Origin of the sequence: Streptomyces sp. NPDC001270 (assembly GCF_042896695.1) — a bacterium.
Classification (GTDB): Bacteria; Actinomycetota; Actinomycetes; order Streptomycetales; family Streptomycetaceae; genus Streptomyces.
The window spans coordinates 170,603-226,366 of record NZ_JBIAXM010000001.1 but is presented as its reverse complement, the minus strand read 5'-3'; the positions used below and the strand labels follow the sequence as shown (position 1 = coordinate 226,366).

The following is a 55,764-nucleotide window of genomic DNA, read 5'->3' as shown; positions in this document are numbered from 1 at the left end:
GCCCGGCTCGCCGGACGGCCAGTTCCGGATCACCGGGTTCACCCTGACCGGCACCCCCGGCACCATGTCCGCCACCGTCAGCCCCGGCCGGGCGATTGTCCAGGGCACCGACGCCCAGGGCGCCTACCCGGTCGCCCTCACCGAGTACCTGCCGCTGACCTTCGCCGACGGCGCCGCCCAGTACGGGCGGATCGACCTGGTCGTGCTGCGGATCTACGACGAGTACCGCGACGGCGACACCACCCGCACCGAGGCCGTCGTCGAGATCGTGCAGGGCGAGGCGAAGGCCGTCCCGGTCGCCCCGGTGCCGCCGTCCCTGTCGATCCCCCTGTACCAGGTGCTCGTGCCGGCCGGTGCGAGCGCCGGCACCACGGCCATCGACTGGAACACCGCCCTGACCGGCATGCGCACCGCCACCGTCGCGATCGGCGGCATCCTGCCGGTCACCACCGACACCACGAACGGCGCCTACCCGGGCCAGTACCGGGACGTGAGCGGCGGGCTCCAGCGCTGGAACGGCACCGCGTGGGACGCCTTTCCGCAGTATCCGACCTGGCAGAGCTGGACACCGGCCTGGACGACCGGCAGCGGCAACGCCACGCCGTCGTTCGGCAACGCCACGGTCAACTGCCGGTACGTCAAGTTCGGCAGGACCGTGCACCTGAGCTTCTCCCTCCAGTTCGGCAGCACCACCACCTTCGGCACCAACCCCGGCACCGACGACAACTGGCGGTTCTCGCTGCCGGTCGCCGCGTCCGCCGTCCACCCCGTGATCGGCTTCGCCGAACTGTCCGGGAACAACAGCCTGCGCATGGTCAGCCGGATCAACCTCGGCACGACCACCACCTTCGAACTGAACATCAGCACGGGCCGGGTCGACTCCGTGGCGACCGTCCAGCCGTACTACGGCTCCGTGGACGCCCTGTCGCCGTGGACCTGGACCGCCCCGTACGCCATCCGCGGCACCGCCACCTACGAGGCCGCCGCATGACGACGAACATCAACACCCCCTACCGCGCGATCTTCTGCGATCTGCGCACCGACTCCACCATCGACATCCTGCCGCTGCGCGATGTCACGGTGGACGACTACATCGGCAAGGCCGGTTCGCTCTCCGGCACCCTCCCGATCCCGGACCGGGCGATGGCCGCGCGGGCCCGCCGCATCGAGGAGGGCCGCACCTCGGTCTACCTCCAGCGCGGCTCCGACCTGTGGTGGGGCGGCATCGTGTGGACCAGCACCCTGGAGAGCGACGAACAGGGGGTGCTCACGCTCGGCATCCAGGCGGCGACCTTCGAGTCGTACGCGAGCCGACGGCTGATCCGGGCGCACACGGCCGCGTACGACCCCTCCTACAAACTCCCGCTCACCGGCACCCAGTTCGAGGTCGCGCGGGCGCTGTGGAAGGACCTCCAGACCGGGCTGCCGGGCGGCGACATCGGCGTCACCTACGGCGACGAGGTCTCGGACGTGTCCCGCTCGGTCAGCTACCGGGACGGCGACGAGACGGTCTACCTCGACGCCCTGGACGCGCTGGCGGCACTGGAGCACGGCTTCGAGCACTACATCTCCGTCTATCTCGACCCGGCCACCGGCGCCCGGGTGCGCCGGCTGCGGCTGGGCAGCCCGACGATCACCACCGGCAGCACCGACCTGGTGCTGGACCGGCCGGGCACGATCCTGTCGTACTCCTTCCCGCGCGACGCCACCCGTGGCGGTACCACCGCCCGGGCCCGGGGCGCGTCGGCCAACGACGACCAGGCTTCCGAGTCCCGGCCGGTGTGCTCCACGGTCGCGGTCGCCACCGAGCTGATCGAGCAGGCCGGGTATCCGCGCATCGACCTGACCTCGGACCACAACGACATCACCGACGCGAACACCCTGACCGCCCTCGCCCGCACCGAACTGGCCGCCGCCACCGGGGCGGTGGTGATCCCGGAGATCACCGTCATGCTCGACGACCTGGTGCCGACCGCGCTGCTCGGCCGGATCGCGCGCATCCGGATCACCGACGAGTGGTTCACCGAGGGCCTGGACGCCCGCTACCGGATCATCGGTGTCACCGTCAGCCCCGCCCAGCGCGGCCGCCCGGACACCGCCCAGCTCTACCTGGAGGTGGCCTGATGCCCCAGCTGCCCGAGGACATCATCGACCGGCTGACCCAGATGGAACGCCGGATCCAGCAGCTGTCCACCGCGGTCAACACCCGGCCCGCCCTCAACCGGATCTCCGGCGGCGGAGTGGAGATCACCGACGGCGGGTACCTCAACGTCCGTCCGCCGGGCGGCGGTCCGGCCGTCTTCTCGGTCGGCCGGTGGAGCGACCAGGAGTACGGGGTGGCGATCCGCCGCCAGACCGGCAGCCTGGCCCTGTCCCTGTACAACGGCGACGGCACCAGCACCTCGCAGCAGCCGCTGCGGATCTACGACGCCTACGGCCGGGAGATCGTCTCCGACGACATCGACACCGGCGGGATCGCCAAGCCCTGGCTGAACATGCTGCCGCCGCAGGACACGACGGTCAGCCACTGGCCGCAGACCAAAGCGACCTCGTACACGACCGTCGCGATGTCGTACAACATCGTCTGGCAGCCGGTGATGCGGCTCCTCATGAGCACCCGGGCCGACTCCGGCACCACCGGCTCCGTCCGGGTGCAGGTCAACGGCTCCCCGTGGGGCAGCACCGTCAGCGCTGGCTCGGGCTTCGACTTCACCGGAGCGATCAGCACGGACTTCCCCACGGTCTACGGCACCCTGCTCAAGGTCGAGATCCAGGCACTGGTCAGCACCGGGACCGGCTCCGTCTACGCCCAGCCCGTCCTGATGTACGGCCGCCAGACCGTCTGACGCAGGACCGCCCACGACCCGAGGAAGGACCTTCGACCATGGACATCGACACCAGCCAGCCCTGGGGCCTCGCCATCGACTTCGCCGGCCGGGCCACCGTCACCGAGGCCGGCCACACCGTCTACATCAACGTCGCCGACACCAGCGTGAGCAACATCATCGGGCCCGACTCGCTCACCGGTACGTACTCCCCGGTCCACGTCACCGCCCAGTTCACCGAGAGCGGCGCCCACAACACCGTGCTGCGGGGCGTCGGCCGGATCACGGTCATGCCGGCCGGCACCGACCCGGTCGTCCCCGACCAGACCGCGATCCAGCAGGCGATGGCCGCCGCGCTCGCCGACTTCGCGGACAACGTGACTGCCTATACGGCCCTGTGCACCCGGTGGACGAGCCCCGGGGACGGTTCGGGCGGCACCGGCGACCCGGCCGAACCGCCCGCGGACGGCGGCACCGGCCCGGTCACCGCCGCCGAGGCCACGACGGACGGCGCCACCTGACGTCCCGCACTCCGCACGCTCCACCCGCCGCCCCGAGCCGCCCCCGCCGGCCGGGGTTTTCCCTTGCCCGCACTCCCCTCCGAAAGGCCCCGCCCATGGCCACACCCCTGTCCGCCGACGCCCTCGTGTCCGCCCTGCGGGCCGAGGGCGTCACCGTCGTCGAGACCGCCGGCTGGCGCACCCACAACCGCAACAGCAAGGGCCGTTGGGGCCCGGTCAACGGGGTGATGATCCACCACACCGTCACCTCGGGCACCGCCGCCTCCGTCAGCCTCTGCTTCACCGGCCGCTCCGATCTGCCGGGCCCGCTCTGCCACGGCGTCATCGCCAAGGACGGCACCATCCACCTGGTCGGCAACGGCCGCGCCAACCACGCCGGCAGCGGCGACGGCGACGTACTGGAAGCGGTGATCGCCGAGGCCGTCCTGCCCGCACCCGACGAGAACGACACCGACGGCAACGTCCACTTCTACGGCTTCGAATGCGTCAACCTCGGCGACGGCAAGGACCCGTGGCCCGAGGTCCAACTGGACGCCATGGTGCGGGCGTCGGCCGCGCTGTGCCGTGCGCACGGCTGGAGCGCCCGCTCGGTCATCGGCCACAAGGAGTGGACCACCACCAAGATCGACCCGCGTGGCTTCACGATGGCGGACCTCCGCGGCCGGGTCGCCGCCCGCCTCGGCACCAAGGTCCCCGCCGGCACCCCCGCCCACCAGCCCTTCCCCGGCGCCGACTGGTTCAAGAAGAAGCCCAGGTCCGCCGTTGTCACCGCGATGGGCAAGCGGCTGGTCGCCGTCGGCTGCTCGGCGTACTCCGCCGGACCCGGCCCGCAGTGGACCGAGACCGACCGGGCGTCGTACGCCACGTGGCAGCGCAAGCTCGGCTACTCGGGCTCCGACGCCGACGGCTGGCCGGGCGCCACCTCCTGGGCGGCCCTGAAAGTCCCGTACAGCTCCTGAGAAACGAGGCTCACCATGTCAGAGGCCGCCAAGCGCACCCTCCGCACCGTCGTACAGACCGCTGTCGGCCTGTGCGTCCTGCTGCCGACGGCCGCCCGCGCCGCCGGCATCCCGGACACCCTGCCCTGGGCCGCCGGAGCGCTCGCCGTCGCCGCCGCGGTCACCAGGGCGATGGCCGTACCCGCCGTACAGGCGCTGCTGCCGTCGTGGCTGCGGACGGACGGCGAACGGGAGGACGCGTGACCGAACCACCTTTCCCGTCCTCCCCAGCCGCCCCTTCCTCCCTGTCCGACCCGACCGCCGTCGCCGTCGAGCTGGAACGGCTGCGCGGGACCGTCGAGGCCGGGTTCGCCCGGGTCGACGGCTCGCTCGCGCTGCTGGTCCAGCGCAGCGACCAGACCGACAAGCAGCTCGCCGACCATGAACAACGCCTGGACGCCCTGGAGCGGGCCCGCTGGCCGCTGGCGAGCGTCGGCGTACTGGCGGCCGTGGCCACCGTGGTGGTGACGGCGCTGGAGCTGACGGCACGCTGACACGCCGAAGGGCGGCCACCCCGTACGCAACGGGGTGGCCGCCCTTCGGCCTGTCTCAGCTACTCACTCACTGGTTGTACGGACCGTAGTCGTAGTCCTCCAGCGGAACGGCCTGGCCGGAGCCCGTGCCGAACGGCGAGTAGTCGATGTCGTCGTAGCCGACGGCCGAGTACATCGCGGCCTTGGCCTCCTCGGTCGGCTCGACCCGGATGTTGCGGTAGCGGGCCAGGCCCGTACCGGCCGGGATGAGCTTACCGATGATGACGTTCTCCTTGAGGCCGATGAGGCTGTCGGACTTGGCGTTGATCGCCGCGTCCGTCAGGACTCGGGTCGTCTCCTGGAAGGAGGCGGCCGACAGCCAGGACTCCGTCGCCAGCGACGCCTTCGTGATACCCATCAGCTGCGGACGGCCGGAGGCCGGGTGACCGCCCTCCTGGACCACACGACGGTTCTCCTGCTCGAACTTCGAGCGCTCGACCAGCTCACCGGGCAGCAGCTCGGCGTCGCCGGACTCGATGATCGTCACCCGGCGCAGCATCTGCCGGATGATGATCTCGATGTGCTTGTCGTGGATCGACACGCCCTGCGAGTTGTACACCTTCTGGACCTCGCCGACCAGGTGGACCTGGACGGCACGCTGGCCCAGGATGCGCAGCACGTCGTGCGGGTTGGTGGCACCCACGGTGAGCTTCTGGCCCACCTCGACGTGCTCGCCCTCGCCGACCAGGAGACGGGCGCGCTTCGAGATCGGGTAGGCCGTCTCGTCGCTGCCGTCGTCCGGCGTGATGACGATCTTCTTGGTCTTCTCCGTCTCCTCGATGCGGACGCGTCCGCTCGCCTCGGAGATCGGGGCGACACCCTTCGGGGTACGGGCCTCGAACAGCTCGACGACACGCGGCAGACCCTGGGTGATGTCGTCACCGGCCACACCACCGGTGTGGAAGGTACGCATCGTCAGCTGGGTGCCGGGCTCACCGATGGACTGGGCGGCGATGATGCCGACCGCCTCACCGATGTCGACCAGCTTGCCGGTGGCGAGCGAACGGCCGTAGCACATGGCGCAGGTGCCGACGTGCGACTCGCAGGTCAGGATCGAGCGGGTCTTGACCTCCTCGATGCCGTGGTGCACCAGCTGGTCGATGAGCACGTCACCGAGGTCCACGTTGGCCGGCGCGATCACCTTGCCGTCGATGACGACGTCCTCGGCGAGCATGCGGGCGTAGACGCTGGTCTCGACGTCCTCCGCCTTGCGCAGCACGCCGTCGGCGTCGCGCTCGGCGATGCGCAGCTTGAGACCGCGCTCGGTGCCGCAGTCCTCCTCGCGGATGATGACGTCCTGCGAGACGTCCACCAGACGACGGGTCAGGTAACCCGAGTCGGCGGTACGCAGGGCGGTGTCCGCGAGGCCCTTACGGGCACCGTGCGTGGAGATGAAGTACTCCAGGACGGACAGGCCCTCACGGAACGACGCCTTGATCGGACGCGGGATCGTCTCGTTCTTCGCGTTCGACACCAGACCACGCATACCGGCAATCTGACGCATCTGCATCATGTTGCCTCGCGCACCAGAGTTCACCATCATCGAGACCGGGTTGGTCTTCGGGAAGTTCGCGTTCATCGCCTCGGCCACCTCGTTGGTCGCCTTGGTCCAGATCGCGATGAGCTCCTGGGTGCGCTCTTCCTTGGTGATCAGACCGCGCTCGTACTGCTTCTGGACCCGCTCGTCCTGGGCCTCGTAACCCTTGACGATCTCCTTCTTCGCGTCGGGGACGACGACGTCGGAGATGGCCACGGTGACACCGGAGCGGGTCGCCCAGAAGAAGCCGGCCGCCTTCAGGTTGTCGAGCGTCGCCGCCACGATGACCTTCGGGTAGCGCTCGGCGAGGTCGTTGACGATCTCGGAGAGCTGCTTCTTGCCGACCTCGTAGTCGACGAACGGGTAGTCCTCCGGCAGCAGTTCGTTGAACAGCGCCCGGCCCAGCGTGGTGCGCAGCCGGAAGCTGTCACCCTGCTGCCACTCGCCGTCCCCGACGCGCTCGTCCCCTTCCTCCTGCGCCGGCGGAGTCCAGCCGCGCGGCGGGATGGTGCCCACCGGGAAGCGGATGTCCACCTTCGCCTGCAAGGACAGCTCACCGGCGTCGAACGCCATGATCGCCTCGGCGACCGACGCGAACGACCGGTCCTCGCCCTTGACGTCACGCATCTCGCCGTCGGTGGTGAGGAAGAACAGACCGAGGACCATGTCCTGGGTCGGCATCGTCACCGGACGGCCGTCGGCGGGCTTGAGGATGTTGTTCGAGGACAGCATCAGGATGCGGGCCTCGGCCTGCGCCTCCGCGGACAGCGGCAGGTGCACGGCCATCTGGTCACCGTCGAAGTCCGCGTTGAACGCGGTGCACACGAGCGGGTGGATCTGGATGGCCTTGCCCTCGACCAGCTGCGGCTCGAAGGCCTGGATGCCGAGGCGGTGCAGGGTGGGCGCACGGTTCAGCAGCACCGGGTGCTCGGCGATGACCTCTTCGAGGACGTCGTACACCACGGTGCGGCCGCGCTCCACCATGCGCTTGGCGCTCTTGATGTTCTGCGCGTGGTTCAGGTCGACCAGCCGCTTCATCACGAACGGCTTGAACAGCTCCAGCGCCATCGCCTTCGGCAGACCGCACTGGTGCAGCTTGAGCTGCGGGCCGACGACGATCACCGAACGGGCCGAGTAGTCGACGCGCTTGCCGAGCAGGTTCTGCCGGAAGCGGCCCTGCTTGCCCTTGAGCATGTCGGACAGCGACTTCAGCGGACGGTTGCCGGGGCCCGTCACCGGGCGACCGCGACGGCCGTTGTCGAAGAGCGCGTCGACGGCCTCCTGGAGCATGCGCTTCTCGTTGTTCACGATGATCTCGGGCGCGCCGAGGTCGAGAAGCCGCTTCAGGCGGTTGTTGCGGTTGATGACACGGCGGTACAGGTCGTTCAGGTCGGAGGTCGCGAACCGGCCACCGTCCAGCTGCACCATCGGACGCAGGTCCGGCGGGATGACCGGCACGCAGTCCAGGACCATGCCCTTGGGGCTGTTGCTGGTCTGCAGGAACGCGGAGACGACCTTGAGGCGCTTGAGCGCGCGGGTCTTCTTCTGGCCCTTGCCGGTACGGATGATCTCGCGGAGCTTCTCCGCCTCCTCGTCCAGGTCGAAGGACTCCAGGCGCTTCTGCAGCGCCGCGGCACCCATCGAACCGTCGAAGTACGTGCCGAAGCGGTCACGCAGCTCGCGGTAGAGCAGCTCGTCGCCCTCCAGGTCCTGGACCTTGAGGTTCTTGAACCGGGTCCACACCTCGTCGAGACGGTCGATCTCGCGCTGCGCACGGTCGCGCAGCTGCTTCATCTCGCGCTCGGCACCCTCGCGCACCTTGCGGCGCACGTCGGCCTTGGCGCCCTCGCTCTCCAGCTCGGCGAGGTCCGTCTCCAGCTTCTTGGCGCGGCCTTCGAGGTCGGAGTCCCGGCGGTTCTCGATCTGCTGCCGCTCCACGGAGACGTGCGCCTCCAGGGAGGGCAGGTCGCGGGTACGGCGCTCCTCGTCGACGAACGTGATCATGTACGCCGCGAAGTAGATGACCTTCTCCAGGTCCTTCGGGGCGAGGTCGAGCAGGTAGCCGAGCCGCGACGGAACGCCCTTGAAGTACCAGATGTGGGTGACGGGAGCGGCCAGCTCGATGTGGCCCATCCGCTCACGGCGCACCTTCGCACGCGTGACCTCTACGCCACAGCGCTCGCAGATGATGCCCTTGAAGCGGACGCGCTTGTACTTGCCGCAGTAGCACTCCCAGTCCCGGGTGGGGCCGAAGATCTTCTCGCAGAAGAGGCCGTCCTTCTCGGGCTTGAGGGTGCGGTAGTTGATGGTCTCGGGCTTCTTGACCTCGCCGTGGCTCCACTGCCGAATGTCGTCGGCGGTGGCCAGGCCGATCCGGAGCTCGTCGAAGAAGTTGACGTCGAGCACTATGCGTCAATCCCTCTCAGGGTCGTAATTCTGTGGTCTGAAACGGGGGCCTGGGGGTCGGCGGGACCCTGATGGTTCAGGGTCCCGGCCGGACTCCCGTCAGACCTCTTCGACGCTGCTCGGCTCACGCCGGGACAGGTCGATGCCGAGTTCCTCCGCCGCGCGGAAGACGTCCTCGTCGGTGTCGCGCATCTCGATGGACATGCCGTCCGAGGACAGCACCTCCACGTTGAGGCACAGGGACTGCATTTCCTTGATGAGCACCTTGAAGGACTCGGGAATGCCGGGCTCGGGGATGTTCTCGCCCTTGACGATGGCCTCGTAGACCTTCACGCGGCCGGTGACGTCGTCGGACTTGATGGTCAGCAGCTCCTGGAGGGCGTAGGCGGCGCCGTACGCTTCCAGCGCCCACACCTCCATCTCGCCGAACCGCTGGCCGCCGAACTGGGCCTTACCACCCAGCGGCTGCTGGGTGATCATCGAGTACGGGCCGGTCGAGCGGGCGTGCAGCTTGTCGTCGACCAGGTGGTGCAGCTTCAGGATGTACATGTAGCCGACCGAGATCGGGTCCGGGAACGGCTCACCGGAGCGGCCGTCGAACAGCCGCGCCTTGCCGGACGGGAGGACCATGCGGTCACCGTCGCGGTTCGGGATGGTGTGCTCCAGCAGACCCGCCAGCTCGTCCTCGCGGGCACCGTCGAACACCGGGGTGGCGACGTTGGTGCGCGGGTCGACCTGGTCGGCGGCGATGGCCTGGAGGCGCTCGGCCCACTCCTCGGTCAGGCCGGAGACGTCCCAGCCCTGGCTGGCGAGCCAGCCGAGGTGGATCTCCAGGACCTGTCCCGGGTTCATCCGGGACGGGACACCGAGCGGGTTGAGGATGATGTCGACCGGGGTGCCGTCCTCCAGGAACGGCATGTCCTCGATCGGCAGGATCTTGGAGATGACGCCCTTGTTGCCGTGTCGGCCGGCGAGCTTGTCACCGTCGGTGATCTTGCGCTTCTGCGCGACGTAGACGCGCACCAGCTGGTTCACACCGGGCGGCAGCTCGTCGCCCTCCTCGCGGTCGAAGACGCGCACGCCGATGATCTTGCCGATCTCGCCGTGCGGCACCTTCAGCGAGGTGTCGCGGACCTCACGGGCCTTCTCACCGAAGATCGCGCGCAGCAGGCGCTCCTCCGGCGTCAGCTCGGTCTCACCCTTGGGCGTGACCTTGCCGACGAGGATGTCACCGGCGACGACCTCGGCGCCAATGCGGATGATGCCGCGCTCGTCGAGGTCGGCGAGGACCTCCTCGGAGACGTTCGGGATGTCCCGGGTGATCTCCTCGGGGCCGAGCTTGGTGTCACGGGCGTCGACCTCGTGCTCCTCGATGTGGATCGAGGAGAGGACGTCGTCCTGCACGAGGCGCTGCGACAGGATGATCGCGTCCTCGTAGTTGTGACCCTCCCACGGCATGAACGCCACGAGCAGGTTCTTGCCGAGCGCCATCTCGCCGTTCTGCGTGGCGGGACCGTCGGCGAGGACCTGGCCCAGCACGACCCGGTCGCCCTCGTTGACGATGACCTTCTGGTTGACCGAGGTGCCCTGGTTGGACCGGGAGAACTTGGCCAGCCGGTAGGTGATGTAGGTGCCGTCGTCGTTGGCCGTGGTGATGTAGTCCGCGGAGACCTCCTGGACCACACCGTCCTTCTCGGCCTTGACGACGTCGCCGGCGTCGACGGCGGAGCGGTACTCCATGCCGGTGCCGACGAGCGGGGACTCGGACTTGATGAGCGGCACGGCCTGCCGCATCATGTTCGCGCCCATGAGGGCACGGTTGGCGTCGTCGTGCTCCAGGAAGGGGATCATGGCGGTCGCGACCGACACCATCTGGCGCGGCGAGACGTCCATGTAGTCCACGTCCTCGCCGCCGACGTAGTCGACCTCGCCGCCACGGCGGCGGACCAGCACGCGGGCCTCGGCGAACCGCAGCTCGTCGGTGAGCGGCGCGTTGGCCTGCGCGATGACGAAGCGGTCCTCCTCGTCGGCGGTCAGGTAGTCGACCTCGTCGGAGACCTGGCCTTCGGTGACCTTGCGGTACGGCGTCTCGATGAAACCGAACGCGTTGACCCGGCCGTAGGAGGCGAGCGAGCCGATCAGACCGATGTTCGGGCCTTCCGGCGTCTCGATCGGGCACATCCGGCCGTAGTGCGAGGGGTGCACGTCACGGACCTCGAAGCCGGCCCGCTCACGGGAGAGACCACCCGGGCCGAGGGCGTTCAGACGACGCTTGTGCGTCAGCCCCGACAGCGGGTTGTTCTGGTCCATGAACTGGGACAGCTGGCTGGTGCCGAAGAACTCCTTGATGGAGGCGACGACCGGCCGGATGTTGATCAGGGTCTGCGGCGTGATCGCCTCGACGTCCTGGGTGGTCATGCGCTCGCGCACGACGCGCTCCATACGGGCGAGACCCGTACGGACCTGGTTCTGGATCAGCTCGCCGACGCTGCGGATACGACGGTTGCCGAAGTGGTCGATGTCGTCGGTCTCGACCATGATCGAGCGGCCGGACTCACCGGTCGTCTCGGTCTCACCGGCGTGCAGCTTCACCAGGTACTTGATGGTGGCGATGACGTCGTCGGTGGTGAGCACGCCGGCGTCCAGCGGCTCGTCCGCACCGAGCTTCTTGTTGACCTTGTAGCGGCCGACCTTGGCCAGGTCGTAGCGCTTCGGGTTGAAGTACAGGTTCTCCAGGAGCGTCTGCGCGGCCTCACGCGTGGGGGGCTCGCCCGGACGCAGCTTGCGGTAGATGTCGAGGAGCGCGTCGTCCTGACCCTGGGTGTGGTCCTTCTCCAGGGTGGCGCGCATCGACTCGTAGTCGCCGAACTCCTCCAGGATCTGCTCGGTCGTCCAGCCGAGCGCCTTCAGGAGGACGGTGACCGACTGCTTGCGCTTGCGGTCGATGCGGACACCGACCATGTCGCGCTTGTCGATCTCCATCTCCAGCCAGGCACCCCGGGACGGGATGATCTTGGCGGAGAAGATGTCCTTGTCGGAGGTCTTGTCGATGGAGGAGTCGAAGTAGACACCGGGGGAACGGACCAGCTGGGACACCACGACACGCTCGGTGCCGTTGATGACGAAAGTGCCCTTGTTCGTCATGAGCGGGAAGTCGCCCATGAAGACGGTCTGGGACTTGATCTCGCCGGTCTCGTTGTTGGTGAACTCGGCCGTGACGAAGAGCGGGGCGGCGTACGTGAAGTCGCGCTCCTTGCACTCGTCGATCGAGTTCTTGGGCGGCTCGAAGCGGTGGTCCCGGAAGGTCAGCGACATCGACCCGGAGAAGTCCTCGATCGGGGAGATCTCCTCGAAGATCTCCTCCAGACCGGACTTGGTGGGGACGTCCTGACCGTTCTCAAGAGCCTCCTCGACCCGACTCTGCCAGGCGGTGTTGCCGAGCAGCCAGTCGAAGCTCTCGGTTTGCAGCGCGAGCAGGTTCGGAACCTCAAGAGGCTCCTTGATCTTTGCAAAAGAGATGCGCAGCGGGGCGGTGCTTGCGCCGTTGTTCGTATTCGCGGTCGAGGCGTTGCGCGAGGCGGCCAAGAGGGGGTCCTTCCGAGGGCTCGGACTCACTGCGCGCGTACCGGCCCCTCTCCCATGCGCGAAGACAGAAACCCCAGGTCAAAGGGGATGCGGTCGTCTATGCTCGGGTGAGGGCAGACCCCTGGTGACGGGCAGGGGCAAGCTAACAGGCAGCGCAAAGGGTCAGTGTAGCCACTTGGCACACTGATGTCCAGTCCCACTTTTCTGAGACCCTCGTTGTCTTCAACGCCTGCGCCATGCCTGCCTTCAACGCACGTTGATACTGCCCTCTTCGCCGTCGATCCATGCCTCGGATCCCGGATCGTTGTGACGACGCGTCCTGAGAATTGCGCGCTGCGTGCGGTTCGTCAAGGCCCCCCAGCCCGACCGGGCTCCCAGGGACACGACGAAGATCACCATACCCCCCGGTCACGCGGGTGCAAGGCACTCGCGGTCGGGCCTTCGGGAAAGCCGAGGAGCGACCACCCGGATGGATGATCGCTCCTCGGTGCGCGCGCGTTACAGCCCCGTCAGGAGCCGCGGCGACCGCACGGCAGGCGTACGGCCCGATCCCGGGTAACCCCGGAAGGACTTACTTGACCTCGACGGAGGCGCCGGCGCCCTTGAGGGACTCGGCGGCCTTCTCGGCGGCGTCCTTGGCGACCTTCTCGAGGACGGGCTTCGGGGCGCCGTCCACCAGGTCCTTGGCCTCCTTCAGGCCGAGCGAGGTCAGCTCACGCACGACCTTGATGACCTGGATCTTCTTGTCGCCGGCGCCGGTGAGGATGACGTCGAACTCGTCCTGCTCCTCGGCCTGCTCGACCGGGGCGGCCGGACCGGCCGGGCCCGCGACGGCGACCGCGGCGGCGGCGGTGACGTCGAACTTCTCCTCGAACGCCTTCACGAACTCGGAGAGCTGGATCAGGGTCATGCCCTCGAACTCGGCAAGCAGTTCATCCTGGGTGAGAGCCATGGTGGCTTTCCTTCCACTAATTCGGCAGGTGCCGGATGTACATGTCTGGCGGGCGTACGTACGGCCCGCTACGACCTCCGCCTCAGGCGGCGGCGGTCATGTCGCGAGCCGAATTACTCGGCACCGCCCTGCTCGTCCTGCTTGGCGCGAAGCGCGTCCACGGTGCGGACGAGCTTCGACGGGAGCGCCTGGAAGACCTGGGCAGCCTGGGTCTGCTTGGCCTTGAAGGCGCCCGCCAGCTTGGCGAGCAGAACCTCGCGGGACTCGAGGTCCGCGAGCTTCTTGATCTCGTCGGCGGACAGCGCCTTGCCGTCAAGGACACCGCCCTTGATGACGAGATTCGGGTTGTCCTTGGCGAAGTCACGGAGACCCTTCGCCGACGTCACCGGGTCACCGGTGACGAAGGCGACAGCCGTCGGACCGTTGAACAGGTCGTCCAGCGTCGTGATCCCGGCCTCGTTGGCCGCAATCTTGGTCAGCGTGTTCTTCACCACGGCGTACTGGGCGTTCTCACCGAGCGACCGGCGCAGCGTCTTGAGCTGCGCCACGGTGAGACCGCGGTACTCGGTCAGCACGGCGGCGTTGGAGCTGCGGAACTGCTCCGCCAGCTCGGCCACCGCGGCAGCCTTGTCGGGCCTCGCCATAGAGCCTCGGCCTCCTTCCGGGTGATTCTGACCGCGCGGACCCGAAGGAGGACTGGGAAAAACGAAACGCCCCGGGCGCAGGCGCACGGGGCGGACTCGACCGGCCGTGCACGCGCGGGGCGGGCACTCCGGGAGCTCTTCCACTGTCACCTGCGCGGGTCGCCCACTTTTCAGCGGATCCTTCGGCCACCCCGCGCTCATCCGAACACGGGGCAACGACCAGCGGTCTTTGGCTTCTGTTGGAGAGTAAGGGAACGGATCGCCGCCAGGCAAATCCGTGCCTGCGGACTCAGCCCTGCTCGACCCCCTTCATCATCTCGGAGAGGTCGGTGGTGTCCTTGGCGGGCGGAGCAGTGACCTTCACCGGCTGGTTGTAGTCGATGAAGGTGATCAGCATGTCGAGCGGGCCCTTCTTGGCCTCGCCCCGCATCCGGAACTGCTTGGTGTGCGACTCGCCGTCGATCCACATGTCCATGGTCATCTTGTCGACGCCCATGGTCTCGTACTGCTCAAGGCTCTGCTCGTGCCGCTCGCGGAGGTTCTTGTCCTCCGCCTTGATCTTGGCCCGGAGGTCGTCGAGGGTGACCGTGCCCTGGTAGTGGGTGGTCTTCACCCCGTCGACGGTCTCGGTGCCGATCTCCTTGATGTCCTTGGCTCCGGCCAGGAACGTGGAGTCGGAGGCCGGGTTCTTGCCGGCCTCCCCCGCGCCGAGCTGGTCGGTGTTGAGCCCGCCGTCCGCGCCGGCAGCGGACATGTCGAGCTTGAGCCAGCTCTTGCCCTCCATCTGCTTGGCCATCTCGGGGTTGCCGCCGATGTACATCGCCTTGTCGATGAGCCGGATCTCGACCGGCCCGTCGGTGCCCTTGCCCGCGGCGGTCATCTTCATGCTCATCGCCGGCGGTTCGACGCTCATCGCCGCCTCGCCCTTGAGCCGGCCCTCGCCCGGGATGCTGCCGGACATCCGGTAGCGGAACGACTTGATGTCGTCCGCGTTCTTCGCGGCCGCGGCGACGGCCGCCGCCGGCTCCATCGCGGGCGCCTTCACCGAGTCGCCCTTCGACGACGACTTCGCTCCGTCGTCGTTCCCCCCGCAGCCGACCGCGCCCGTGGCGAGCAGCAGCACGGCGAGCCCGCCGGCCGCCATGGAAGACCTGGACCTGACGGACACAGAAGACCTCATTTTTTCTTTCCCCCCACATCATGGTTGGGCGCACAGGGAACACACGCCCGATTCACAGTAAGGGGTTGATCGTAACCGGCGGCAATGACAAGTACATCCTGGTTCTTGACGGGTTCTTGACCGTCGAAGGCCGAAAAGGTCCGCAGAGAGCCCGGTCGCACTTCAGCCGGACAGTCCGGTTCCCCCCTGCGTGTGCATGAGGGACGTGAAGTCCTGGGTGTCGCTCGCGGGGGGCTCCTGCACCGAGAGCCGTGCTCCGTAGTCGCTGTAGTAGGCGGTGCTGGTCATCGTGCCGTTCGCGGTGGTGCCCCGCTCGACCTTCTTGAGCAGCAGACCCTGGTCGTCGACCCAGATGTCGATGGTCTCCGTGGTGACGCCGGCCTGGTCGAGCTGCTTCTTCAGGTCCGCGAGCTGGCCCGTGGTGAGGCCGGAGTTCCGGGTGGCGAGGTCGGCGACGTCGACCGTCCCGGAGTAGCGCGCGGCGTTCTCGCCGGAGACCTTCTCGGCACCGGCCTTCCGTACGTCCCCGGAGGCCAGCAGGAGCTTCACGGACTGGTTCGGCGTGGCGTTGCGGGTCTGGTCCTTGAGGTAGGCGCCGGAGGCGCCGGCGAGGTCGGCCAGGGCGTCGTAGCCGTACTTGACCCAGTGCCTGCCGCCTGCCTGCCGGGCGAACGCGTCGCCCATCCTGGCGTAGTAGGCGTCCGGCAGATAGCGGGTCTCCATCGTGGTGGAGCCGAGCTTCCGCATGGCGTCGGCGACCGTGCCGCCGGTGTAGGTGATGGTGAGCGTGCCGGTGATGCCGTCGCGCCAGCCGAGGGTGCCGTCCGCCGTCATGGACATCACGGAGCCCAGTGTGGTCGTGGAGCGGACCTTGGCCGACTCGGCCTTGGCCGTGGATTTCTCGGCGGAGCGCAGCTCTGCCAGCGGGTCGGTGTGTGCCGTGCTCCGTCCGGTCGCCTTGCCGCCCCCGTCCGAGCCTCCGGAGCCACAGGCGGCCATCCCCGCCAGCGCGGTCACCAAGACCGCCGAGAGGGTCACGCGGCGCACGATGGTGCTGTTCATGTCGTCCCACCCCTATGCGAGTCCGTATGCGCACGGTAACGCAGCGCACTGACAGCCGTACGGGAAGTCGCACAAAGACAGGACGGGCCCCGCACCTCGGAAGGTTGCGGGGCCCGCCCTGTTGACGCGTGTCCGACGCGGCTGCCGGGGTGAGCCTGGGGCTCAGACGGCGGCCGGGTCCTCCTCGACGAGGAGGTTGCGGGTGCGGTTCGGGTCGAGCGGAATGCCGGGGCCCATCGTGGTGGTGATGGCGGCCTTCTTGATGTAGCGACCCTTGGCGGCGGACGGCTTCAGACGGAGGATCTCCTCCAGCGCGGCGCCGTAGTTCTCCACCAGCTTGTCGTCCTCGAACGACGTCTTGCCGATGATGAAGTGCAGGTTCGAGTGCTTGTCGACGCGGAACTCGATCTTGCCGCCCTTGATGTCGGTCACGGCCTTGGTGACGTCGGGCGTGACCGTGCCGGTCTTCGGGTTGGGCATCAGACCACGGGGGCCGAGGACGCGGCCGAGGCGGCCGACCTTGCCCATGAGGTCCGGGGTGGCGACGACGGCGTCGAAGTCCAGACGGCCCTTCGACACCTCGTCGATCAGTTCGTCGGAGCCGACGATGTCGGCGCCCGCGGCACGCGCGGCCTCGGCACGGTCACCGGTCGCGAAGACCAGGACCCGGGCGGTCTTGCCGGTGCCGTGCGGGAGGTTCACGGTGCCACGGACCATCTGGTCGGCCTTGCGCGGGTCGACACCCAGACGGAAGGCGACCTCGACGGTGCCGTCGAACTTGGTCGTGGAGGTCTCCTTGGCGAGGCGGACGGCTTCGAGCGGGGCGTACAGCTTCTCCCGGTCGATCTTCTCGTCCGCAGCGCGGAGGGCCTTGCTGCGCTTGCTCACAACTGCTCCTGAGGGGTTCTTGACGGAGTCGTGGTACGGGCCGAGCAGGCCCTGCCACGTGCGGCCCACAGGGGCCGCGGGGGTTCTGCGAGGCGGAGGTTCAGCCCTCGACCGTGACGCCCATGGAACGCGCGGTGCCGGCGATGATCTTCGCGGCGGCGTCCAGGTCGTTGGCGTTGAGGTCGGGCAGCTTCGTCTGGGCGATCTCGCGGACCTGCGCCTGAGTGATCTTGGCGACCTTGGTCTTGTGCGGCTCGCCGGAGCCCTTCTCCACGCCCGCGGCCTTGAGGATCATCTTCGCGGCCGGCGGCGTCTTGGTCACGAAGGTGAAGGAACGGTCCTCGTAGACCGTGATCTCCACCGGGATGACCCAGCCGCGCTGCGACTCGGTCGCGGCGTTGTAGGCCTTGCAGAACTCCATGATGTTGACGCCGTGCTGACCCAGCGCGGGGCCGACCGGCGGAGCCGGGTTGGCCGCGCCGGCCTGGATCTGGAGCTTGATCAGCCCCGTGACCTTCTTCTTCTTGGGAGGCATGTGCTCTCTCCGGGTCCTTAGTGAGAGTGTTCCGCCGTCCGATCCGGATCATCTGGATGGAGGCATACCGCACCACGATAACGGGTGACGGGGCCGGACCCAAAAACGGGACCTCGGACTCCGGAACGGCACCGCGGCCCGCGCACCGGAACGGCACCCCGGTCCGCGCAACGGAAACGCGGGCCCCCGGCCCGCACCCGGCGGCCGGAGACCCGCGACACCTTCGAAGAACACCCGGACACCGGCCCGGCGAACGCCCGCATACGGGCGGGCTCCGGGCCGGCCGGACTCAGCAGCGCTTGGAGGTGACCGCCTGCCCGCCGACCGGGTCGCCCGGCGCCCTCAGGTGGCCGACGGCCGCGGTGCACTCGCCGGCGGTGGCGGCCGGCAGCGACCAGAACTCCTGGGCGTTGGTGGCCGTCCACCCCTTCTCGCCCACGACCCCGTCGCGCGCGTAGCTGTAGACGCCGACGCCGACGTCGTAGTCCTTCACCTTGTCACGGAAGCTCTGCCACACCCACAGGTACCCGTAGTTCCGCTGGCAACTGGGCGAGTAGAACTGCTTCACGGACGCGACGTGCGCGCCCGCACGGTCGATGTAGGCGGTGGTGCCGATCTGGTACGCGTCGGAGCACACGCCGGCGGCCGCGGCCTTGGCGCTGTTCGGGTTCCCGCTCTCCGACGGGGCGGTGGAGCGGACGCTCTGACGCTGCTTGTCCGGCGCGGGCGCGGGGCCCGTACCGGCGACGGCGGAGGCCGCCGGGACGAGGACGAAAGCGGCGGCGGCCGCGGCGATCAACGTACGACGAGCACGCATGAGGAAAACCCCCGGGTTCCCTGGATACCTGAACCGTTCCTTGAGCACGCGACGAACAGGGCAGGGCAAACCACAGCAATGCATGGTGGATCACCACCAAGAGCACCGTTCGTGCGTTTTGGTCATCAAGTCAGACCCACCGGACGCCGGAATGGTTGTGGCGCAGCACACATTTTTTTGCACCGTTCCGGACACGGCCCGGATCGCCGGTGGTTCAAGGGAGCGCCATGAACACGTGGCGCATGGAAACAGCCGTCCGCCCCGGTGCCCAGGGGGACTGCTGCCCGCAGAACCGCCCGAGAGCCCTCGCCCGAGGCCCGGAGACAGACCCACGGCCCAACGGCGCCCCCCCCCAGGCCCTCAAGCCCGTCGAGCCCCCGCACACGAAAGAGCCCCTGTCCAACGGCGAACCGTTGGACAGGGGCTCTTTCGAAGGATCGTCGGCCTAGTTCTTCTGGATCTGGTCGAAGCTCAGCTCGACCGGGGTCTCCCGGCCGAAGATCTCCACCAGGCCCTTGACCTTCTTCGAATCCGGGTTGATCTCGTTGATGGTGGCCTGCAGCGTGGCGAACGGGCCGTCGGTGACGGTGACCGAGTCGCCGACCTCGAAGTCCAGCACCTGGACCTCGACCTTGCGCTGCGGGGCGGGCTTGCCCTCGGCCTCGGCGGCCTCGCGGGCGGCCTTCTCCTCGGCCTCCGGGGCGAGCATCTTGACGATCTCGTCCAGGGTCAGCGGGTAGGGGTCGTAGGCGTTGCCGACGAAGCCCGTGACACCGGGGGTGTTGCGGACGACACCCCAGGACTCGTTGGTCAGGTCCATGCGGACCAGGACGTAACCCGGCAGCTTGTTCTGCTTGATCGTCTTGCGGTCGCCGTTCTTGATCTGGACGACCTCTTCCTGCGGCACCTCGGCCTGGAAGATGTAGTCCTCGACGTTCAGCGAGACGGCGCGCTGCTCCAGGTTGGTCTTCACGCGGTTCTCGTAACCGGCGTAGGTGTGGATGACGTACCACTCGCCGGGCAGCGAACGCAGTTCGTCGCGGAGCGCCGCGACGGGGTCGACCGGTTCCGCGGGCTCCTCGTCGGCGCCCTCGTCCCCCGCGGCCAGGTCCTCGGCCGCACCGTCCTCGTCGTCCTCGTCGGCAACGTCCTCGTCCACGACCTGCAGGGCGGCCTCCTCGGCCGGCTCCCCCGCCTCGGCCTCGGCAGCCTCGAACTCGTCCTGCTCGTCCGCGCCCTCGACGATGTCGAGCTCGTCGTCCACCGCCTCGGCGGCATTCCCGCGAGGCTCGATGGCGTCGTTCAGGTTCGGGTCAGACACGATGGCTGCTTCTTCCTGGATACATAGGTGGAACATGCGAAAACGGGCGCCGACATCACGGCGCCCTTCGCTCTTGGCTCAGCCGAAGACGTACTTGGCGGCGTGGTCGAGCCCATAGTCAATCACGGTCACCAACGCGATCATGATGGCGACGAAGAAGATCACCACGGTGGTGTACGACGTCAGCTGGTTGCGGGTCGGCCAGACGACCTTGCGGAGTTCCGCGATGATCTGGCGGTAGAAGATCGCAAGACGCTTCAGCGGGCCCTTCTTGCCACGCTTGCCACCCTTGCGGGCCTTCTTGCTGGACTCCGGCACCTCGTCCTGGGCATCAGGAGTTTCGATGGAGCCCACGGCGTCCGTCATTCGTCCTCACCTGATCCCGGGTCGTGGCCGTGCCGCGCCCGGTTTGAGCCGCACGGCGATGCAATGCTGTACGTACATGCGCACACATCCTGGCGGTGTGTGTAGCAGGGCCGGAGGGACTTGAACCCCCAACCGCTGGTTTTGGAGACCAGTGCTCTACCAATTGAGCTACGACCCTTTGGTGTCCCCCAACGTACCGCATCCGACCGACTGCTCGGTGTGCACCGGCGCGGAGGCGGCTGCCGAAGGCCAACGAGGTGAGAGTGTACGTGCTCCCGGGCCCGGCGTCGAACAGTAAGTGCCCGTCCGGGCGCGGGAAACGCAAGATCGTCCTGGCCGGAGGCCGGTTCCGGACGCTTGTTCACGGGTCGGCCTCCTGCCGTTCAGTCTGTGAAACCCGCGTGCCGGGCACGTTTCCGGTCTGGAACGATGGGTTCATGAGCGCTGCAACCCCTCCCACCGAGCGCCGGGTCTCCGCCCGAGTCGGCGCGATCTCCGAGTCCGCCACCCTCGCCGTGGACGCCAAGGCCAAGGCTCTCAAGGCCGCCGGGCGTCCGGTGATCGGCTTCGGCGCCGGTGAACCCGACTTCCCGACCCCCGGCTACATCGTCGAGGCCGCGATCGAGGCCTGCAAGAACCCGAAGTACCACCGGTACACCCCGGCGGGCGGCCTGCCCGAGCTGAAGGCCGCGATCGCCGCGAAGACGCTGCGGGACTCGAAGTACGAGGTCGACCCCTCGCAGGTCCTCGTCACCAACGGCGGCAAGCAGGCCATCTACGAAGCCTTCGCCGCGATCCTGGACCCGGGCGACGAGGTGATCGTCCCGGCTCCGTACTGGACGACGTACCCGGAGTCGATCCGCCTGGCCGGCGGTGTCCCGGTGGAGGTCGTCGCCGACGAGTCGACCGGCTACCGGGTGAGTGTGGAGCAGCTGGAGGCGGCGCGCACGGAGCGGACGAAGGTCGTCCTCTTCGTCTCCCCGTCCAACCCGACCGGCGCGGTCTACAGCGAGCAGGAGACCGAGGCGATCGGCCGCTGGGCGGTCGAGCACGGTCTGTGGGTGCTGACGGACGAGATCTACGAGCACCTCGTCTACGGCGACGCCACGTTCACCTCGCTGCCCGCGATCCTGCCGGAGCTGCGTGACAAGTGCATCGTCGTCAACGGTGTCGCGAAGACGTACGCGATGACCGGCTGGCGGGTGGGCTGGGTCATCGGCCCGCGGGACGTCGTCAAGGCCGCCACGAACCTCCAGTCGCACGCCACGTCGAACGTCTCGAACGTCGCGCAGGCGGCGGCCCTCGCGGCGGTCTCCGGCGATCTCGCGGCGGTCGAGGAGATGCGCGAGGCGTTCGACCGCCGGCGCCGGACGATCGTGCGGATGCTCGACGAGATCGACGGGGTGGTCTGCCCGGAGCCGGAGGGCGCGTTCTACGTGTACCCGTCGGTGAAGGCGCTGCTCGGCAAGGAGATCCGCGGCAAGCGCCCGCAGACCTCGGTGGAGCTGGCCGCGCTGATCCTGGAGGAGGCCGAGGTGGCGGTCGTACCGGGCGAGGCCTTCGGCACCCCGGGCTACCTGCGGCTGTCCTACGCCCTCGGTGACGAGGACCTGGTGGAGGGCGTGAGCCGGCTCCAGAAGCTGCTGGCCGAGGCCAAGGACTGAACCCACTCGGCACGAACAGTCCGGCGGGCCGCCTCTTCCCTGAGGCGGCCCGTTCGTGTGTGCGGGCAAGACCACGAACGGGGAACCGACTACCGGGACGCGGGGGACGTGCGGCAGGATCCTGGAATGGAGCGTGTACGTGATGTCTCTGACCTGCCGAAGGCCCATCTCCACCTGCACTTCACCGGCTCGATGCGGCCCACCACCCTGCTGGAGCTGGCCGACAAGCACGGCGTACGACTGCCCGAGGTGCTGTCCGACGCGCTGACCAGCGGGGAGCCGCCGAAGCTGCGGGCCACGGACGAACGCGGGTGGTTCCGCTTCCAGCGGCTGTACGACGCGGCCCGCTCCTGCCTGCGTGACCCGGAGGACATCCAGCGCCTCGTCCGGGAGGCCGCGGAGGAGGACCTGAGGGACGGCTCCGGCTGGCTGGAGATCCAGGTCGACCCGACGTCGTACGCGCCGCGCCTGGGCGGTCTGATCCCCGCTCTGGAGATCATCCTGGACTCGGTGGAGACGGCCTCGCGGGACACCGGTCTCGGCATGCGGGTACTGGTGGCCGCCAACCGCATGAAGCACCCGCTGGACGCCCGCACGCTGGCCCGGCTGGCGGTGCGGTACGCGGACCGGGGCGTGGTCGGCTTCGGCCTGTCGAACGACGAACGCCGGGGCATGGCCCGGGACTTCGACCGCGCCTTCCACATCGCGCGCGAGGGCGGCCTGCTCTCGGCCCCGCACGGCGGCGAGCTGACGGGCCCGTCCTCGGTCCGGGACTGCCTGGACGACCTGTATGCCGACCGGGTCGGGCACGGGGTGCGGGCGGCGGAGGACCCGCGGCTGCTGAAGCGGCTCGCGGACCGGGGCGTGACCTGCGAGGTGTGCCCCGCGTCGAACGTGGCGCTGGGCGTGTACACGAAGCCGGAGGACGTCCCGCTGCGCACGCTGTTCGAGGCGGGGGTGCCGATGGCGCTGGGCGCCGACGATCCGCTGCTGTTCGGCTCGCGCCTGGCCGCCCAGTACCGGCTGGCGCGGGAGCACCACGGCTTCACGGACCTGGAACTCGCCGAACTGGCCCGGCAGTCGGTCAGGGCGTCCGCGGCGCCTCAGGACGTACGGACGAAGCTGCTGGCGGGCGTCGACGACTGGCTGACCCGCCCGGCCGCCTGAGACGGGCGGCCGGGGATCTCCCGGGGCCGGGGTCAGGCCGGGTGCCCGGTGGCGGCGATCCCGCCCAGCAGGGTGCGGGCCAGCCTGCGGGCGAAGTCGTCGACCGGCGGGCGCTCGCCCGTCCGGGACGCGTCGTAGGCGAACGCCCGCTGGGAGCAGGCGCCGAGCAGCAGGGACGCGGCGGCGAAGGTGTCGGCGTCGGCCCGGACCCGGCCCGCCTCCTGCTCGGCGCGCAGATAGGCGTCGAGACCCTCTATCGGCTTGTGGGGGCCGGAGCCCATCTCCCGCAGCCCGTGGTCGAACCGCGCCTTGAGCTGGGTCTCGGCGTACAGGGAAGCCGCGATCGGGAAGCTCTGCTCGTAGAAGAGGGCGGCCTGGCGGGCGATCTCGGTGAGGTTCTCCTCCAGCGTGCCCTTTCCCGGTTCGGCCGCGAGACTGCCGAGCAGGGGGGTCAGCGGGGGCAGCCGCTCGGTGAGGACGCGGACGAACAGGTCCTCCTTGCTGGCGAAGTACTTGTAGAGCGCCGCCTCGGAGCAGTCCGCTGCCTTGGCGATCTGCTTGGTCGTCGCGCGGGCCAGTCCCACGGTGAGCATCAGTTCGTGGGCGGCGTCGAGGATGCGGACGCGGGCCGGTTTCTGCTCCATGGCGCCCAAGGATGGCATGGCGGCACTCCTGGCCTTGACGAATGGGTGAGTACTTACTCACTCTAGAAGCCACTAGGGTGAGTGAACACTCACCCACCCCGTCGTCCACCCATGCGTCACCCACCCGAAGAAGACCGATGAAGACCGATGAAGACCAATGAGGACCGATGAAGAACGGGAGCACCCCATGAACCTCACCGTGTTCGGCGCCACTGGAGGAATCGGCCAGGAGATCGTCCGCCAGGCGCTCTCCGCGGGCCACAAGGTCACGGCCGTGGTCCGTGACCCCGCACGGCTGACCGTGACCGGGCCCGCCCTGGAGGTGGTCCGCGCGGACCTCACCGACCCGGAGCAGGTGCGCCCCGCCGTCGCCGGCCGGGACGCGGTGCTGTCCGGCCTGGGCGCGCGCAGCCGCAAGGACGCCGGGGTGACGACCCGGCTGACCCGTACGGTCCTGGCGGCCATGGAGGCGGCACACGTACGGCGGCTGCTGCTGGTCAGCGCCGGTCCGGTCGGCCCCGCCCCGGAGAACGACGGTTTCCTCGACCGCACCGCGCGCGGCCTGGTCTCGGCCATCCTCAAGGACGTCTATGCGGACCTGCGGGAGACCGAGGCCGAACTGGCGCGCAGCGACACGGACTGGACGTCGGTACGCCCACCGCGCCTCCAGGACAAGCCGCTAACCGGCACGTACCGCACGGTGGTCGGGGGTTTCCCGCGCGGCGGCCGCTTCATAGCCCGCGCGGACGTGGCCCACGCGATGCTGACGATGACCGAGGACCCGAAGACGGTACGCCAGGGAGTAGGCGTGGCCTACTGAACCAGCACCCCACAGGGACCCGGGAAACTGCGCGACCAGCCACAACCGCCCCACACCCAACCAACAACACCCACCCCCGCACAGGGACCCGGGGAACTGCGCAACCAGCCACAACCGCCCCACACCCAACCAACAACACCCACCCCCGCACAGGGACCCGGGGAACTGCGCGACCAGCCACAACCGCCCCGCAGCCGGCCGACAACACGCACCCACCCCATTAGGGGCGCGGGGAACTGCGCAACCCCCCGCCCCCCAGCGGAGCTGCAACGCGGAGCTGCAACGCGGAGCTACAAGCTCACGCCAACAGTCACCGGCTCATTGACCAACGTGATCCCGAACGCCCCCCGCACCCCGGCCACGACTTCCCGGGCCAGCGCAAGCAGATCCTCCGTGCTGGCCCCACCCCGGTTGGTGAGCGCCAGCGTGTGCTTGGTGGAGATACGGGCGGCCCCGCTGCCGTACCCCTTCGTGAAGCCCGCCTTGTCGATCAGCCAGGCCGCGGAGGTCTTGGTGTGCCCGTCGCCCGCGGGGTAGGCGGGCGGCTCGGCACCGTCGCCGAGCCGCTCCTTCACGCGCGCGTGGAAGGCGGCGAACTCCGCGTCCGTGAGGATCGGGTTGGTGAAGAAGGACCCCGCCGACCAGGTGTCGTGATCCTCGGGGTCGAGAACCATGCCTTTCCCCGCACGCAGCTTCAGGACGGCCTCGCGGGCGGCGGCGAGCGGCGCCCGACCGCCGGGCTCCACCCCCAGCGCACGGGCCGCCTCGGTGTACCTGACCGGCGCCGACAGCCCGTCCGCGGCCTCCAGCCCGAACCGTACGCGCAGCACCACGTAGCGGTCGGGGTCGGCCTTGAAACGACTGTGGCGGTAGGAGAACGCGCACTCGGCGTTGGTGAGCGTGACCGTCTCCCCGACCGTGCGGTCGTAGGCGATCACCTCGGTGATGCTGGTGGAGACCTCCTGGCCGTACGCGCCGACGTTCTGGATCGGCGTCGCACCGACGGAGCCCGGAATTCCGGCGAGGCATTCGATGCCCGCGAGGCCGGCCTCGACGGTCCGTGTGACGGTGTCGGTCCACACCTCGCCGGCCGCGGCCTCCAGGCGCGTGCCGTCGAGTTCGCACCCGCGGGTGGCGATGCGCAGGGCGGTGCCGTCGAAGCCCTTGTCGCCGATGACCAGGTTCGACCCGCCGCCGATCAGCAGCAGGGGGGTTCCGCTGTCGTCGGCCTCGCGGACGGCGGCGACGACCTCGGCGTCGGTGGTGGCGGTGACCAGCCGGGTGGCGGGGCCACCCAGCCGGAAGGTGGTCAGCGGGGCGAGGGGGGCGTCGTGGAGTTCCTGCACGCGCCCAAGACTACGAGACGCAAGGGGCCCCCTCTTCGGCGGAACACCCCTTGCCCCGGCCCGGCTCAGGCCAGCCGTACGACCGCCCGGGACATGCCCAGCACCTTCTGGCCGCCGCTGGTGGCCGTCAGGTCCACCCGTACCGTGTTGTCGTCGAGCTTGGCGGCGATCTTGCCGCCGACCTCGATCACGGCGCCCGTGCCGTCGTTCGGCACGACGACGGGCTTGGTGAAGCGGACGCCGTACTCGACGACCGCGCCCGGGTCGCCGGTCCAGTCGGTGACCACCCGGATCGCCTCGGCCATGGTGAACATGCCGTGCGCGATGACGTCCGGCAGGCCCACCTCCTTGGCGAACTTCTCGTTCCAGTGGATCGGGTTGAAGTCACCGGAGGCGCCCGCGTACCGCACGAGCGTTTCGCGGGTCACCGGAAAGGTCTGCGCCGGCAGTTCGGTGCCGACCTCCACGTCGTCGTAAGCGATCTTCGCCGTCATCTCTCAGCTCTCCTCGGCCGCGCGCGCCACGAGCTTCGTCCAGGCCGTCACGACGTGCTCGCCCGCCTCGTCGCGGACCTCGCCACGGATGTCCAGGATGTCGTTCCCGGCCATGGACTTGATGGCCTCGATGGTGGACGTGACCTGGAGCCGGTCGCCCGCGCGCACCGGCCGGGTGTACGCGAACTTCTGGTCTCCGTGCACCACACGGCTGTAGTCGAGGCCGAGCTGTGGGTCCTGGACGACCTGTCCGGCGGCCCGGAAGGTGATCGAGAAGACGAAGGTCGGCGGCGCGATGACCTCGCAGTGGCCGAGTTCCTTGGCGGCCTCCGGGTCGCGGTAGACCGGATGGGGGTCCCCGATCGCGTCGGCGAACTCGCGGATCTTCTCCCGGCCCACCTCGTAGGGCTCGGTGGGCGGATAGCTCCGCCCCACGAAGGACTGGTCGAGCGCCATGACCCGGCACCTCCTGATGTCAGCTGCGATTGCCCACAAATTAGCTGGTTTCCCTCGGCGAAAACGCCGCGAGGCCGCCCCCGGCTGCGGGAGCGGCCTCGCGTACGAGCCAGATGGGTCAGCGCGTCTCGCGGTGCGCGGTGTGCGCGTTGCAACGCGGGCAATGCTTCTTCATCTCAAGACGGTCCGGGTTGTTACGCCGGTTCTTCTTGGTGATGTAGTTCCGCTCCTTGCACTCCACGCAGGCCAGCGTGATCTTCGGGCGGACGTCGGTGGCAGCCACGTGAGTGCTCCTATGACGAACGGATGGAATGTTTCAAACGCAAGAAAGAGTAGCCGATCGAAGGACCGACCCCGCAATCGGCTACTGTCAGTAGCGGTGACCGGACTTGAACCGGTGACACAGCGATTATGAGCCGCTTGCTCTACCGACTGAGCTACACCGCTGTGATGCGATCGGATCCCGCCTCGCGACGGTTTCTTCTCACACCAGAGCCCCAAAACGGAATCGAACCGTTGACCTTCTCCTTACCATGGAGACGCTCTGCCGACTGAGCTATTGGGGCGAGCGATGAAGACATTACACGCTCGGCCGCCGTTCACCCAAATCCGTTTCGTACCGCCCGCGAAGGCGTCTTCGGCCCGTGTCCCGGCAGTCCCGTGCGCCCCTCCGCCCGCCTTTCGCGCGTGCTCCGCAGGCCCCCAGGAACGTTCCCGGCCGCGCTCCACGCGCGCGTGACGGACCCCGCGGGCCACACCCCGATACGACGGCGGACCACACCGGTACGACTATTGCGCTCCTCCCCGCCCCGCGCGGCCCGCCATCCTAGGCTCGACTCACTCTGCGTGATCTTGAGTCCCCCTCAGTCGCCCCGCGCAGCCCGAGCCGCAGTCACGAGCCCCTGGACCCCGATGCCCGACAGCCAGCCGCAGCCGCCCCCACCGCCGTCGAACCCGCCGGGCTCCTCGGGCCACTCCGACGGGGCCCTCGTCCTGTGCGGGGCGCGGCTCACCGACGGCCGCACCGTGGACGTGCGGCTGGACGGCGGGCGCATCGAGGCGGTCGGCACGGCCGGGAGCCTGGCGCCGGGCCCGGCCCGCTCCGGTGCCCGCATCGACCTCGGCGGCTACCTGCTCCTGCCGGCCCCGGTGGAACCGCACGCGCACGCCGACACCGCGCTCTCCGCCGACCGCGGCGGACCCGTCTCGTACGAGACCGAGGACGTCCAGCGCCGGGCCACCGAGGCCGCCCTGCTGCAACTCGGACACGGGGCGACGGCGCTGCGCGCGCACGTGCGCGTGGGCGACGTCCAGGGGCTGGGCGCGCTCGGCGCCGTGCTCCAGGCGCGGCGCTCGCTGCACGGGCTCGCGGACCTGACCGCGGTGGCGGTACCGCGGCTGCTGACCGGGGCGGCCGGGGCCGACGGGCTGGCGATGCTGCGGGACGCGGTGAAGATGGGCGCCACCGTGATCGGCGGCTGCCCCGATCTCGACCCCGACCCCACGGGCTACGTCGAGACGCTCCTGGAGGTGGCCTCCGAACACGGCTGCCCCGTCGACCTGCACACGGACGCCGCCGACCCGGCCCGGCTCGCCCGGCTCGCGGCGATGGCGGGCGGGCTGCGCCCCGGTGTGACCCTCGGTCCGTGCGGCGCGCTGTCCCGGCTGGCGACCGAGGCCGCCGCCCGCGTCGCGGACCGGCTCGCGGCGGCCGGGGTGACCGTGGTCTGCCTGCCGCAAGGCGGCTGCGGCAGCGTCGAGCGGCGGGGTACGGCTCCGGTGCGGCTGCTGCGCGCCGCCGGGGTCCGGGTCGCGGCCGGGAGCGGGGCCCTGCGGGACGTGTCCAACCCGGTCGGCCGCGGCGACCCGTTGGAGGCCGCCTATCTGCTGGCCTCGTGCCACGGGCTGCACCCCGAGGACGCGTACGACGCCGTGAGCGCCTCGGCCCGCGCCGTCCTCGGACTTCCCGAGGTCCGGGTGGAGGCCGGCTTCCCCGCCGAACTGCTCGCCGTGCGCGGTCATCAGCTGGCCGGCGCGCTCTCCCTCTCGTACAGCCGGATCGTGGTGCACCGGGGGCGCGTGGTGGCGCGCACCAGCGCGGTGCGGGAGTACTGCAACTCGGCGGTCGCCGCGGAGCTGGGGCTGCCGCGTCAGGGGCGGGGTGAATTGTCGTGAAGCGGGGCGCGTGACGACGCGCGCACGCGTGCGTTGGCGTGCGTTGGCGTGCGTTGGCGTGCGTCCGCGGTCGTTCGGGGAGCGCGTGGTGGCTTGCGGGCAGGAGGCGCGCGCTCCGGCGGAGCCGGCTGGTGCGCGGCTCGCGGCGCCGGGGCCGAAGTCGTGCGGCAGAAGCGGTGCTTCGGGCGTACGGTCGGAAACATGCGCATTGTCATTGCTGGTGGTCATGGTCAGATCGCGTTGCGGCTCGAACGGCTCCTCTCCGCGCGCGGGGACGAGGTCGCGGGGATCATCCGCAACGCCGAACAGGGAGACGATCTGCGGGACGCCGGTGCCGAACCGATCGTCCTCGACCTGGAGTCGGCCTCGGTCGAGGAGGTCGCGGCGCAGTTGCGGGACGCGGACGCCGCCGTGTTCGCGGCGGGCGCGGGCCCGGGCAGCGGCGCCGCCCGCAAGGACACGGTGGACAGGGACGCGGCGGTGCTGTTCGCGGACGCGGCCGTCCGGGCGGGCGTACGCCGGTTCGTGGTCGTCTCCTCGATGGGCGCGGACCCGGCGCACCAGGGCGACGACGTCTTCGACGTGTACCAGCGGGCCAAGGGCGCGGCCGACGCGTACGTGACCGGTCTGGACGCGCTGGACTGGACGATCCTGCGTCCCGGCGCCCTGACGAACGAGCGCGGCAACGGCCTCGTACGCCTGGAGGCGCACACCGGGCGCGGCTCGGTCCCGCGCGCGGACGTGGCCGCCGTACTCGCGGAGTTGGTGGAGAGCCAGGCGACGGCCGGTCTGACGCTTGAGCTGATCAGCGGGTCGGTGCCGGTGTCGGTCGCGGTGAAGTCGGTGGCGGGGAACTGAGGCGGTCCGCGGTCCGTTGGAACTGTCGACCGGTCGGAACCGCCCGCCCGCCGAACCGGTCGGCGCCCTCGCCCGCGCCGTCAGGCGTCATCAGGCGTCATCAGTAGCCAGCCCGTCACATCTGCGGTCAGTCAGTCATCAGAACAGGGGCAGCTGCCCGGGAAAGTCCGGTACGGCGTACGCGTCCAACGTCGGCTGCGCCGCGCCCAGTTGCGCCTGCCGCCGGGAACCGGCGCACGAGACGAGTTCACCGCTCTCGCGCGTGCCGGGCGGGTCGTGCCGTGCGAAGCGTCCCGCGACGACGGCGATCTCACGACGGCACACCGGGCAGGCTCTACGACGAGAGGACATGGAGCCAAGTCTCCTCCATGCCCCGCCGAAACCCACCCGGTACCGCCCGCTGTCCATCGAGAACGACGTCAGACCTTCTGGTTCTCCGCGCTGACCATCCAGGCGTACTTCTCCAGGGAGTCGATGATCGTGTGCAGCAGGTCGGCGGTGGAGGGGTCCTCGCTGTCGACCTGGTCGTGGTGCGCGCGCAGGGTGTCGACGGTGGCCCGCAGCCGCGCGGTCACCAGATCGACGATGGTGCTGACGCTCTGCGCGCCCTCCGGGAACCTGGGGAGCGTGGTGTGCATCGCCACCGTGTCGGAGCGGCCGTCCGGCCAGTGCTGGAGGGCACGCATGCGCTCGGCGATGGTGTCGGCGAATTCCCGGGCGTCGTCGATGATTTCGTCGAGTTGCAGGTGCAGGTCCCGGAAATTGTGACCGATCACGTTCCAGTGGGCCTGTTTTCCCTGGAGATGCAGTTCGACGAGATCCACCAGGATCTGTTGCAAGGCTTCGGTCATCTCTTTGGATGCCGTGAATCCGGTGATGTCGCTGTCCGGACGCCGGGAAACCTTCGGGGAAGCGGTCATGGTGTGTCTCCTCTTGCAAGCACAGCACAGCAGCCCCCCGCACCAGGGGGCCCGTCTTCCTACGCCCAGCCTACGGAGCCGTCCCCCTGCCGCCACCGCGCCTGATCCGCTTGGGTAAAAGCGCAGGTCGTGAGCGTTTTGAGGGGGGCCGGGGTGATGTGGACGCACCCCGCAGGACCGGGCGGCGGCACCGGCGCCGGGCAAGCCGTCGAGCCGGGCGCCGACACCAGGCAACCTGCCATATATGCCCGGTATGCGCATTACTTGCTTCACTCTTACGCTGTCTTGACACGGGCAGCGGCCGGCCCTTTCCGCCGCCGCCCGCGGACGGTGCCGGGACTTCCGTGAAACCCGCCGGCAGGGAGCCGTGACTCCGCTCGGCGGCAGCGGCCGGGACCGGAACGCCCCTGCTCTCGATGTCGCAAGAGGTGTTGTCGTGTATCAGTGGACTCGGCGCGAGGATGCGAGACTTCTCACCGGAAAAGGCCGCTATGTCGCGGATATCGAGGTACCGGGATGCCTCGACGCCGTGTTCGTGCGGAGCACGGTGGGGCACGGCGTGCTGCGCTCGGTGGACTGCGGCCCGGCGCATGAGGTGCCGGGCGTGGCAGGGGCCTGGTCCGCGGACGATCTCAGCGACCTGCCGGCGTGTCTCCACTCGGCCGCGACCCTCCAGGACCTGCCTCCCGTACCGCACACGGTGCTCGCCAAGCTGTCCTCGGACGAGGCGGTGGCCGGCCGGGAGTGGCCGGCGCTGGTCAAGGACCGCGTGCGGTACGCCGGCGAGGCGGTCGCCGTCGTCCTGGGCGAGGACCGCTACCGGGCCGAGGACGGCGCGGCCGAGGTGACCTTCCAGGTGGACCGACTGCCCGCGGTGATCACGCCGTCCGCCGCCGCCCGCGACGAGACCCTGCTCTTCGACGGCATGAGCAACGTCGCCCTGCGGAGCGAGACCGGCCGGCCCGTCGACGACACGGTGTGGCAGGACGCCTCCGCGGTGGTCAGCGGCTCCTACCGGCAGAACCTCCTGATGCCCACCCCCATGGAATGCAGGACGATCCTCGCCGTCCCCGAGGAGGACCGGCTGACGATCTGGTCGGGACACCAGATGCCGCACCGGCTGCGCCGCGAGATGGCGGCGCTGCTGGGGTGGCCGCAGGACCGGATACGGGTGGTGGTCCCGGACACCGGCGGCGCGTTCGGCGGCAAGAGCGCCTCGTTCCCCGAGTTCGTCGTGGTCGTCTTCCTCGCGGTCATGCTCGGCCGACCGGTCCGGTGGATCGAGGACCGCCTGGAGTCGATGCTGGTCGCCACCCGCGGCCGGGGGCAGGACCAGCGCGCCCGACTGGCCGCCGACGCCGACGGACGCCTGCTCGCCTACGAACTGGACATCGACGCGGACGTCGGCGCCTACCCCCACCTCGGGGTCGGACTGCCGATGCAGACCGCGTGGATGGCCACCGGCGCCTACCGCACTCCGCAGGTCCATGCGACCGTACGCTCGGTCCTCACCAACACCATGATCACCTACCCCTACCGCGGCGCCGGCCGGCCCGAGGCCGTGTTCGCCCTGGAGCGGTGCATGGACACGATGGCCCGGAAACTGGGGATCGACCCGGCCGAACTGCGGCGGCGCAACTTCATCCCGCCCGACGCCTTCCCCTACGCCACCCCCACCGGCCGCACCTACGACAGCGGCGACTACGCCCGGGCGCTCGACCTGGCCCTGGAGACCGTCGGCTACGACGCGTGGCGGGCGGAACAGGCCGGGCGCCGCACCGACCCGGCCGCGAAACCCCTGGGCATCGGCCTCTCCTGCTACGTCGAACGCTCCGGCGGTGAGCCCGGCGGCCTGCACGAGTTCGGCGGCATCGAGGTCGGCGAGGACGGCACCGTCACCGTCCGGTGCGGTGCGGCCTCCAGCGGGCAGAGCCACGAGACGGTGTTCCCGGCACTGGTCGCGAAGACCCTCGGGATCGACGAGCAGCGCGTACGGCTGGTCGAGGGCGACACCGGTGAACAGCCCGACGGCCTGGGCTCGTTCGCCAGCCGTAGCGCCCAGGTCGCCGGCGCGATGCTCCAGCACGCCGCGCACCTGGTCGTCGAGGAGGCCAGGCACCGGGCCGCAGGACTGTGGGACCTGCCGGCCTCGGAAGTGGAGTGGTCCGACGGCGCCCTCTGCCCCGTCCGCGACGGCTCCGCCCCCATGGACCTGTCCGAGCTGGTCAAGGCCACCGGTCCGCTGCGCGTGCAGGACCGCTTCGAAACCGGCATGGCGTTCCCGTTCGGTACCCACGTGGCGGTGGCCGAGGTGGATCCCGAGCTGGGCACCGTACACCTGCTCAAGGTGGTCACCGTGGACGACTGCGGGGTGCAGCTCGCCCCCGAGATCGTCCGCGCGCAGGCACTCGGCTCCTCGGTGCAGGGCATCGGGCAGGCGCTGTACGAGGCCATCCCCTACGACGAAGGCGGCACCCCCGTGCTGGGCAACGGGATGCTGGACTATCTGCTTCCGACGTTCACCGAGGTCCCGCCCATCGAGGTCAAGGACACCTGTACCCCGAGCCCCGCCTCACCGTTGGGCGCCAAGGGCGCAGGCGAGTCCGGGTGCATCGGCCTGCCTGCCGCCATCGTCAACGCCGTGGACGACGCCCTCCGGCCCGCCGACCCCGACCTCCTCCAGATGCCGCTCACCCCGGACGTGATCTGGCGCGCGGCCCGCGCCACGGAACCGCGCACGGCCCGTACCCCGACGCGGGAGGAGGACCGGTGAAGCCCGCGGCCTTCGACTATGTGGTGCCCCGCACGGTGGCCGAGGCCGTCGACGCCCTGGGCAACGGCGGCGGCAGGGCCCAGGTGCTGGCCGGCGGACAGAGCCTGATCCTCGACATGCACCTCACACGCATCCGGCCCGACCTCCTGGTCGACATCAACCGCATCCCCGAACTCGACAGCATGCAGGTCATCGACGACACCCTGCGGGTCGGTGCGCTGATCAGGCACCGGGTCTTCGAGTCCGCCGAGTCCGTGCCCGGCCCGCTCGGCTCGCTGGCCGCCCGGGCGGTCGTCAACATCGCCCACCCGCCGATCCGGTCCAGGGGAACCATGGTCGGCAGCTTCGGCTGGGGGCACCCCGCCTCCGAGTGGTGCGCCATCGCCGTCGCGCTGGACGCCGTGGTGAATCTGCGCGGACCCGACGGCCCGCGCACCGTGCCGGCGAAGGACTACTTCCTCGGCCCGCTGCGGACGGCCCGCCGCCCCGCCGAGCTGATCACGTCCGTGCAGTACCCGCTGCTCGCCGACACCACCGGAGTCGGCTTCATCGAGCACCGCCGTACCCACTTCTGTTTCGCGCAGGTGGCGGTGGCGGCGGCGCTCACCGTGCACGACGGGGTGATCGGCCAGGCCCGGATCGGTCTCGTCAACTGCGCGGACCGCCCCCTGCGGGCGCATGCCGCCGAGCAGTCCCTGGCCGGCGCCGAGATCGGACCGCCGACCGACGGGTACCGGCTGCCCGAGGACCACCCCTTCGCCCGGGCCGGCCGCGCCGCGGCCGAACAGGACGCCGACCCCGTCGCCGAGCCGTACGCGCACCTGGAGTACCGGCGGCACGCCATCGCCGTCGTCACCGCCAGAACGCTCAGCCAGGCGGCGAACGACCACCGCGCACGCGCGGGCGCGCGCTAGGGAGACAGCACCATGGACATCACCCTCACCGTCAACGGCGAGGAGTTCCCGCTCGACGTGGAACCCCGCCGTGTCCTCGCCGACGTCCTGCGCGAGGACTGCCGTCTCACCGGCACGCACCTGGGGTGCGAGCACGGGGTGTGCGGCGCCTGCACGGTCCTGGTCGACGACCGGGCGGTGCGCGCGTGCCTGATGCTCGCCGTGCAGTGCGACGGCAGTTCGGTCCGGACCGTGGAAGGGCTGGCCGGCCCGGACGGCGAACCCAGCCCGTTGCAGCGCGCGTTCTCCGCCGAGTACGCCTTGCAGTGCGGTTTCTGCACCCCCGGGTTCCTGATGGTGGCGACCGAGGCTCTGGAATCGGACCCCGACCTCGCCGACCACCCCGAGCGGGTGGACCACGTCGTCGGCTCCAACCTGTGCCGCTGCACCGGCTACGAACCCATTCGCCGCGCGGTCACCCGGGCGGCACGGGAGCAACGAGGCCGACAGCCCCGGCCGGAACAGCATCCGCGGTCAGGGCAGCAACAACGGACCGCGACCTGGCAGCAACAAAACCCCCTCCGGGCTGCGTGAATGCAGTCCGGAGGGGGTCTCTCTCAGCGTGGCGGCGCCAGGATTCGAACCTGGGAAGGCTGAGCCGGCAGATTTACAGTCTGCTCCCTTTGGCCGCTCGGGCACACCGCCGGGTTTTGCTGCCGGACGGAGCCACCGCTTCTCGGCGGTGCTCCCTGGCAACGACGTAAACAATACCCGATGCCAAGGGGTGCTCCGCCACCCGATTGATCGGTGCCCGGCCCGTGTGGGGTGACTAGGCTGGTGCGAATGCGACCCGGTCTCATGCCGGGCTCTACGGCTGCCTGCGCGCATGCCGGTACGCACCCGATACGCACCGATACAAGGAGCCACAGGACATGGCCGACTCCAGTTTCGACATCGTCTCGAAGGTCGAGCGGCAGGAGGTCGACAACGCCCTCAACCAGGCCGCCAAGGAAGTCTCACAGCGCTACGACTTCAAGGGCGTGGGCGCCTCGATCGCCTGGTCCGGCGAGAAGATCCTGTTGGAGGCGAACTCCGAGGAAAGGGTCAAGGCTGTCCTCGACGTCTTCCAGTCCAAGCTGATCAAGCGTGGCATCTCGCTGAAGGCGCTGGAGACGGGCGAGCCCCAGATCTCCGGCAAGGAGTACAAGATCTTCGCGTCGATCCAGGAGGGCATCTCCCAGGAGAACGCGAAGAAGGTGGCGAAGATCATCCGCGACGAGGGCCCGAAGGGCGTGAAGGCCCAGGTGCAGGGCGACGAGCTGCGCGTCAGCTCCAAGAGCCGGGACGATCTGCAGGCCGTGATCGCCCTCCTGAAGGGCCAGGACTTCGACTTCGCGCTGCAGTTCGTCAACTACCGGTAGTCCCGCAGGTCCGCGCGTCGCGCGGGTACGGAACGACGCACTCCGAGGAAGGGTGGGCACCCGAGGCGGCCCACCCTTCTCGTGTGCCGACCGTGGTGCGGTCGTACTCAACCGCGTTCCGGCCGTCCTCAGTTGCGCGAGTTGCCGAACAGGAGGCGGTAGATGATCAGGAGGACGAGCGAGCCGCCGATCGCGGCCGCCCAGGTGGCCCCGTCGTAGAAGTTCTTGGTGATGGGGTGGTCCAGCCAGCGGGCCGATATCCAGCCGCCGACGAACGCGCCCGCCACGCCGATGAGAGTCGTGCCGATGAAGCCGCCCGGGTCCCGCCCCGGCAGCAGGATCTTGGCGATGACGCCGGCCAACAGTCCCAGAATGATCCAACCGATGATGCTCATGCCGTGAACCTGCCCTCCCGCGCGGTGCCCGCACTGTCCCGGCGCTGTGATCTTCGTCAGCGCCCGCTGTGCGACGCGGCCGGTGCGGCCCGTGGTCCGTGCCGTCCGGCGCGCGCGTGTTCGTGCCGTGTTGCCCTGGAAGACGTCACCCGAGCACCGGACGGTTGCAGCGATCAGTAGGGTGCGGCACATGACAAGCTCCGGTTCCGGCCTGCGGCGCACGCTGGGGGTCCGTGACGCCGTGGTCGTCGGCCTCGGCTCGATGCTCGGCGCCGGTGTCTTCTCCGCACTGGGACCCGCCGCGCACGCGGCCGGACCCGGTCTGCTGCCCGCCCTCGCCGTCGCGGCCGTGGTGGCTTACTGCAACGCGCTGTCCTCGGCCCGGCTCGCCGCCCTGTACCCGGCCTCGGGCGGCACCTACGTGTACGGGCGGGAGCGGCTCGGGGACTTCTGGGGATACCTCGCCGGATGGGCGTTCGTCGTCGGCAAGACGGCCTCCTGCGCGGCGATGGCGCTCACCGTGGGCACGTACGTGTGGCCCGGGCAGGCGCACGCCGTGGCGGTCGCCACCGTGGTGGCGCTGACCGCGGTGAACTACGGCGGCATCCAGAAGTCCGCCTGGCTGACGCGGGCGATCGTGGCGGTGGTGCTCGCGGTCCTCGCTTCCGTGGTGGTCGTCTGTCTCTCCTCTGGGCAGGCCGACGCCGGGCGGCTGGACGTCGGGGGCGCGACCGGAGCGGGAGGGGTGCTCCAAGCGGCGGGCCTGCTGTTCTTCGCGTTCGCCGGGTACGCGCGGATCGCGACTCTCGGCGAAGAGGTACGGGATCCGGCGCGCACCATCCCCCGCGCGATCCCCCTTGCTCTGGGCATCACGCTGGTGGTGTACGCGTTCGTGGCCGTCGCGGTGCTGTCGGTGCTCGGCGCCTCGGGTCTCGGACAGGCGGCGGCACCTCTGGCCGACGCGGTGCGGGCGGCCGGAGTGCCGGGGCTGGTGCCGGTGGTGCGGGTGGGGGCCGCGGTGGGTGCGCTGGGGTCGCTGCTCGCTCTGATCCTCGGGGTGTCCCGGACCACGCTGGCCATGGCCCGCGACCGGCATCTTCCCGGCTCCCTGGCCAGGGTGCATCCCCGCTTCCACGTCCCGCACCGCGCCGAGCTGGCCGTGGGCGCGGTCGTCGCCGTGGTGGCGGCGACGGCGGACGTAAGGGGTGCCATCGGTTTCTCCTCCTTCGGTGTGCTGGCCTATTACGCGGTGGCCAACGCGTCGGCCTGGACGCTGAGTCGGACGGCGTCGTCACGTGTGCTGCCGGTGCTGGGGCTGATGGGATGCGTGACACTCGCGTTCGCCCTGCCCGTGACCTCGGTGGTCGTGGGCGCGGGTGTGCTGCTGGTGGGGGCGGCGGCTTACGCCGTGCGCCGGTGGGCCGGGGTTCGCTGAGCCGAACCGGGCCGTGCCAACTCGGCCAGCCGGGCCGTGCCGTGCCGACTCGGGTGGGGGTGGAGGCCGCGCCTCGCCGATGTCGCGGCGCGCGTGGCCGGGGCGGCGCCAGCACCACCCCGTGCCCGGTCGAGGAGCGCGCTCCGGCCACTGCGGGTGCGCTCCGATCGTGGCGGACCGGGAGCGAGCCGAGCCGAACCGGGTGAGGCCCGGAAAGTCACGTTTTGACCGCTGTCAGGTGGGGTGGTCCGGCGGTGGCGGCTGGCTCAGGAGGTCCGCGCGGGTGCCGTGCGGCTGTGGAAATCGGCCCACGGCCGGAGGTCCATGCCGTCGTTGCTCTCCTCGTACCAGCCGGTTCCGTCGAGCCAGGTGCGCAGCCAGTCAGTGAGGCTGGGCGCGTCCACGTACCAGGCGTGGCCGGCGTCGTCGGCGTTCGGCTCGTAAAGCAGGACGGTGGCCTCCGGGGCACGGCAGTCCACGCAGGCGAACATCCCGCACCCCCAGTGGGATATCGGCAGCACGCCCTCGGGCCAGGGCCAGTCCGGGTCCTTGCGGGCCTCCTCGCGATGGGCGACGTACTGGGCGACGGCGGCCGGTTCGCCCGAGGGCGGGCTGTCGAGCAGGGGCAGCAGGCCGTATTCGGGGCCGAAGCCGCCGTCCGCTATACGGCAGTAGAGCGAAGCGAGCAGCGGCGGCAGGGCGAAGCCCAGAGCGGCCTCCGCACGGGCCGGTGCGGCCGCGTCGACGGGGTCGGGCAGCGAAGGCCAGCCCCACGGACGGGAGATGCGGGCCTGCGCGGCCACCCGGGTCAGCAACTGCTCGATCTCGGTCATGGCTTCATGATGCAGGCCGCCTGTGACAATCGGGCGGGCCTGTGGACAACTTCGGACTTGTGGAAAACCGCGGGTCGCGGAGGTGGGTGAGGGACGGTCAGGCCAGGAGTTCGCAGGGACCGCGGGCCGTTTCAGGATCGGCGCGGCTGCGCAGGCGGGGGCCTTCTCGGCGTCCGCCGACCAGGTCAGGAATACCTGGGGTGCGCCCATGCCGTCCGACCCCATGACGGGTGCTCGACGGCGTGCTCCGGCGTCCCTCCCGCAGCTCCCCTCCTCAGCCTGCGGTCATTCGTCCTGGTCAGCGCGTCGCGAACGGCTGGTCCGTAGGGACGATCTCACGGCCCAGCGGAAGCAGGGACACCGGAATCAGCTTGAAGTTGGCGATGCCGAACGGGATGCCGATGATCGTGACGCAGAGGGTGATGCCCGTGACGACATGGGCGAGGGCCAGCCACCAGCCCGCGAGGATCAGCCACAGGACGTTGCCGATGCAGGACGGAGCGCCGGCGTCCCGTCGTTCGACGGTCGTGTAGCCGAAGGGCCACAGTGCGTAGACGCCGATACGGAACGCCGCTATGCCGAACGGGATCGTCCCGGAACGTTCCCGATCACGCTACAAGGTCTCTGCGGTTCCGCCTGAACGCATGACCAGCTGATACTTGTGGTAGCAGGCAGTGCCGACGGAACGACCTGGAGAGGTACCGATCATGAAGCTGTTCAACCTGCTGCTCAACATTCTGTGGCTGGTCTTCTGCGGTATCTGGATGGCGATCGGCTATCTGATCGCGGCTCTGGTCTGCTTCGTCTTGATCGTCACCATCCCGTTTGGCATCGCTTCGCTGCGTATCGCGGGTTTCGTGCTGTGGCCGTTCGGCCGGACCACTGTCGAACGGCCGGATGCCGGAGCCCCGTCCTGCATCGGCAACGTGATCTGGGTGATCTTTGCGGGGTGGTGGCTGGCGCTGGGGCACCTGATCACGAGCATTCCGCTGTTCTTGTCCATCATCGGCATCCCATTCGGATGGGCCAACCTGAAACTCATTCCGATCTCACTCATGCCGCTGGGGCGCGAGGTGGTTTCCACGGATCAGGCTTTCGGCAGTCGTTAGACTGAAACGCCCTGCTGCGTCTCGGTGACAGGCAGCAGCACTAACGTGTTCGCCACGCAGCCGGCTATTCAGCTCGTTTGGCACGCCCCCTGCGAAGTCTGTCCCACACCAGCATCGGCAGCGTCGCTCTCGACACGGGCCAATACCGCAGCTCCATACCCAGTGACGACCAGAGCGGACTCGTTTGCCGACGGGCTCGGGTGCCGTTTCGAGATCGCGCCTCATGCTCAATGCCGATGACACATCTCGTGAACGAAGCCAGAACAGGTATCTTCATGGCGCGCGCCCGGGCCAGGAGAAAGCCTCGCAGGCCGCCCTGGCACAGCTTTCCAGCGGCCCGCGGGCGACAGTGGTTTGGTGCGTACTGTCTCGTGCTATGCCGGCGATTGGCGTTCGCCCTCTTGTACGTCTTCCAACAGTTCACGGAGCGCGGCGAGGTTGTTCAGGCGGAGGGCAGTGGTGGGGTGGTCGGAGCCGAGGGCGGCCTCGGTGATGTCTGACACCGCTGTCCTCCGGACACCTGACAAGACGCTGTCTCCGGCCGAGCGCGCGCTGTTGCTGCGGATCCTGTTCGGACCACAGAGGCGCGACCTTCGACATGCACATTCCCCCGACGCAGCGTCAGATGGGAGATTGGTCTCGGAGTTAAGACAGGCGCCCCGGCAGCGGCTGGTACCGCCCCGGGGCCGGCCGACTGATTGGGAGGCGACGTGTCCAATGAAAGCACAGCACAGCCCTGCCCTCAGTCATCGAGACCACCGCACGGATGGTCCGCACACGTACGCTGCGGGCTGTCGACTACCTGCGCGTCTCGACTGAGGAGCAGAAGAAGGGCTACGGCGTAGCCAGGCAGAGCCGGAAGACCACTCGTCACATCGTGCTCAAGCAATGGGCGCATGTCGGGACCTACAAGGACGAGGGAGTGTCTGGCTCCCTGGAAGCCGCTGACCGTGGCGATCTCAAGCGCCTCATGGACGACGCTCAGCAGACTCCACGCCCCTTCGACATCGTGCTCGTACCTGACGGCCGTGTGATCGGACGCAAGGGCCGTGCCTTCTGGCGCTGGGTCTGGGCCCTCGAACACATCGGCGTTTACATGGCAGTCGTGGCAGACGACTACGACAACACCACAAGTGAGGGGCGCAAGAAAATGCGCCGTGACGCCGACAACGCCGAGACCGAGTGGGAGACGATCCGGGACCGTACTCAGGGCGGGTTGCAGGAGAAGGCGGAACTGACGCCGGCCGCGCACATCGGCGGACGCCCTCCCTACGGATACCGCATCGCCGACAAGGGGACGCCTGGTTCGTACTTAGTGGTCGACGAGGACGAGGCGAAGGTCATCAGACGTGTGTGTGACCTTGTCGTGGGCGAAGGGCTCAACCTTCGCAAAGCCACAATCCGTCTTAACGCTGAAGGCGTCACGGCACGTTCAGGCAAGACATGGAATCGTGACAACCTCCGCGACCGCGTGATGTCGGCGCCGGTTCTCGATGGCGTGATTGTCTTCCGTGGGAAGCACGCCAGGACCGACGAGAGCGGCAGTCTCATCTGGGGCGCCTCCGTCAGGATTGAACTGCCTCGGATCCTGACCGAGGAACAGAGCGTTGAGCTACAGCGAAAGGTCGCCGCGACCGCAAAGCACAGCAGCGGGCAACGTTGGTCCTACCCACTGAGTGGCCGGGTCGTGAGCCTCTGTAGGAGGACGTACACCGGAATCAGCTACGCATCTGAGCGGGAATGCGCCCGGTTCTACCGGTGCACCGGTGCTGCGCCTAAGGATCTCAGCCAGAAGCCCTGCGGCTGCTCCCGCATTGACGCCGATGCGCTTGAGAAGCACGTATGGAAACACGTCACCGAGATCGCAAGCGACAGCGAAAAGCTTCAGGAACTGGCTGCCGAGTGGATCGGCATGGCGGAAGGGGACACAGCCGCCCTCGTGGACCGGATCGCAGATCTTGACCAGCAGATCGAGGGGATGAACTCGTCGATTGCTGCCGTCATCGTCGCCACTGCCAAGCAGAGCAAGCCGTCGGACGCCATTGAGGCGGCCACAGCCGTACTGAACGAAGAACTCCAACAGCTTCAGAACCTGCGCGGCGAGGCGGCCGAATGGCTGGCAGAAATGGAGGGAATCGGATCAGCGCGCCCGCGATCTCATCGCGCTGGCGGCCATGGCACGCAAGTCATTCCCAGACATGGCCCCCGAGCAGCAAGCGGCCATTTTGTCCATGCTGGAACTGAAGGTGACGATCACCGGCCCGGTACTCGATGATCGGCGCGGCGGTGTCCCCTGCACCGTGCGGGCCTGGTACGCCGCTACCGGCCTCGGCATCCCCGCTGCCGCGCTCTCCGACGCAGAATGGGCCAAGATCGCTTTCCTGCTCCCGAAGGGGCGCAAGGGCACGGTCCGCCGGTCCGTGGACGCGGTCTTCACCGGGTACGACCTGCCATCTTTTCGAGCCGGGCGATACGGTCCGCCATGGGCGGATGGGTCGAGAACATCTTGGACAGTCCCTGGCCGGGACGGAAGGGGTTCGCGATCATCATGTGGCTCGCCGTCTCGATCCTGGGCTCGGGCGGCAGGGGCAGTTGCTTGGTGCCGGCGTCGAGTTTGCGCAGGGCGCCGGCGAGGGCGAGCGGGTCGCCGGTGAGCTGGGCACCGGAGGCGTCCGCCTCGTACTCCCTGGATCTGCTGATGGCCAGCTGGATGAGGCTGGCGGCGAGCGGGCCCAGAATGATGATCAGCAGCATGCCGAAGATGCCGGGGCCCTCGTCGTCGTCGGAACGGCCGACCGGAATGAGCCAGGCGAAGTTGACCAGGAACATGATCACCGAGGCGAGGGCGCCGGCGACGGACGAGATGAGGATGTCCCGGTTGTAGACGTGGCTGAGTTCGTGTCCGATGACGCCGCGCAGCTCGCGTTCGTCCAGGAGGCGCAGGATTCCTTCGGTGCAGCACACGGCGGCGTTGCGCGGGTTGCGGCCGGTCGCGAACGCGTTGGGTGCTTCCGTGGGGGAGATGTACAGGCGGGGCATGGGCTGGCGGGCCTGGGTGGACAGCTCACGGACCATCCGGTACAGGGCCGGGGCCTCGAATTCGCTCACCGGGCGGGCACGCATCGCGCGTAGCGCCAGCTTGTCGCTGTTCCAGTACGCGTACGCGTTCGTGCCCAGGGCGATCAGAACCGCGACGATCAGGCCCGTGCGGCCGAAGAAGCTGCCGATGACGATGATGAGTGCGGACAGTCCCCCCAGGAGTACTGCGGTCCTGAGCCCGTTGTGCCGGCGGTGCACGGTACGCCCTCCAAATCGTGCAGCAGGGGAACCCTTTGCTTGCTGGTGCGTGCTTGCTGGTGCGGTTGCTGGATCTCCGTAGCCACTGGTGCCGTGGTGTCACGTCCAGTGGACCCTCCCGTACTGGTCAACGCCAGGCGGCAGCCGCTAGTTCCCTTACGGGGGCGCGGGCAGGCGTCGGCCGTCCGGGTGAGGACGGCCGATGTCCGGGGACGTGCGCCGGGCCCGGCCGCTCCACGCGCGCGGGCGGGGCTGTTCAGAACAGGCCGGTACCGGCGAAGCGGAGTACCAGTTGGGGCGCTCCGGAGAGGGCGACGCCGAGGGCGCCGGTGAGCGCGAGGGCGGCCGTGAGGGGGGCGGGGACCTGGTGTCGCGCGGGCTCGCCCTCGGGCGCGCGGAACAGCAGGGCCGTCCACTGGAGGTAGTAGTAGAGCGCGATGACCACGTTCACGGCCATGACGACGGCCAGCCAGCCGAGGCCCGCGTCGACGGCGGCGGAGAAGACGGTGACCTTCGCGAAGAGGCCGATGACGCCCGGGGGCAGTCCGGCGAGGCAGAGCAGGAAGAAGGCCAGGAGCAGGGCGGTCACGGGGTTCGAGGCGTACAGGCCGCGGTAGTCGCTGACGCGGTTGCCGGGTTTCGCGCGGCCCACCAGGGCGGCGACGGCGAAGGCTCCGAGGTTGACGGCGGCGTACATGAGGGCGTAGGCGACCGTGGATCCGATCGATTTGCGGGCGTCCGCGGAGTATCCGGCGGCGGCGATCGGCACCAGGAGGTAGCCGGCCTGGCCGACGGAGGACCAGGCGAGCAGCCGTACCGCGCTGTACGCGCGCGTGGCCTGCTGCCGCAGGGCGCCGACGTTGCCGACGGTCATGGTGAGGGCGGCCAGCACGGCCATCGCGGGGCCCCAGGCGTCGGCGTACGACGGGAAGGCGACGACGGTGACCAGGATCAGGCCGGAGAATCCGACGGACTTGCCGACGACCGACAGAAAGGCGGCGACGGGCAGGGGGGCTCCCACGTAGGTGTCGGGCACCCAGAAGTGGAAGGGGACGGCGGCGGTCTTGAAGGCGAAGCCGACCAGGGTGAGAACGACGCCGGTCTGGGCGAGCGTGTGGAACTGTCCGTCGACGTGCTGGATGCGGTCGGCGATCCGGGTGAGGTAGAGGGTGCCCGTGGTGGCGTAGACGAAGCTGATGCCCAGCAGGGTGACCGCGGTGGCGGTGACCGAGGACAGGAAGAACTTCAGGGCCGCTTCGGAGGACCTGCGGTCGCCGTGCCGGATGCCGACGAGGGCGAAGGCCGGCAGCGAGGCGACCTCCAGGGCGACGACGAGGGTGGCGAGGTCGCGGGAGGCGGGCAGCAGGGCGGCGCCCGCGGCGGAGGAGAGCAGCAGGAACCAGAACTCCCCTTCGGGGAGTCTCCGGCGTCCGTCCTTGAGCGCGGTGACCGACAGCAGGGCGGCCAGGAGGGCGCCGCCGAGGACGAGGAACTGGATGACGAGGGTGAACCGGTCGGCCGTGTAGCTGCACAGGCGCGGGTCGCCGCTCTGGCAGAAGGTGCTGCGGTCGCCGTCGAGGAGCGGCAGCAGCAGGAGGGCCGAGACGGCGAGTCCGGCCACCGCGACCCAGCCGAGCACGGCCTTCTTGGCGTCCGGCACGAACAGGTCGGCGACAAGGATCGCGAGGCCGACGACCGCTGCGGCGGTGGGCGGGGCGATCGCGAGCCAGTCGACGGACTGGACCAGCGACTCGGCCAGGGGCTGGGCCGGATGGCTCATCGGGTGCCTCCTGCGAGGAACTGCTGCACGGCCGGGTCGGTCAGGCCGAGGAGGGCCCTGGGCCACAGTCCGGCCAGGACGGTGAGGACGACGAGCGGGGTCCAGGCCGCGAACTCGTACGGCCGGACGTCGGCGAGCTCAGGCGTCTGTCGCGGTGCGGGGCCCATGCAGACACGGCGGACCACGATGAGCATGTACGCGGCAGTCAGCAGGGTGCCGAACGCGGCGATCGCCAGGAACGTGAGGAACGCGGGGCGGCTGAGGCCGGCGGCGGGCCGGAACGCGCCGAACAGGGCCAGCATCTCGCCCCAGAACCCGGCCAGGCCGGGGAGGCCCAGGGAGGCGACCGCGGCGAAGGCCAGCAGGCCGCCGAGCCGCGGTGCCTTGCCGTACAGCGCGGCGCCCGGCAGGGATCGGTCCGGCGCGGCGGTGTCGCCCGGTGCGGGGCGCCGGTCGGGTGACGGGCGGGAGAGGGTGTCGAGGTCGGTGCTGCCCGTGCGGTCCTTGACGGCGCCGACCAGGAAGAACAGGAGGCCGGTGATCAGGCCGTGGGCGATGTTGGCGAACAGTGCGCCGTTGACGCCGGTCGGGGTCATCGTGGCGATGCCGAGCAGGACGAAGCCCATGTGGCCGACGGAGGAGTAGGCGATGAGCCGTTTGAGGTCGCCCTTCGCGCCCGGTCTGGCGAGGGCCAGGCAGGCCAGGGATCCGTAGATGATCCCGACGACGGCGAAGGCGGCGAGGTAGGGCGCGAAGGTCCGGAAGCCCTCGGGCGCGACCGGCAGCAGAATACGGACGAACCCGTACGTACCCATCTTCAGCAGGACGCCGGCCAGCAGGACCGAGCCGACGGTCGGCGCGGCGGTGTGGGCGTCCGGCAGCCAGCTGTGCAGCGGCCACATCGGGGTCTTGACCGCGAGCCCGATGCCGATCGCCAAAACGGCGATGACCTGCACGGATGTGGTCAGCGACCGGCCGTTGTCAGTGGCGAGTGCCATCATGTCGAACGTGCCCGCCTTGATTCCGATCAGGAGCAGGCCGAGCAGCATGACCACGGATCCGAGCAGGGTGAACAGGATGAATTTCCACGCGGCCCGGGTCCGCCCCTCGCCGCCCCAGCGGGCGATGAGGAAGTACATCGGGACGAGGACCATCTCGAAGGCGAGGAAGAACAGCAGCAGGTCGAGGACGGCGAAGGTCGCGAGGGTGCCGGACTCCAGCAGGAGCAGCAGGGCGACGAAGGCTTTCGGGGACGGGCCCGAAGGCATCTTGAAGTAGGAGTAGAGCGCGCAGAGGAAGGTCAGCAGCGCGCTCAGGACCAGAAGGGGGAGGGAGATGCCGTCGATGCCGAGGTGGATCCGCACGTCGAGTGCGGGGATCCAGCTGATGTCGGTCGTGGCCTGCATCCTCGACGGATGGCCGTGGTCGAAGCCGAGCGCCAGGACGATGGCGGCGGCAAGGATCGCGCCGGTCACGGTCACGCCGTGGCGTAGTACGGCCTGGTCGGGCGACTTCCCCTTCAGTCCGGGCGGTGCGGGCAGCAGAGCGGTGACGGCGCCGAGGAGCGGGCCGACGACGACGAACGCCAGAAGGAACTGCATCACGGACTCGTTGATACCGATCACGCCTGCTCACGCTCCCGTGGCGACGAGGAGGACGGCGACTGCCAGGACGACGGTGCCGGCGAGCAACGCGCTCACATAGGTCTGTACGTTGCCGGTCTGGGCGCGCCGTACGGCGGCCCCGAGCAGGCGGGGCGCTGCTGCCGCGCCGCGTACGTAGGTGTCGACGACCTCACGGTCGAGGAACCGGACGAGACTCGCTCCGGCCTGGACCGGGCGGACGAACAGGACCGCGTACAGGGTGTCCACATGGAAGCCGGCGGCGGCGTGCCGCTGCAGCGGGCCGAGCAGCAGCCGTCCGGGGTCGGCCGGGTCGGGGGCGTGGGCCGCGTCGCCGTGGGCGGGCGGAATCGGAAGAGGCGCCGGGTGGCGGCTCGTTGCGGGGTGGTGCTCGGGTGACGGGCCGGCCATGGTCTCTTCCTCGACGAGTCCGGCGGCGGCCTCGGGGTGGGCGGCGACCGCTCCCGTCGGGGTACGGGCGGCCAGGGCGCTGGTGCGCTGCCAGGCACCGTAGGTGACGAGCACGCCGACCAGGGCGAGGCCGGTGGAGAGCACCGAGGTGGTGAGGGTCGGGGCCAGGCTGCCGCCGTCGAACCAGTCGGGCAGCAGGCGGAACGCCAACCCGCCGAAGGCGAGCGACGGGACGGCCAGCACCCACAGGACGACGGTCATGGTGAGCGGCTGCTTGCCGTGGTCCGGGGCCTCGGCTCCCCGGCCACGGAAGGCGAGCAGCCACAGGCGGGTCGCGTACGCGGCGGTGAGGAGGGCGGTCAGCAGGCCGGCGACGAGGACGATCCAGCCCGCCGGGCCGGGGGCGTGCCCGGTGTGCCCGGTGGCGACGTGCTCGGCGGCGCCGAGGACGGATTCCTTGGAGAAGAAGCCGCTGAAGGGCGGGATCGCGGCGAGCGCGAGGAGCGCCACGGTCATCGTCCAGTAGGCGTCGGGGACGCGGTCGCGCAGCCGGCTCATGCGGGACATGGCGGCCAGTGAGTTGGTGCCGGCGGCGTGGATGAGCACGCCGGCGGCGAGGAACAGCAGTGCCTTGAAGGCGCCGTGGGACAGGAGGTGGAAGACAGCGGCAGCGCGGTCGCCGACGGCGAGGGCGCCGGTCATGTAGCCGAGCTGGCCGATCGTGGAGTAGGCGAGGACGCGTTTGATGTCGTCCTGGGCGAGCGCGGCGAGCGCCGAGCCGGCCATGGTGACGGCGGCCATGACGGCGAGGACGACCATCGCGGCCGAGGATGCCTGGAAGACGGGGAGGAGACGGGCGACGAAGTAGACACCGGCGGCGACCATCGTCGCGGCGTGGATCAGCGCGGAGACGGGTGTGGGGCCCGCCATCGCGTCGGGGAGCCAGGTGTGCAGCGGGAACTGCGCCGACTTGCCCGCCACGCCCGCGAGGAGCAGGAGGGCGATCAGGGTCGGGTGGTCGAGTCCGCCGCTCGTGACGGTGCCGAGGACGCGGGTGATGCGGAAGGACCCGGCGTCGGTGGCGAGCGCGAACAGGCCGATGAGGAAGGGCACGTCACCGAGCTTGGTGACGAGGAATGCCTTGAGGGAGGCGGCGCGGGCCTCGGGGGTCTCCCAGTAGTGGCCGACCAGGAAGTAGGAGCAGATGCCCATGACTTCCCAGCCGACCAGCAGCACGATCAGGTCGCCGGAGTAGACGACCAGGAACATCGCGGAGGTGAAGAGGGAGACGAGAGCGGCGTACGAGGGGTAGCGCGGGTCGTCGCGCAGGTAGCCGGTCGAGTAGATCTGCACGCAGGTGGCGACCACGCCGACCAGGAGGGCGACGAGGGCGGCGAAGCCGTCGATGTGCAGGGCGAGTTCGACCGGGACCGAACCGGTGGGCGTCAGCTCGGTGGCGGAGTCGAGCGCGTGGCCGCCGCCCTGGCGCACGGCGACCAGCACGGCCAGTACGAGGGAGGCGAGGGTCGGCAGGACGGCGAGCGGGCGGACGAAGCCGGGGGCCGTGCGGCCGAACAGCAGGCCGGCCACGGCACCCAGGAAGGGCAGGAGGGGGACGAGAACGGCGAGGGTGGTCGTGGTCACGCGGTGGCCTCAGCCTTCTCGGCGGCGGAGGCGCCGCTGTCGGGGCCGTCGCCCTCGGGGCCCTCTGCGGTGTCGCGGAGCCGGTCGATGTCGGAGGTGCCGCGGTTGCGGTAGACGGCGAGGACGATCGCCAGGCCGATGCCGATCTCGGCGGCGGCGATGGCGATGGTGAACAGGGTCAGGGCCTGGCCGGAGTGCAGGGTCTCCTTGGCGGCCTTGCTGAGCCAGACGTCGAAGGCCACCAGGTTGAGGTTGACGGCGTTGAGCATCAGCTCGACCGACATCAGGACCAGGACCGCGTTGCGGCGGGCGAGGACGCCGTACAGGCCGGTGCAGAACAGGAGGGCGGAGAGCACGGCGGGATAGACGAGGTGCATCAGCGGGCTCCTTCGGCTTCCCCGGCGGCGGGCCGGCCGTCGCGCTCGCCCGCAGCGGGCCGACCATTGCGCTCCCCTGCGGCGGGCCGGCCGTCGCGGGTGCCGGAGGCGGACCGACCGTCGCGGGTCCCGGGGGCCTCGCGGCCGAAGGGACTGTTCGGGCTGGTGGGACGGCTCGCGCCAGTGGGACCGTTCGGTGCGGTGGGACCGTTCGGTGCGGTGGGACGGCCGGTGGGAGCGATGGGGCCGGTCGTGTCCGCGTCCGCGTTCGCCTTCGCCTTGCGGGACAGGACGATCGCGCCTACCAGAGCGGCGAGGAGGAGGACGGACAGGGCCTCGAAGGGGAGGACCCAGTGCCGGAAGAGGCTCTGGCCGGTGACCTTCGCCGATCCGGCGGCGGCGCCGTCCAGGTCGATCCAGGTGCTGCGGAAGGCGTCGACGACCACCCACACCAGGGCGGCCGCGGCGGCGACGGCCACGGCGAGGGCGGCCCAGCGGTTGCCGGAGTCGGCGTCCGGGGAGCGGCCGATGGGGGCCTTGGTGAGCATCAGACCGAAGAGGAGGAGGACGACGACGGAACCGACGTAGATGAGTACCTGTACCCAGGCGATGAACTCGGCGGTCAGCAGGAGGTATTCGACGGCGAGGCCGCCGAGGGTGACCACGAGCCACAGGGCGGCGTGCACCAGTTGCCGGGTGGTGACGGCGACGAGCCCGGCGCCGAAGGTGACCAGGCCGACGAGGACGAAGGCGATCTCGACTCCGGTCGGGGAGAGGAAGCCGTGCGGCGCGGCGGGGCTCACGTGTCTCCCTCCCCGGGTTCGGTCTCCGTGGGCTCGCTCCGGGCGGCGGCCAGCTTCTCGGCGGTCTTGCGGGCGGCGGCGATCTCCTTGGGTTCCTCCGCGGCGGCGTCCAGGGCGGGCGGCGGCGGGACGGTCCACATCCACTCGCGGAGCTTGTCGCGTTCGTGGGTGAGTTCGCGGATGTCGGTCTCGGCGTACTCGAACTCCGGGGACCAGAACAGCGCGTCGAAGGGACAGACCTCGATGCAGATACCGCAGTACATGCAGAGGGAGAAGTCGATGGCGAAACGGTCGAGGACGTTGCGGCTGCGCTCGCGGCCGCCGGGGGTGGCGGCGGGGACCGTCTCCTTGTGGGAGTCGATGTAGATGCACCAGTCGGGGCACTCGCGGGCGCACAGCATGCAGACCGTGCAGTTCTCCTCGAACAGTCCGATGACGCCCCGGGTGCGGGGCGGCAGGTCGGGCTGGACGTCCGGGTACTGCTCGGTGACGGTCTTCTTCGTCATCGTGCGCAGGGTGACGGCCAGGCCCTTGGCGAGGCCGCTGCCAGGGAAGGGGGCCATGGCTACTGGATCACCACCTTGACGATGCCGGTGAGGGCGATCTGGGCGAGGGAAAGGGGGACGAGGAGGGTCCAGGAGAGCTTCTGGAGCTGGTCCTCGCGCAGCCGCGGGTAGGTGACGCGGAGCCAGATGACCACGAAGGCGAGGATCGCCGTCTTCAGCAGGGTCCAGACCCAGCCGAGGCCGTCGGCGCCCCAGGGGCCGTGCCAGCCACCGAGGAAGAGGACGGTGGTCAGACCGCAGAGGACGATGATCCCGGCGTACTCGGCGAGCAGGAACAGGGCGAAGCGCAGGCCGGTGTACTCCGTGTACGCGCCGAAGATGATCTCCGAGTCGGCCACGGGCATGTCGAAGGGCGGTCGCTGGAGTTCCGCGAGGCCGGCGACGAAGAAGACGATCGCGCCGACGAGCTGCCAGGGCAGCCACCACCACTCGAAGGCGTGGAGGATGCCAGGAAGGGAGAGGGTGCCGGCCGCCATCGCCACGGAGGCGGCGGCGAGCAGCATCGGGAGTTCGTAGGCGAGGAGCTGGGCGGCAGTGCGCAGGCCGCCGAGGAGGGAGAACTTGTTGGCGCTGGCCCAGCCCGCCATGAGCGAGCCGAGGACGCCGACGCCCATCACCGCGAGGACGAAGAAGACGCCCGCGTCGAGGACCTGGCCGACCGCGCCTTCGCCGGGGCCGATCGGGATGGCGAGCAGGACGAGCAGATACGGGAGGAGGGCGACGGCCGGGGCGAGTTGGAAGATGCGGCGGTCGGCGCCGTTCGGGACGACGTCCTCCTTCTGCGCGAACTTCACTCCGTCCGCGATGAGTTGGGCCCAGCCGTGGAAGCCACCAGCGTACATCGGGCCGAGGCGGCCCTGCATGTGCGCCATCACCTTGTGCTCGGTCTGCCCGACGATCAGCGGGAAGGCGAGGAAGACGACGAACACGGCGAGGAGTCGCAGGGCGACGTCCAACGCGCCGTTCACTGCGGGCCTCCTGTGGGGGTGTCGGGGGCGTTGTCCGGGGCGGGAGCCCCGGAGTCCGGGTTTTTGGAAGGGGGTTCCTCAGGAGGGAGTTCCTCGGAAGGGGATTCCTTGGGAGTGGGTTCCTCGGGAGGCGGGGGCTGCGTTGAGCCCGGCTCGGCCGCCGAGGGCGACTCGGCCGCGGAGGGCGCCCCAGCCGTCGAAGGCGCCTGTGCGGGAGCGGGGGTCCCGCCCGTCGCGGGTTCCGGCCCGGTCCCGGCGTCGGTGGGCTCAGCTTGTTGCGGCTGCTGTCGTTCCGGTTCGTCGAAGGCCGGGCGGGCGTGGTGCCAGGGCGCGTCCGGGCGACGGGGTGCCGTGGGCCGGGGGGACGGATGGTCGTCGGCCGTGCCGGGTGTCGTGGCTCCCGGCACCGGTTCCGATTGCGATCGCGGCTCCGACCCCGGTCCCGATTCCGGTCCTGGCCTCGGTTGCGATTCCGGCTCCGACCCCGGTTGCGATTCCGGCTCCGGCTCGGGGCGGGCGGCAGCGCGCTGCGAGGCGGATCCTTCGGATGCGCTGCGCGACCGACGCGGGGTGGCCGTGCCGGAACCCTCGGATCGTCGACCGGTCGTCGTCCCCGAGGCGCCGCCCGTCCCACGGGGCGCGGGCGTCTCGGCTTGCCCCGCCTCGGACGCACCGCCGACGGCCCCGGCGGAACCGACGGCCCCCGTCTGACTCGCGGACCCCTCCGCCGCCGTGCGTGCGCGGCGGGGCGGCCGTGACGCTGCGCCGCCGGGCCCGGCCGGGGCGGCGGAGGGTTCCGCCGCCGTGCGGGAGCGGCGGGCCGGACGGGCGGGGGCCGGTGGGAGCTGGCCCTTCAGGGGGCCCCAGTCGTTGGGGTCGGGGACACCCGGGGGGAGCATCTGGCGGCGCTTGGGGCCGCCGTGCTCGGATTCGCCCGGTTCCTTGGCGCCCGGCCATGCCTTGGCGACGCGGGCGGCCAGGACGAAGTCCTTGCGGAGCGGGTGGCCCTCGAAGGTCTCCGGGAGCAGCAGGTGGTCCAGGGCGGGGTGGCCTTCGAAGCGGACGCCGAACATTTCGTACGTCTCGCGCTCGTGCCAGGCCGCACCGGCGTAGACCCCGACGGCGGAGGGCAGCTCGGGCGCCTCGTGGGGGACGGTCGTGCGCAGCAGCAGGCGTCGCACCGGGGACAGGGCGACCACGTGCGCGGACACCCGGAAGCCCCTGCCCGGTTCGTCGACCGCGCTCAGCCAGTCGAAGTAAGTGCAGGTCAGGGTCGTACGCGCGGTGTGCAGAGCGGGGATCCAGGACTGCGGGGGCACGTCGACGGTGAGCACCTCGTACGACAGCTCCGCCGTGGCCTCGGGGCCGAAGAGTTCCTCGACGGGGGCGGGTAGCCAGCCGACGGTGGTCATCACGCGTCCCCCTCCTCGGTCGACGGACACTCCGGCTCCGCGGTCGGCGGACGCACGGACTCCGCGGCCGGCGGACGCACCGGCTCGACCGTCGGCGGACGTACCCGTTCCGCCGTCGGCAGGCTCGCCGGCGCCGCGGTCGGCGGGCGCACCAGCCCGCTCTGCAGGGTGGCGGCGGACGGCCGGGAGGCGCCGTACCGCTCCCCCAGCGACTCCCGGGCGATCTTCTCCTGGAGCTTGAGGATCCCCTGGAGCAGCGCTTCGGGGCGTGGTGGGCAGCCGGGGACGTAGACGTCCACCGGGATGATCTGGTCGACGCCCTTGGTGACGGAGTACGAGTCCCAGTAGGGGCCGCCGCAGTTGGAGCAGGCGCCGAAGGAGATGACGTACTTCGGCTCGGGCATCTGCTCGTACAGGCGCTTCACGGCGGGCGCCATCTTGTCCGTGACCGTGCCGGAGACGACCATCAGGTCGGCCTGGCGGGGGCCGGGCGCGAAGGGGATGACGCCGAGCCGGATGAAGTCGTGGCGGGCCATCGACGCGGCGATGAACTCGATCGCGCAGCAGGCGAGGCCGAAGTTGAAGACCCAGAGCGAGTAGCGGCGGCCCCAGTTCAGGACGATCTTCATCGGCTCGGGGGCCAGACGCGCCAGTGCACCGAGCCTCCCCCTGTCTTCGGCGGCGGGGAATCCGGGCTCGGGGAGCGGCACGGGCTCCGGAAGCGGCACGGGCTCGGGGGTGGTGGGGGTCACGTCCATGTCAGGACGCCCTTCTTGTATGCATAGAGCAGGCCCACGGCGAGGAAGCCGAGGAAGATGAACATCTCCACGAGCGTGGTCCCGCCGTAGCCGTCGGCGGCGAAGACGGTCGCCCAGGGAAACAGGAAGATCGAGTCGACGGCGAAGATCACGTACAGGAAGGCGTACACGTAGTAGCGGACCTGGGTGTGGGCCCAGCCCTCGCCCACGGGGTCGACGCCGCATTCGTACGTGAGCAGTTTCTCAGGGGTGGGGACGACCGGGCGCAGCAGCCGGCCGGCGCCGAAGGCGGCCCCGACGAAGAGCACACCCACCAGCGCGAGCAGTCCCACGACGGAATAGGACCGGAAGTAGTCCGCCGCGACGACCACCGTCGGGCCCCCCAACATCTCCCGCAACGTCCGTCCCTCGCTCCCTGACCTGTGAACTGAGTGCCTTGGTGATGCCTGCGATGCCTGTGATGGCCTGTGATGCGACACGATTCGACGGTCTGTACGCACCGGAGTCTAGGCCCTGTTAAAGAAGCGGTAAGCAGACTGTCTCGGACTCCGTCCGTCCCGCCCCACCGGCATGAGATCCATCCCGCCCCACCGGCAAGAGGTTCGTCTCGCCCACCGGCATGAGATGCGTCCCGTCCCGCCGGTACGAGGAGGAGGTGGGGTTTTCCCCCCGGCCCCGCGGCGGCGGACCTCATGGCGTCGGAGCGCGGCGCACGGCACGCTTGCCCGTATGACCGCTCGCCTCTCCTCCGCCGAGACGGCCCCGGCCGACGGTGACGACCGTCCGCCGCCGGCCCGCTTCGCCTACACCGCGCAGACCTGGAAGGAGATCGCGCATCTCCTGGTGAACCTGCCGGTGGCGCTGCTCGGCTTCACCTACGCGACCGTGGCACTCGTCACCAGTGGTGGGCTGACCATCACCGTGATCGGTTTCCCGCTGCTCGCCGCCACCCTGCTCGGTGCGCGGGTGCTGGGGAAGCTGGAGCGGGGCCGTGCCCGGGCGCTGCTCGGGGTGCAGGTCGACGAGCCGAGCCGGTTGCCGCGCGGCGTCGGCGACGGGCTGCTGCAACGGATGTGGTCGGCGCTGAAGGACCCGGTGGGCTGGCGCACCCTGCTCTACGACGTGATCCGGCTGCCCTGGGGCATCCTGACCTTCGCCATCACGCTGCCGTCGCTGTTCGTGCTCTGGCCGGTGCTGCCGTTCATCGCGCGGGGCCTGACGAACGTGGACCGGGTGATGGTGCGCGGCCTGCTGTCGCCCTCCGACGAATTGGAGCGCCGTATCGCGGAACTGGAGTCCGACCGCGGGATCGTGGTGGACACCGCGGCGGCGGACCTGCGGCGGATCGAGCGTGACCTGCACGACGGGGCACAGGCCCGGCTGGTCAATCTGGCGATGGGGCTCGGCCTGGCGAAGGAGAAACTGCTGGAGGACCCCGATTCGGCGGCGGCGATGGTCGAGGAGGCGCACGGCGAGGTGAAACTCGCGTTGCAGGAGTTGCGCGACCTGGCCCGGGGCATCCATCCCGCGGTCCTGACCGACCGCGGTCTGGACGCCGCGCTGTCGTCGGTGGCCTCCCGCTGCACGGTGCCGGTGAAGGTGACCGCCGATCTGGAGTCACGGCCGGCCGCCGCGATCGAGGGCATCGCCTACTTCACGGTCTCGGAACTGTTGCAGAACATCAGCAAGCACAGTGGTGCGCGGACCGCGTCCGTCGAGGTCTGGCGGTCCGCGGACCGGCTGCTCATCCAGGTGTGGGACGACGGCCGGGGCGGGGCACGGCTGGACGCCGGCAGCGGGATGCGCGGGCTGGCGGAGCGGCTCGGCGCGGTGGACGGGCTGTTCGTCGTCGATTCCCCGGTCGGCGGCCCGACCACGATCACCGCCGAACTCCCCTGGCGGGACCGGGCGGAGACCCCTTGACCCTGGCACCACGACCCCTTGCCCGGCACCACTGCCCCTGGCCCCGCACCACGACGGCTGACCCGGCACCACAACCCCTGGCCCCGCACCACATCGGCCGATCCCACACCACAACCCCTGACCGCCACCACAACGGCCGGCCCCGCACCACAACCCCTGACCGCCACCACAACGGCCGGCCCCGCACCACAACCGCTGGCCCCGCCCCACGACGGTTGGCTCCGCCCCACGCCCCTGACCCGCCACCGCAATCCGCCCCACCGAGGGCGGCCGGCCGTCGGACTCAGTGACCGCGCCGGGATTCCCCGGCCGGGCTCGAAATCCCCCACCGGGGTGGGGAAAACCCCCCGTCCAAGACGCCGACGACCTCCATGGTCCGCGGACCTGCGGCGGAGGACGGTGGTGATACGGCAGAAGGCCGCTGACGAGGAGAACAGGACGACGCCGATGGCCACGCAGTACGGACAGGGGTACGGGCCGGGGTACGGGCACCGGTACGACTACGACGGCGAGCGCCGGCACCGGCTGCCGGCCGCCCTGCGCGCGCCGTTCGAGGCACGCAGCTGGCGCGAGTTCGGCTACGTGCTGCTGAGCCTGCCGATCAGCATCCTGATGTTCGTGTTCACGGTG

54 protein-coding genes and 4 tRNA genes (2 of these 58 only partly in view) are annotated in these 55,764 nt (G+C 69.9%); 21 read left to right on the top strand and 37 right to left on the bottom strand.

Going from position 1 to position 55,764, the window contains the following annotated elements:
* The 7 genes from ACFY2B_RS01065 to ACFY2B_RS01035 form a co-directional block, all read left to right on the top strand.
* On the top strand, window positions 1-991 hold the 3' portion of the coding sequence (locus ACFY2B_RS01065) for a hypothetical protein (RefSeq protein WP_390761041.1). 116 nt of this gene lie to the left of the window's left edge; only the last 991 of its 1,107 coding nucleotides appear in the window; the start codon falls outside the window, past its left edge; the stop codon is at window positions 989-991.
* On the top strand, window positions 988-2,124 hold the full coding sequence (locus tag ACFY2B_RS01060; RefSeq protein ID WP_390761040.1) for a hypothetical protein: 1,137 nt from the start codon (window positions 988-990) through the stop codon (window positions 2,122-2,124). The genes ACFY2B_RS01065 and ACFY2B_RS01060 overlap by 4 nt, the downstream gene beginning before the upstream one ends.
* The gene (locus ACFY2B_RS01055) at window positions 2,124-2,846 is read left to right on the top strand and encodes a hypothetical protein (RefSeq protein ID WP_390761039.1); all 723 of its coding nucleotides are present in this window, start codon (window positions 2,124-2,126) and stop codon (window positions 2,844-2,846) included. Before ACFY2B_RS01060 ends, ACFY2B_RS01055 begins: the two co-directional genes overlap by 1 nt.
* A 38-nt stretch (window positions 2,847-2,884) precedes the next feature.
* A complete protein-coding gene (locus ACFY2B_RS01050) occupies window positions 2,885-3,346 on the top strand; it encodes an ATP-binding protein (protein WP_390761038.1) in 462 nt (153 codons plus the stop codon).
* Between the two features lie 95 nt (window positions 3,347-3,441).
* Window positions 3,442-4,305, top strand: a complete 864-nt coding sequence (locus ACFY2B_RS01045; RefSeq protein ID WP_390761037.1) for a peptidoglycan-binding protein — start codon at window positions 3,442-3,444, stop codon at window positions 4,303-4,305.
* Window positions 4,306-4,320: 15 nt separating this feature from the next.
* Entirely contained in the window at window positions 4,321-4,548 is a 228-nt protein-coding gene (locus ACFY2B_RS01040) for a hypothetical protein (protein WP_390761036.1), read from the top strand.
* On the top strand, window positions 4,545-4,838 hold the full coding sequence (locus ACFY2B_RS01035; protein ID WP_390761035.1) for a hypothetical protein: 294 nt from the start codon (window positions 4,545-4,547) through the stop codon (window positions 4,836-4,838). Before ACFY2B_RS01040 ends, ACFY2B_RS01035 begins: the two co-directional genes overlap by 4 nt.
* A gap of 67 nt (window positions 4,839-4,905) precedes the next feature.
* On the opposite strand, the gene ACFY2B_RS01030 is transcribed toward ACFY2B_RS01035, so the two are convergent.
* The 12 genes from ACFY2B_RS01030 to ACFY2B_RS00975 form a co-directional block, all read right to left on the bottom strand.
* Window positions 4,906-8,820, bottom strand: a complete 3,915-nt coding sequence (locus ACFY2B_RS01030; protein ID WP_390761034.1) for a DNA-directed RNA polymerase subunit beta' — start codon at window positions 8,818-8,820, stop codon at window positions 4,906-4,908.
* A gap of 99 nt (window positions 8,821-8,919) precedes the next feature.
* Window positions 8,920-12,405 carry a DNA-directed RNA polymerase subunit beta gene (rpoB, locus tag ACFY2B_RS01025; RefSeq protein ID WP_390761033.1) on the bottom strand — a complete coding sequence of 1,162 codons (3,486 nt, stop codon included), beginning with the start codon at window positions 12,403-12,405 and terminating at the stop codon, window positions 8,920-8,922.
* A gap of 571 nt (window positions 12,406-12,976) precedes the next feature.
* Window positions 12,977-13,357: a 50S ribosomal protein L7/L12 gene (gene rplL, locus ACFY2B_RS01020; RefSeq protein WP_376533073.1), complete on the bottom strand. Its 381-nt coding sequence runs from the start codon at window positions 13,355-13,357 to the stop codon at window positions 12,977-12,979.
* Between the two features lie 113 nt (window positions 13,358-13,470).
* Window positions 13,471-14,001, bottom strand: coding sequence for a 50S ribosomal protein L10 (rplJ, locus tag ACFY2B_RS01015; RefSeq protein ID WP_376533074.1), 531 nt, complete (start codon window positions 13,999-14,001; stop codon window positions 13,471-13,473).
* A gap of 289 nt (window positions 14,002-14,290) precedes the next feature.
* Entirely contained in the window at window positions 14,291-15,181 is an 891-nt protein-coding gene (locus ACFY2B_RS01010) for a DUF1396 domain-containing protein (protein ID WP_390761032.1), read from the bottom strand.
* Window positions 15,182-15,343: 162 nt separating this feature from the next.
* Entirely contained in the window at window positions 15,344-16,243 is a 900-nt protein-coding gene (locus tag ACFY2B_RS01005) for a hypothetical protein (protein ID WP_390761031.1), read from the bottom strand.
* Window positions 16,244-16,405: 162 nt separating this feature from the next.
* A complete protein-coding gene (gene rplA / locus ACFY2B_RS01000; protein ID WP_390761030.1) occupies window positions 16,406-17,131 on the bottom strand; it encodes a 50S ribosomal protein L1 in 726 nt (241 codons plus the stop codon).
* A gap of 100 nt (window positions 17,132-17,231) precedes the next feature.
* Window positions 17,232-17,666, bottom strand: coding sequence for a 50S ribosomal protein L11 (gene rplK / locus ACFY2B_RS00995; protein WP_376533078.1), 435 nt, complete (start codon window positions 17,664-17,666; stop codon window positions 17,232-17,234).
* A 289-nt stretch (window positions 17,667-17,955) separates the two neighbouring features.
* The gene (locus ACFY2B_RS00990; RefSeq protein WP_390761029.1) at window positions 17,956-18,483 is read right to left on the bottom strand and encodes a hypothetical protein; all 528 of its coding nucleotides are present in this window, start codon (window positions 18,481-18,483) and stop codon (window positions 17,956-17,958) included.
* A 445-nt stretch (window positions 18,484-18,928) separates the two neighbouring features.
* Window positions 18,929-19,804, bottom strand: coding sequence for a transcription termination/antitermination protein NusG (gene nusG, locus ACFY2B_RS00985; protein WP_390761028.1), 876 nt, complete (start codon window positions 19,802-19,804; stop codon window positions 18,929-18,931).
* A 78-nt stretch (window positions 19,805-19,882) separates the two neighbouring features.
* Window positions 19,883-20,170, bottom strand: a complete 288-nt coding sequence (secE, locus tag ACFY2B_RS00980; RefSeq protein WP_376533081.1) for a preprotein translocase subunit SecE — start codon at window positions 20,168-20,170, stop codon at window positions 19,883-19,885.
* A gap of 105 nt (window positions 20,171-20,275) precedes the next feature.
* Window positions 20,276-20,348: transfer RNA gene (locus tag ACFY2B_RS00975), tRNA-Trp, on the bottom strand.
* Between the two features lie 259 nt (window positions 20,349-20,607).
* Here ACFY2B_RS00975 and ACFY2B_RS00970 point away from each other — a divergent pair.
* Window positions 20,608-21,834, top strand: a complete 1,227-nt coding sequence (locus ACFY2B_RS00970; RefSeq protein WP_390761027.1) for a pyridoxal phosphate-dependent aminotransferase — start codon at window positions 20,608-20,610, stop codon at window positions 21,832-21,834.
* Between the two features lie 126 nt (window positions 21,835-21,960).
* A complete protein-coding gene (locus tag ACFY2B_RS00965; protein WP_390761026.1) occupies window positions 21,961-23,001 on the top strand; it encodes an adenosine deaminase in 1,041 nt (346 codons plus the stop codon).
* 32 nt (window positions 23,002-23,033) lie between these two features.
* On the opposite strand, the gene ACFY2B_RS00960 is transcribed toward ACFY2B_RS00965, so the two are convergent.
* On the bottom strand, window positions 23,034-23,645 hold the full coding sequence (locus tag ACFY2B_RS00960) for a TetR/AcrR family transcriptional regulator (RefSeq protein WP_390761509.1): 612 nt from the start codon (window positions 23,643-23,645) through the stop codon (window positions 23,034-23,036).
* A 187-nt stretch (window positions 23,646-23,832) separates the two neighbouring features.
* Between ACFY2B_RS00960 and ACFY2B_RS00955 the strand changes: the two genes are divergently transcribed.
* A complete protein-coding gene (locus ACFY2B_RS00955; protein ID WP_390761025.1) occupies window positions 23,833-24,465 on the top strand; it encodes an NAD(P)-dependent oxidoreductase in 633 nt (210 codons plus the stop codon).
* A 290-nt stretch (window positions 24,466-24,755) separates the two neighbouring features.
* Here ACFY2B_RS00955 and ACFY2B_RS00950 read toward each other — a convergent pair whose 3' ends face one another.
* From ACFY2B_RS00950 to ACFY2B_RS00925, 6 genes are all read right to left on the bottom strand, one after another.
* Window positions 24,756-25,811 (bottom strand): UDP-N-acetylmuramate dehydrogenase, encoded by a 1,056-nt coding sequence (locus tag ACFY2B_RS00950; protein WP_390761024.1) that lies wholly within the window; start codon window positions 25,809-25,811, stop codon window positions 24,756-24,758.
* A gap of 65 nt (window positions 25,812-25,876) precedes the next feature.
* On the bottom strand, window positions 25,877-26,305 hold the full coding sequence (locus ACFY2B_RS00945) for a MaoC family dehydratase (protein WP_390761023.1): 429 nt from the start codon (window positions 26,303-26,305) through the stop codon (window positions 25,877-25,879).
* 3 nt (window positions 26,306-26,308) lie between these two features.
* Window positions 26,309-26,761 carry a MaoC family dehydratase N-terminal domain-containing protein gene (locus tag ACFY2B_RS00940; RefSeq protein WP_390761022.1) on the bottom strand — a complete coding sequence of 151 codons (453 nt, stop codon included), beginning with the start codon at window positions 26,759-26,761 and terminating at the stop codon, window positions 26,309-26,311.
* Window positions 26,762-26,879: 118 nt separating this feature from the next.
* Window positions 26,880-27,044: a 50S ribosomal protein L33 gene (gene rpmG, locus ACFY2B_RS00935; RefSeq protein WP_003948671.1), complete on the bottom strand. Its 165-nt coding sequence runs from the start codon at window positions 27,042-27,044 to the stop codon at window positions 26,880-26,882.
* 91 nt (window positions 27,045-27,135) lie between these two features.
* A tRNA-Met gene (locus ACFY2B_RS00930) sits at window positions 27,136-27,208 on the bottom strand.
* Between the two features lie 46 nt (window positions 27,209-27,254).
* Window positions 27,255-27,327: transfer RNA gene (locus ACFY2B_RS00925), tRNA-Thr, on the bottom strand.
* A 346-nt stretch (window positions 27,328-27,673) separates the two neighbouring features.
* Between ACFY2B_RS00925 and ACFY2B_RS00920 the strand changes: the two genes are divergently transcribed.
* Window positions 27,674-28,936 carry an amidohydrolase family protein gene (locus ACFY2B_RS00920; protein WP_390761021.1) on the top strand — a complete coding sequence of 421 codons (1,263 nt, stop codon included), beginning with the start codon at window positions 27,674-27,676 and terminating at the stop codon, window positions 28,934-28,936.
* A gap of 201 nt (window positions 28,937-29,137) precedes the next feature.
* On the top strand, window positions 29,138-29,794 hold the full coding sequence (locus ACFY2B_RS00915) for an SDR family oxidoreductase (protein ID WP_390761020.1): 657 nt from the start codon (window positions 29,138-29,140) through the stop codon (window positions 29,792-29,794).
* A gap of 138 nt (window positions 29,795-29,932) precedes the next feature.
* Here ACFY2B_RS00915 and ACFY2B_RS00910 read toward each other — a convergent pair whose 3' ends face one another.
* Both ACFY2B_RS00910 and ACFY2B_RS00905 read right to left on the bottom strand, forming a co-directional pair.
* On the bottom strand, window positions 29,933-30,145 hold the full coding sequence (locus ACFY2B_RS00910; RefSeq protein WP_390761019.1) for a hypothetical protein: 213 nt from the start codon (window positions 30,143-30,145) through the stop codon (window positions 29,933-29,935).
* A gap of 68 nt (window positions 30,146-30,213) precedes the next feature.
* A complete protein-coding gene (locus ACFY2B_RS00905) occupies window positions 30,214-30,714 on the bottom strand; it encodes a Dps family protein (protein WP_390761018.1) in 501 nt (166 codons plus the stop codon).
* 436 nt (window positions 30,715-31,150) lie between these two features.
* Here ACFY2B_RS00905 and ACFY2B_RS00900 point away from each other — a divergent pair, with 436 nt between their 5' ends.
* From ACFY2B_RS00900 to ACFY2B_RS00890, 3 genes are read left to right on the top strand one after another with little or no spacing between them, the layout of a single operon-like run.
* A complete protein-coding gene (locus tag ACFY2B_RS00900) occupies window positions 31,151-33,487 on the top strand; it encodes a xanthine dehydrogenase family protein molybdopterin-binding subunit (RefSeq protein WP_390761017.1) in 2,337 nt (778 codons plus the stop codon).
* On the top strand, window positions 33,484-34,401 hold the full coding sequence (locus tag ACFY2B_RS00895) for an FAD binding domain-containing protein (RefSeq protein ID WP_390761016.1): 918 nt from the start codon (window positions 33,484-33,486) through the stop codon (window positions 34,399-34,401). Before ACFY2B_RS00900 ends, ACFY2B_RS00895 begins: the two co-directional genes overlap by 4 nt.
* Before the next feature lie 12 nt (window positions 34,402-34,413).
* A complete protein-coding gene (locus tag ACFY2B_RS00890) occupies window positions 34,414-34,974 on the top strand; it encodes a (2Fe-2S)-binding protein (RefSeq protein ID WP_390761015.1) in 561 nt (186 codons plus the stop codon).
* Window positions 34,975-35,003: 29 nt separating this feature from the next.
* Here ACFY2B_RS00890 and ACFY2B_RS00885 read toward each other — a convergent pair.
* Window positions 35,004-35,085, bottom strand: a tRNA-Tyr gene (locus tag ACFY2B_RS00885).
* A gap of 227 nt (window positions 35,086-35,312) precedes the next feature.
* On the opposite strand from ACFY2B_RS00885, the gene ACFY2B_RS00880 reads away from it, so the two are divergent.
* A complete protein-coding gene (locus ACFY2B_RS00880; protein ID WP_376533096.1) occupies window positions 35,313-35,801 on the top strand; it encodes a YajQ family cyclic di-GMP-binding protein in 489 nt (162 codons plus the stop codon).
* 128 nt (window positions 35,802-35,929) lie between these two features.
* Here ACFY2B_RS00880 and ACFY2B_RS00875 read toward each other — a convergent pair whose 3' ends face one another.
* Window positions 35,930-36,196: a GlsB/YeaQ/YmgE family stress response membrane protein gene (locus ACFY2B_RS00875; protein WP_390761014.1), complete on the bottom strand. Its 267-nt coding sequence runs from the start codon at window positions 36,194-36,196 to the stop codon at window positions 35,930-35,932.
* 190 nt (window positions 36,197-36,386) lie between these two features.
* On the opposite strand from ACFY2B_RS00875, the gene ACFY2B_RS00870 reads away from it, so the two are divergent.
* Window positions 36,387-37,631 (top strand): APC family permease, encoded by a 1,245-nt coding sequence (locus ACFY2B_RS00870; protein ID WP_390761013.1) that lies wholly within the window; start codon window positions 36,387-36,389, stop codon window positions 37,629-37,631.
* 266 nt (window positions 37,632-37,897) lie between these two features.
* Here the strand turns inward: ACFY2B_RS00870 and ACFY2B_RS00865 are convergent, their stop codons facing one another.
* Both ACFY2B_RS00865 and ACFY2B_RS00860 read right to left on the bottom strand, forming a co-directional pair.
* On the bottom strand, window positions 37,898-38,464 hold the full coding sequence (locus ACFY2B_RS00865) for an SMI1/KNR4 family protein (protein ID WP_390761012.1): 567 nt from the start codon (window positions 38,462-38,464) through the stop codon (window positions 37,898-37,900).
* 298 nt (window positions 38,465-38,762) lie between these two features.
* Window positions 38,763-39,053, bottom strand: a complete 291-nt coding sequence (locus tag ACFY2B_RS00860) for a YccF domain-containing protein (RefSeq protein ID WP_390761508.1) — start codon at window positions 39,051-39,053, stop codon at window positions 38,763-38,765.
* A gap of 118 nt (window positions 39,054-39,171) precedes the next feature.
* On the opposite strand from ACFY2B_RS00860, the gene ACFY2B_RS00855 reads away from it, so the two are divergent.
* Complete coding sequence (locus ACFY2B_RS00855) at window positions 39,172-39,573, top strand: YccF domain-containing protein (RefSeq protein ID WP_390761011.1); 402 nt, start codon at window positions 39,172-39,174, stop codon at window positions 39,571-39,573.
* Between the two features lie 374 nt (window positions 39,574-39,947).
* Here the strand turns inward: ACFY2B_RS00855 and ACFY2B_RS00850 are convergent, their stop codons facing one another.
* A complete protein-coding gene (locus tag ACFY2B_RS00850) occupies window positions 39,948-40,076 on the bottom strand; it encodes a hypothetical protein (RefSeq protein ID WP_390761010.1) in 129 nt (42 codons plus the stop codon).
* 263 nt (window positions 40,077-40,339) lie between these two features.
* Here ACFY2B_RS00850 and ACFY2B_RS00845 point away from each other — a divergent pair, with 263 nt between their 5' ends.
* Window positions 40,340-41,848, top strand: a complete 1,509-nt coding sequence (locus ACFY2B_RS00845) for a recombinase family protein (protein WP_390761009.1) — start codon at window positions 40,340-40,342, stop codon at window positions 41,846-41,848.
* Between the two features lie 158 nt (window positions 41,849-42,006).
* Here the strand turns inward: ACFY2B_RS00845 and htpX are convergent, their stop codons facing one another.
* The 11 genes from htpX to ACFY2B_RS00790 form a co-directional block, all read right to left on the bottom strand.
* Entirely contained in the window at window positions 42,007-42,870 is an 864-nt protein-coding gene (gene htpX, locus ACFY2B_RS00840) for a zinc metalloprotease HtpX (protein ID WP_390761008.1), read from the bottom strand.
* 256 nt (window positions 42,871-43,126) lie between these two features.
* Complete coding sequence (locus ACFY2B_RS00835; RefSeq protein WP_390761007.1) at window positions 43,127-44,650, bottom strand: NADH-quinone oxidoreductase subunit N; 1,524 nt, start codon at window positions 44,648-44,650, stop codon at window positions 43,127-43,129.
* On the bottom strand, window positions 44,647-46,275 hold the full coding sequence (locus tag ACFY2B_RS00830) for an NADH-quinone oxidoreductase subunit M (RefSeq protein WP_390761006.1): 1,629 nt from the start codon (window positions 46,273-46,275) through the stop codon (window positions 44,647-44,649). Before ACFY2B_RS00830 ends, ACFY2B_RS00835 begins: the two co-directional genes overlap by 4 nt.
* A gap of 6 nt (window positions 46,276-46,281) precedes the next feature.
* On the bottom strand, window positions 46,282-48,327 hold the full coding sequence (locus ACFY2B_RS00825; RefSeq protein ID WP_390761005.1) for an NADH-quinone oxidoreductase subunit L: 2,046 nt from the start codon (window positions 48,325-48,327) through the stop codon (window positions 46,282-46,284).
* A complete protein-coding gene (nuoK, locus tag ACFY2B_RS00820) occupies window positions 48,324-48,704 on the bottom strand; it encodes an NADH-quinone oxidoreductase subunit NuoK (RefSeq protein WP_390761004.1) in 381 nt (126 codons plus the stop codon). The genes ACFY2B_RS00825 and nuoK overlap by 4 nt, the downstream gene beginning before the upstream one ends.
* Window positions 48,704-49,507, bottom strand: coding sequence for an NADH-quinone oxidoreductase subunit J (locus ACFY2B_RS00815; protein WP_390761003.1), 804 nt, complete (start codon window positions 49,505-49,507; stop codon window positions 48,704-48,706). Before ACFY2B_RS00815 ends, nuoK begins: the two co-directional genes overlap by 1 nt.
* A complete protein-coding gene (locus ACFY2B_RS00810) occupies window positions 49,504-50,070 on the bottom strand; it encodes a NuoI/complex I 23 kDa subunit family protein (protein WP_390761002.1) in 567 nt (188 codons plus the stop codon). Before ACFY2B_RS00810 ends, ACFY2B_RS00815 begins: the two co-directional genes overlap by 4 nt.
* 2 nt (window positions 50,071-50,072) lie before the next feature.
* The gene (locus ACFY2B_RS00805; RefSeq protein ID WP_390761001.1) at window positions 50,073-51,041 is read right to left on the bottom strand and encodes an NADH-quinone oxidoreductase subunit H; all 969 of its coding nucleotides are present in this window, start codon (window positions 51,039-51,041) and stop codon (window positions 50,073-50,075) included.
* A complete protein-coding gene (locus ACFY2B_RS00800; RefSeq protein WP_390761507.1) occupies window positions 51,038-52,453 on the bottom strand; it encodes an NADH-quinone oxidoreductase subunit C in 1,416 nt (471 codons plus the stop codon). Before ACFY2B_RS00800 ends, ACFY2B_RS00805 begins: the two co-directional genes overlap by 4 nt.
* Entirely contained in the window at window positions 52,453-53,211 is a 759-nt protein-coding gene (locus tag ACFY2B_RS00795) for an NADH-quinone oxidoreductase subunit B (RefSeq protein ID WP_390761000.1), read from the bottom strand. The genes ACFY2B_RS00800 and ACFY2B_RS00795 overlap by 1 nt, the downstream gene beginning before the upstream one ends.
* The gene (locus tag ACFY2B_RS00790; protein WP_390760999.1) at window positions 53,202-53,600 is read right to left on the bottom strand and encodes an NADH-quinone oxidoreductase subunit A; all 399 of its coding nucleotides are present in this window, start codon (window positions 53,598-53,600) and stop codon (window positions 53,202-53,204) included. The genes ACFY2B_RS00795 and ACFY2B_RS00790 overlap by 10 nt, the downstream gene beginning before the upstream one ends.
* Window positions 53,601-53,940: 340 nt before the next feature.
* Here ACFY2B_RS00790 and ACFY2B_RS00785 point away from each other — a divergent pair, with 340 nt between their 5' ends.
* Both ACFY2B_RS00785 and ACFY2B_RS00780 read left to right on the top strand, forming a co-directional pair.
* The gene (locus ACFY2B_RS00785) at window positions 53,941-55,134 is read left to right on the top strand and encodes a sensor histidine kinase (RefSeq protein WP_390760998.1); all 1,194 of its coding nucleotides are present in this window, start codon (window positions 53,941-53,943) and stop codon (window positions 55,132-55,134) included.
* Between the two features lie 447 nt (window positions 55,135-55,581).
* A protein-coding gene (locus ACFY2B_RS00780; RefSeq protein ID WP_390761506.1) for a sensor histidine kinase crosses the window boundary here: on the top strand, window positions 55,582-55,764 show its start. It continues 1,167 nt past the right edge of the window; the window shows 183 of its 1,350 coding nt (coding positions 1-183); the start codon lies at window positions 55,582-55,584; its stop codon lies off the right edge, out of view.

What these genes read in the sequence shown, in the direction of transcription:
- ACFY2B_RS01060 (WP_390761040.1), top strand. Translation starts at nt 988, where the DNA reads ATGACGACGAACATCAACACCCCCTACCGCGCGATCTTCTGCGATCTG.
- ACFY2B_RS01055 (WP_390761039.1), top strand. Translation starts at nt 2,124, where the DNA reads ATGCCCCAGCTGCCCGAGGACATCATCGACCGGCTGACCCAGATGGAA.
- ACFY2B_RS01050 (WP_390761038.1), top strand. Translation starts at nt 2,885, where the DNA reads ATGGACATCGACACCAGCCAGCCCTGGGGCCTCGCCATCGACTTCGCC.
- ACFY2B_RS01045 (WP_390761037.1), top strand. Translation starts at nt 3,442, where the DNA reads ATGGCCACACCCCTGTCCGCCGACGCCCTCGTGTCCGCCCTGCGGGCC.
- ACFY2B_RS01040 (WP_390761036.1), top strand. Translation starts at nt 4,321, where the DNA reads ATGTCAGAGGCCGCCAAGCGCACCCTCCGCACCGTCGTACAGACCGCT.
- rplL (WP_376533073.1), bottom strand. Translation starts at nt 13,357, where the DNA reads ATGGCTCTCACCCAGGATGAACTGCTTGCCGAGTTCGAGGGCATGACC.
- rplJ (WP_376533074.1), bottom strand. Translation starts at nt 14,001, where the DNA reads ATGGCGAGGCCCGACAAGGCTGCCGCGGTGGCCGAGCTGGCGGAGCAG.
- ACFY2B_RS01010 (WP_390761032.1), bottom strand. Translation starts at nt 15,181, where the DNA reads ATGAGGTCTTCTGTGTCCGTCAGGTCCAGGTCTTCCATGGCGGCCGGC.
- ACFY2B_RS01005 (WP_390761031.1), bottom strand. Translation starts at nt 16,243, where the DNA reads ATGAACAGCACCATCGTGCGCCGCGTGACCCTCTCGGCGGTCTTGGTG.
- rplK (WP_376533078.1), bottom strand. Translation starts at nt 17,666, where the DNA reads ATGCCTCCCAAGAAGAAGAAGGTCACGGGGCTGATCAAGCTCCAGATC.
- ACFY2B_RS00990 (WP_390761029.1), bottom strand. Translation starts at nt 18,483, where the DNA reads ATGCGTGCTCGTCGTACGTTGATCGCCGCGGCCGCCGCCGCTTTCGTC.
- secE (WP_376533081.1), bottom strand. Translation starts at nt 20,170, where the DNA reads ATGACGGACGCCGTGGGCTCCATCGAAACTCCTGATGCCCAGGACGAG.
- ACFY2B_RS00970 (WP_390761027.1), top strand. Translation starts at nt 20,608, where the DNA reads ATGAGCGCTGCAACCCCTCCCACCGAGCGCCGGGTCTCCGCCCGAGTC.
- ACFY2B_RS00965 (WP_390761026.1), top strand. Translation starts at nt 21,961, where the DNA reads ATGGAGCGTGTACGTGATGTCTCTGACCTGCCGAAGGCCCATCTCCAC.
- ACFY2B_RS00960 (WP_390761509.1), bottom strand. Translation starts at nt 23,645, where the DNA reads ATGGAGCAGAAACCGGCCCGCGTCCGCATCCTCGACGCCGCCCACGAA.
- ACFY2B_RS00955 (WP_390761025.1), top strand. Translation starts at nt 23,833, where the DNA reads ATGAACCTCACCGTGTTCGGCGCCACTGGAGGAATCGGCCAGGAGATC.
- ACFY2B_RS00945 (WP_390761023.1), bottom strand. Translation starts at nt 26,305, where the DNA reads ATGACGGCGAAGATCGCTTACGACGACGTGGAGGTCGGCACCGAACTG.
- ACFY2B_RS00940 (WP_390761022.1), bottom strand. Translation starts at nt 26,761, where the DNA reads ATGGCGCTCGACCAGTCCTTCGTGGGGCGGAGCTATCCGCCCACCGAG.
- ACFY2B_RS00920 (WP_390761021.1), top strand. Translation starts at nt 27,674, where the DNA reads ATGCCCGACAGCCAGCCGCAGCCGCCCCCACCGCCGTCGAACCCGCCG.
- ACFY2B_RS00915 (WP_390761020.1), top strand. Translation starts at nt 29,138, where the DNA reads ATGCGCATTGTCATTGCTGGTGGTCATGGTCAGATCGCGTTGCGGCTC.
- ACFY2B_RS00910 (WP_390761019.1), bottom strand. Translation starts at nt 30,145, where the DNA reads ATGTCCTCTCGTCGTAGAGCCTGCCCGGTGTGCCGTCGTGAGATCGCC.
- ACFY2B_RS00905 (WP_390761018.1), bottom strand. Translation starts at nt 30,714, where the DNA reads ATGACCGCTTCCCCGAAGGTTTCCCGGCGTCCGGACAGCGACATCACC.
- ACFY2B_RS00890 (WP_390761015.1), top strand. Translation starts at nt 34,414, where the DNA reads ATGGACATCACCCTCACCGTCAACGGCGAGGAGTTCCCGCTCGACGTG.
- ACFY2B_RS00880 (WP_376533096.1), top strand. Translation starts at nt 35,313, where the DNA reads ATGGCCGACTCCAGTTTCGACATCGTCTCGAAGGTCGAGCGGCAGGAG.
- ACFY2B_RS00875 (WP_390761014.1), bottom strand. Translation starts at nt 36,196, where the DNA reads ATGAGCATCATCGGTTGGATCATTCTGGGACTGTTGGCCGGCGTCATC.
- ACFY2B_RS00870 (WP_390761013.1), top strand. Translation starts at nt 36,387, where the DNA reads ATGACAAGCTCCGGTTCCGGCCTGCGGCGCACGCTGGGGGTCCGTGAC.
- ACFY2B_RS00865 (WP_390761012.1), bottom strand. Translation starts at nt 38,464, where the DNA reads ATGACCGAGATCGAGCAGTTGCTGACCCGGGTGGCCGCGCAGGCCCGC.
- ACFY2B_RS00855 (WP_390761011.1), top strand. Translation starts at nt 39,172, where the DNA reads ATGAAGCTGTTCAACCTGCTGCTCAACATTCTGTGGCTGGTCTTCTGC.
- ACFY2B_RS00845 (WP_390761009.1), top strand. Translation starts at nt 40,340, where the DNA reads ATGGTCCGCACACGTACGCTGCGGGCTGTCGACTACCTGCGCGTCTCG.
- ACFY2B_RS00835 (WP_390761007.1), bottom strand. Translation starts at nt 44,650, where the DNA reads ATGAGCCATCCGGCCCAGCCCCTGGCCGAGTCGCTGGTCCAGTCCGTC.
- nuoK (WP_390761004.1), bottom strand. Translation starts at nt 48,704, where the DNA reads ATGCACCTCGTCTATCCCGCCGTGCTCTCCGCCCTCCTGTTCTGCACC.
- ACFY2B_RS00810 (WP_390761002.1), bottom strand. Translation starts at nt 50,070, where the DNA reads ATGGCCCCCTTCCCTGGCAGCGGCCTCGCCAAGGGCCTGGCCGTCACC.
- ACFY2B_RS00800 (WP_390761507.1), bottom strand. Translation starts at nt 52,453, where the DNA reads ATGACCACCGTCGGCTGGCTACCCGCCCCCGTCGAGGAACTCTTCGGC.
- ACFY2B_RS00795 (WP_390761000.1), bottom strand. Translation starts at nt 53,211, where the DNA reads ATGGACGTGACCCCCACCACCCCCGAGCCCGTGCCGCTTCCGGAGCCC.
- ACFY2B_RS00790 (WP_390760999.1), bottom strand. Translation starts at nt 53,600, where the DNA reads ATGTTGGGGGGCCCGACGGTGGTCGTCGCGGCGGACTACTTCCGGTCC.
- ACFY2B_RS00785 (WP_390760998.1), top strand. Translation starts at nt 53,941, where the DNA reads ATGACCGCTCGCCTCTCCTCCGCCGAGACGGCCCCGGCCGACGGTGAC.